Source organism: Ponticaulis profundi (assembly GCF_042659465.1).
GTDB lineage: Bacteria > Pseudomonadota > Alphaproteobacteria > Caulobacterales > Hyphomonadaceae > Ponticaulis > Ponticaulis profundi.
This window is the reverse complement of the sequence record NZ_JBHSSW010000066.1, coordinates 572447-629617: the sequence shown is the minus strand read 5'-3', so window position 1 is coordinate 629617 and position 57171 is coordinate 572447. Positions and strand designations below refer to the sequence as shown.

Here is a 57171-nt window from a genome sequence, read left to right as displayed (position 1 = left end):
GATCTGGTGCTCGTAAACACCTGCGGCTTTCTTGATAGCGCTCGTGATGAGAGTCTTGATGCCATTGGCGAAGCCATTACCGAAAATGGTCGTGTGATCGTGACAGGCTGTCTCGGCGCTGAGCCGGATGTCATACGTGAGCGTCACCCGAAGGTTCTGGCAATCACCGGGCCTCACCAGTACGAGCAGGTCATGAGCGCGGTGCATGAGCATGTTGCGCCGCCGCCTGACAAGTTTCTCGATCTTGTTCCGGAAAGTGGTCTGCGCCTGACGCCGCGCCACTATGCCTATCTGAAGATCGCAGAAGGCTGCCACAACAAATGCAGCTTCTGCATCATTCCAAAATTGCGTGGTGATCTTGTCTCACGTCCGATTGATCACGTGCTGCGCGAAGCAGAGCAACTCGTGAAAGCGGGCGTCAAAGAGATCATGGTGATCAGCCAAGATACCTCTGCATATGGGCTCGATGTTAAATACGAGCCCCGGATGTGGAAAGATACCGAATATCAGACCCGTTTCTATGACCTGTGCAAAGGTTTGGGTGAGCTCGAGGCATGGGTTCGCATGCACTATGTTTATCCATACCCGCATGTGGACAAGGTCATGCCCTTGATGGCGGATGGTACCATCCTGCCATATCTCGACATTCCATTTCAGCATGCTCACCCGGATGTTCTCAAGCGTATGCGCCGACCGGGGCAGGGCGGGGACAAAGTCCTTGAGCGTATTTTACAGTGGCGCAAGGATGTGCCGGACCTGACTCTTCGTTCAACCTTTATCGTTGGTTTCCCGGGAGAAACGGAAGAGCAATTCCAATTCCTTCTGGACTGGATGCGCGCTGCGAAGATCGATCGCGCGGGCTGCTTCAAGTATGAGAATGTTGAACATGCAGACAGTCGTGTGCTCGACAATCATGTGCGTGAAGATGTGAAAGAGGATCGCTGGCACCGTTTCATGCAAGTTCAGGCGGAAATTTCAGCTGAACGCTCTGCTTCGCAAATCGGCAAAGTTCTGGATGTGATCGTCGATCAGGTTGATGCGGATCAGGACATTGCGATCGGCCGAACGAAAGCGGACGCGCCGGAGATTGACGGTACAGTTCAACTTGCCGAAGGCGGTGAACTAGAACCTGGTATGATCGTTGAGGCGAAAGTCGTTGCCGCGGACCATTACGACCTGTGGGCTGAGCCAGCCTGAAACACAGCTTGATCTCAGACAAATTTGTGTCCCTTAGTGACTGAGTAGGGGACAGGCATGATTTCGTATTTCAAACCAGCATACTGGCGTGCGGCCTTCAGGGATCCGCTCACGCTTCTGGCGATCGCCGTTGATGTCATTCCGGTGGTCTTTGTTGTCTTCTTTGGCTGGGGGGCTGAAGCGCTGGTCCTGCTTTACTGGGCTGAAAACCTTCTGATCGGTGTTGCAACCCTCGTGCGCATGTTCTTGTCAGGTCTCCAAACGCTGGGCGTATTTGGCCTGTTTGTCGGTACGTTCATGACGGTCTTTTTTACGTTCCACTATGGCCTGTTCTGTTTCGGCCATGGCGTCTTCCTCTTTGAGTTTGCGCGAAGTGTTGATCTTCCAGCGGGCTCCATGGCGCCATCTCCAGATACGATGTGGCAAATGTTTCATGCGGTCAGGTTATCCTGGCCCGGAATGGGCGCCGCCTTGATGCTCATTCTTGTTTATCAGCTCGCCGCAGCCATTGCAGACTACTGGCCAGGGAAGACGCAGACCATTCCGAGCCTACAGGAGGAAATGTTTGCTCCATACGGAAGAATTGTAGTCCTCCATATCGGTATATTTGCAGGAGCCGCCGCGTTGATCGCACTGGGTGACCCGATGATTGGCGTGTTGCTACTCATTGTTCTGAGAATTGGCTTCAGCATTGTCGGGCGGACCTGGCGAGATTCGCGACGCGAAAATATTTAAGAAAAAACAGAAGGTTGAGAGCGGTAATTTAATCGCACGGCGATCAAGGAAATACCAAAATCTATCATTACCTTATTGCAAATGATTATTAAAAGCGTTCGCATTACGTGTTTAGTACCATTTCAGTGAGGATATATGGTTATTATTGGGAGTTCTTCGGTGGTGCGGTCCAGCCTCGCAGCGATAGCACTATCGACGACAGCATTTAGCGGCTTGTTTTATCCGGCATTTGCGCAGTCGAAGTCAGTTTCCGATGATGAGAAGGCAGCGGATCGACAAGCGGCTGAAGAGGCTGATGCTCGCATGGAACAGATCGTCGTGACGGCGGCAGGTCGGATTCAGAGTGTGGAAGATGCGCCTGCATCAATTAGCATTATTGGGCGAGAGGAACTTGAGCGGACACCGTATCGAGAAGTTACAGACGCGCTGCTCGACATTCCCGGTGTGACAGTTTCGGCAGGTGAAGGGAATTCACGGGACATTTCCATTCGGGGTATGTCTCCGCAATACACGCTTATTCTCGTGGATGGAAAAAGGCTCAGTGCGCGTGAGGCGCGCACGAACGGGGGAAATATCAGCGAAGGTGGTCTCCTGCCTCCACTGGAGTCGATTGAGCGCATCGAGGTTGTTAGAGGTCCCATGTCGTCACTCTATGGCTCAGACGCGATGGGTGGCGTCGTCAACATTATCACGAAACGTGTTTCTGATGATTGGAACGGAAAGATTCGTCTGAATGCTACGCATCAATTAGAGGATGGTTTCGGCAACTACCAGGATGCCAATTTCTATCTTTCTGGTCCGATCATCGCTGACAAGCTGGGACTTCAGCTTTCCGGCTCTATGAACCACCGAGAAGGTGATACCATAATCGGTGGCACACCAGAGCGAAACGATGACAGTATCAATGCCAAATTCACTTGGCAGGTATCCGATACGCAGTCGCTTATGTTCGAAGCGGGGCGCTACAATCAGGAAGTCATCGAAGTCGCAGGTGAGACCTACGAACCAACGGAAAGAAATCCTGTTGAATTGGGAACACGAACAGAGCAGACACAGGTCCGCAATGTCTTTTCTATTCAGCATGATGGAAGTTGGGGCGATATTACGTCGTCATCATACATTCAGTATGAGGATGCAGTCGGTACTGACGATAACAAATCAATCGAAAATATGGTCGGTCAGACCTCTTTCATCATTCCTTTCAAACAGCATACGTTCAACGTTGGTGGGTTCTATCGAAACGAAAAGATGTTCGACGAGACCAGCAATCGTCTTTCTGATCGCACCAACGCGGAACGAACACAGTTTGCGGTTTTCGTTGAAGACGAATGGCGGCTTGTCGAGAATTTTGCGCTTACAGGCGGCATTCGGATGGATAATGACGAAGAGTATGGTGATCACTGGACGCCTCGCCTGTACGCTGTCTGGAATGTATCGGACGCCTTCACGCTGAAAGGTGGCTATTCTGCAGGTTTCCGGGCGCCGAATTTGCGTCAGACGCTGCCAGATTGGGGGCAAGTGAGCCGTGGGGGCACCATCTATGGAAACCCTGCGCTTGAGGCGGAAACCTCCGAGAATGTCGAGATCGGTCTCTTCTACACCTTCAGCGACCGGCTTCAGGTCAGCGCAACGGCTTATCAAACAAGATTCAATGACAGGATTACACGTGTCACATGTGAGTCGGCAGGTGCCTGGTGTCTGGACGAGCCGCTGAGTTCAATTGGTCGACCACCAACAACTTATGTAAACATTGATGAAGCTGAGATCACGGGCCTCGAATTTACCGCCAGCGCGGAACTGACAGACTCAATTTCACTTGATGGTTCTTTTTCCTTCACAGATTCAGAGCAATTGACGGGTGAAAATGCTGGAGCGGCTTTCAATGATACGCCGGAGCAGCAAGGTAGCCTTGCATTGAATTGGGAGCCGACAGACAAGCTGAACACTTATATTCGTGCTGTCTATCGCGGTGAGGAAGCTGTAACCGAAGCGCAGATCAGTGGTAGCAATACCGTGACCGGGGCCTACACCACCGTCGATTTTGGCGGCAGCTATCGATATGCTGAAAAATCCGAAATCTTCTTCGGAGTTCAGAACCTCTTCAACGAACGCCTGAACTATGAAGAGAGCGGATACACAGTCGACGGCGCTCGCGTATGGATGGGTATTTCTGCTGGATTTTAGTCGGCTTCGTTCTGAAGCTCACGCACCAGAAAGTCAGAAATGGCTTTCTGGAGTGCGCGAGGGTAGAGGAAATGCTCTCTTTCAAGGACCCTTTCGGCAAGCGCATCGGGTGTGTCGTTAGGCATGATCTCAACGCGTTCCTGATCAATAACGGCGCCTTCATCAACACCTGCAGTGACCCAGTGTACGGAGCAACCAGCTTCTTTATCACCGGCTTCGATCGCGCGCTTATGCGTGTGTAGTCCTGGATATTTTGGCAGAAGTGAAGGGTGAATGTTGATCATTCGCCCTTCCCATTGATCAGTAAACCATGGCGTTAGAACGCGCATGAAACCCGCTAATGCGATGAACTCCACATTGTGGAGTTCAAGCGTGTCCTGAACATCTTTCTCGAAGGATTCCCGATCATCATATGCGCGGTGGTCGATTGCCGCGATCGGCAAATCGTTTTCGGTCGCCCACTCAAGACCGGCAGCGGAATAGCTGTTTGAGAGGATCAGAACAGGTTTGGCGAAGCCCTCATCCAGGCAAGCCTGCACGAGCGTCTTCATGTTAGAACCGCGTCCGGAGATGAATATAGCCAGTCGCACCGGCTCTTCACGTTCAGCCATTCGTGAGGTGCCCGTAAATGAACGCATTTGTGCCGCCCGCTTTGAGCACTTCAACAACCTTTTCTGCCTTGTCAGGTGCCACACAAAGGATCATGCCGACTCCCATATTGAAGGTCCGGTACATTTCAGCTTCTTCGACCTGACCTACATCCTGCATCCAGGAAAAGACCGGAGGTGGCGTGAAGTCATCGCCGTCACGCACCGGCTTGAGATTATCTGGCAACATACGCGGCAGGTTTTCGGTGATCCCTCCACCTGTAATGTGCGCAAGCCCTTTGACCAGATTGTCTTTGATGAGGGGCAGGACGCTGGTTACGTAGAGCTGCGTTGGTTCCAGCAAGGCTGCGCCAAGTGTTTTGCTATCGTCGAACGGAGCCTGATCTGACAGGGACAATCGCGAACGTTCGACAATCTTGCGGATCAGGGAATAGCCATTTGAGTGAGGGCCGCTCGAAGGCAATCCAATCAGGACGTCGCCTGTCTGCATTTCAGAAAGCTTTGGAAGAACATCGGAACGCTCAACTGCGCCAACGACGAAGCCCGCCAGGTCATAATGGCCGGGCGCATACATGCTCGGCATTTCTGCCGTTTCGCCACCAATCAGAGCGCAACCAGATTGCTTGCAGCCTTCCGCAATGCCTTTGACCACATCGCTTGCAATATCCGTTTCCAGTTTTCCTGTCGCAAAGTAGTCAAGGAAAAAGAGTGGTTCGGCACCCTGAGCCAGAACGTCATTGACGCACATTGCGACCAGATCGATGCCGATCGTACTGTGAAGGCCAGCTTCCTGCGCGAGCAAAAGTTTCGTGCCGACGCCGTCGGTTCCGGAAACCAGGATGGGATCATCATATCCACACGCTTTCAGATCAAAGAGGCCTCCAAAGCCCCCAAGATCGGAAGCGACGCCGGTCCGACGGGTCGCCGCAGCAAGCGGTTTGATGCGATCGACAAGCGCATTACCAGCATCGATATCGACGCCAGCCTGGCGATAAGTAAGCGGTGATGATTCTGTCATGCGCACGCGTTATCATGACTTCACCGTAATCGCCATATTCTGTGTCTTTATATCATCAAAAAGGGCTGGTAGGACGTTAGCATGAAACCGATTTCGATTCTGGCCGGTGCGTTTGCGGCACTTTCTCTCAGCTTCAGCGCTGCCAGTGCTGATACGAGAGCGATTTACACGATCTCCAACATCTCCGTGGACGAAGAAGCGCAGAATACGCGCCAGGCGGAAGCTGAGGCATTTGCGACAGCCAAAGTCGAAGGCTTGCAGCGATTGGTCCGGAAGATCACGCTCCCTGAAGATCGAGACGGGATAGGAAACAGCTTTTACAGCTACGCAACGGCGAATGAGTTGGCCTCGGCTGTCGATGTGGACAATGAGAAGCGAAGCTCGACCGTGTATCGTGCCGACCTTTCGGTGGTCTTCAATCCTGTACGGGTTCGTTCCCGGCTTCAGCAGCTCGGCGTGCCATATGTCGATCGGCAATCGCCGCCAAGCCTAATCGTACCGGTGTCTGAAGATAGCAGCGTGCTGGAAGACTGGCGCGAAGCCTGGCCGCGAGCAGACCGAGGGGCGCTAAATCCGTACGTCACCGGGCTTTCGTTTTACAAGGCGACCGATAATTGGTCCGCTGTTTCGAGCGAGGTTCGTGCATCTGGTGCAAGCGATGCCGTGTTTGCTGAACTATCCGGTGCCGAAGGCAGCTATCGTGTCCGTCTGACACGTGTGTCTGGAGGCGACAGTATGGTTGTCGGTATGACAGGCGCTGTTGCGACCATCGAAGATGCAATGCTAGCTGCCACGGAATATCTCGACACGGTCTGGAAACGACAGGCCATTGTGCGCAGCAGTGAGCGCACCACGTCCAGCGCGACAGTCCGCTATAGCAATCTGCAGACCTGGGCGAAGCTTCGTGCCGCGCTTTCGAGTTCAGCGCTGGTATCTGATTTTCAGGTCGACGCCATCTCCCGCGACGGTGCCTTGGTAACATTCCGCTATGCAGGCGATGATACGCGTCTTGCAGGTGAACTCCGTCAGCGCGGCGTCATTCTAACAAGAGAGCCTTCGGGCTGGGTTATGGAATCTGCCCTCGGTGGGTAGCCTTTAAGGTGACGTGATTATGTCAATGGGAGAGCAGTTCAAACTCACTTTCCCGCAGGCCGTCCCGCCACTTGATGCCTTGCTTTACGGGGCGCAGGGGCGCGCCTCTCTGCGTGTGTTAAGGCAATGGCGGGAATGGCCGAAATCGTTCGTGGCGCTAACAGGTCCCGTTCGATCTGGTGTCACAACCGTTCTGAAGTCCTGGGCGAAAGAGTTTGAAGGACGATATCTCGTACCATCGGACTGGATGACATTGAGCCCTAATGAGCAGGCGGCGCTGCTGGATCAGCCGCTCGCCCTCGACGATGTTGATCAGGTTGTGCCGTCCAATGCTTTGCTTACGGTTCTCAACCTCTCGGCTGAGCATAATATGCCAATCGTTATTGGCGGCCACGGCAACGCTGCGAATTGGCATTTTGAGCCCAAGGATCTTGTTTCCCGACTGTCCGCGGCAACGACTCTTGTTTTGCCCACGCTAGATGAAACGAATTTTCCGAGACGACTTCGCGCAGCGTGCTTGCGACGCTTTATCGATTTGCCGGACGAAACGCTCGCCTATGTGAAGCACCGACTTGAGCCAAGCTATGAAGCGATTGAGACGTTTGCTGCAGCGCTTGATGACGCGATGACGGAACAGCAGCGCCCGGCCACTGTGCCCCTGGCGCGCAGCGTTATGCATGCGCTCACAGATTATCAGGATAAGGATGATGGTGCTGATCTTGACTGAGCACCTGATTGAGGGATTGAAAGGGTAGGCGAATGACTTCCGCACCACGGACCGCTTCAAGAGGGTCTGGCAGACATGGTGGCAAGATAACCATGTCGTCTCCAGAGCGTTTCATTGACCGGGAGCTCTCCTGGTTGAGCTTCAATCAGCGCGTATTGGAGGAAGCAGAAAATCAGAGCCATCCGTTACTGGAGCGCCTTCGCTTTCTCTCGATATCGGCGAATAATCTCGATGAATTCTATATGGTTCGCGTTGCTGGTCTGCGCGAACAAGTCCGTGCCGGTGTCGTGCGCCCGGGCCTGGATGGCCGCACGCCTGCAGAGCAGCTTGTCGCCGTCAATGACCGCGCCACGCGGCTAATCGGTGATCAGCAAATCCGCTGGAATGCCCTGCGCAAGGAACTGGCCGAGAACGAAATCGAAGTCCTGAGCTTCAATCAGGTTCCGAAGGCAGACATGGTCTGGCTTCGGAATTATTTCATGGCGAACATCTTTCCAATTCTGACACCTTTAGCTGTCGATCCGGCCCATCCATTCCCGTTCCTTCCGAACCTCGGTTTTGCGATCGCGCTTGAACTGACCGCAAATGCAAGCGGTGAGATGATGAAGGCGCTGGTGCCGCTGCCAAGTCAGGTAAATCGTTTCATTCGGCTCCCAAAGCAGGCGCGGAACAAGGATCTGATCCGGTTCCTGCCGCTTGAAGATCTGATCAGTCTCTTCCTCGATACCATTTTTCCGGGCTTTTCCTGCGAGAAGAAGTGCTCGTTCCGCGTTGTCAGAGACAGTGATATCGAAATCGAAGAAGAAGCCGAAGATCTCATTCGCGAATTTGAAATCCTTCTGAAGCAGCGGCGCCGTGGCCGGATTGTTCGCTTGAAGTTGGACGGTAATGCCGACGAAAGCCTGAAGAACTTCATCATTCACGGTGTTGGTGCTGAAGCTCAGGACATCATAGAGGTCGACGGCATTTTGGGACTTGCTCAGTTGTCCGAGTTGATTGTCGATGAACGACAGGATCTGGCGTTCACGCCGTATGAGCCGCGTTTTCCCGAGCGTATTCGCGAACACAATGGGGATTGTTTCGCAGCCATTCGCACGAAGGACATGATTGTCCACCACCCATATGAGTCTTTTGATGTGGTCGTGCAGTTCATCAAGCAGGCGGCACGTGATCCGGATGTAATCGCGATCAAGCAGACACTCTATCGGACCAGTAAGAACTCACCAGTTATTGCCGCGCTTGTAGAAGCTGCAGAGAGCGGAAAGAACGTTACGGCGCTTGTCGAAATCAAGGCACGTTTTGACGAGGAAGCAAACCTTCGATGGGCGCGTGATCTCGAGCGTGCGGGCGTGCAGGTTGTCTACGGATTTATTGAATATAAAACGCATGCTAAAGTCAGTCTGGTTGTGCGTCGTGAGGCTGGCGAGCTGCGAACTTACACCCACTTTGGGACAGGCAATTATCACCCGATTACGGCGAAGATTTATACTGACCTGTCGCTCTTCACAGACGATCAGGCGCTTGGTCGCGATGCCGGGCGCGTCTTCAACTATGTGACCAGCTATGCAGAACCGCCAGACCTTGAGAAGGTCTCGCTGTCGCCGCTTCATATGAAGAACGACCTGATCCGCATGATCAAAACCGAGATCGCAAATGCCAAGGCCGGGAAACCAGCGGGCATTTGGGCCAAAATGAATTCATTGGTTCATGATGAAATCATTGATGCGCTTTATCGGGCCAGCCAGGCGGGCGTACGTGTTGAACTCGTCATTCGCGGCATTTGCTCACTGCGTCCCGGCGTGCCTGGGCTGTCGGAAAACATCTATGTGAAGAGCATTGTCGGCCGTTTTCTGGAACACTCCAGAATCGTCTGCTTTGCCAACGGCCATGAATTGCCATCAGACGAGGCAAAGGTCTTTATTTCGTCAGCTGACTGGATGCACCGAAATCTTGATCGTCGCGTGGAAACGCTTGTTCCGCTGGAAAACAGCACGGTGAAGCGACAGGTTCTGGACCAAATTATGGTCGCCAACCTGAATGACGATATGCAAAGCTGGATGCTGAAAGCCGACGGTTCGTATGAGCGCGTTGTTCCAGAAGGTGACGGATTCTCGGTGCATAGCTATCTCATGAAGAATCCGAGCCTGTCAGGTCGCGGAGAATCTCTTGCCGCAAGTTTGCCGCCCAAGCTCGACCCAAAGCCTGTGAAAGGCGCGCATGAACACTCTTGATCCTGTAAAAGCACGACGCCCCTTGTCCTGGCGGCTGGGGCGTCCTCCAAAGCCGCGTCAGCAGGCTGTGATCGATATCGGTTCAAACTCCGTGCGCCTTATTGTCTATCACATTACAGGGCGAAGCATCGTCCCCCGTATCAATGAAAAGGTTATGGCGGGACTTGGAAACGGTGTTTCGGAGACCGGCAAACTCTATCCAGAGGGTGTCAAATCTGCGCTCACGGCGTTGTCCCGATATGAGGCGATCTGCGCGTCAATTGGCGTCACGGATATTCGCGCCATTGCGACCGCAGCCGTGCGCGAGGCAGATGACGGCAAGGACTTCTGTGACGAAGTACTGGACACGACAGGTATCCGCGTGCGCGTTCTCACGGGCGCTGAAGAAGCCCATTTTGCGGCGCTTGGGGTGGTCGCAGCTTTGCGCAAACCGACCGGCCTTATCGGCGATCTCGGGGGCTCAAGCCTTGAGCTTGTGAAGTGCAATGAGGGCAAGCTTGCGACGGGGAAAACCTATCGGGTCGGACCGTTGGCGCTTCAGGCTGCCTCCAAATCATCTCCTGCCGATATTCAGGCACGGATCGATAAGGAGCTTCAGTCACAAGGCAAAATTCCGAAGGCCGATGTCTTTTATGCCGTGGGTGGCGCGTGGCGCGCATTTGCCAAGGTTTATATGCACTATAAGCATTACAGCCTGCATGTGCTTCAGTCCTACAGCATTCCTGCAGACGAAGCGGTCGCGCTTTGTGATCTCCTGATTGATCCCAAGAGCAAGGTCCAGAGTCTCGCGAAATCAGTGGCGGGCAAGCGGTACGCCAATCTGAACCTGACGGCACAAGCGCTGAAGAGCGTGCTGCTGGCTTGTGGCGCGAACCGGATGACCATCTCAGCCTACGGAGTACGTGAAGGCCTCGTCTTCGATTCGATGGAAGAAGAGTACAAAGGGCTTGATCCAATGCTGGCTGGTATCACCAGCCTGGCAAGGCCGGATACAAGTCAGGTGCATTTTTCAAGCGGTCTTCGAGAGTTCATGCAAGGCGTACTCTCGACGCTTGAGCCTGTCTTTGGTGAAGACGGTAAAACAGACATGCGTCTGATCACGGCGTGCTTTATTCTGGCTGACATTGGGGCAATTATGCATCCTGATCACCGGGCAGACATTGCACGTCAGATTGTATTGCGTGGTCCCTACACAGGCATTGATCACGCGGGTCGCGTATTTATGGGACTAGTGACGGGCTTTCGGTACAATCGTAAATTCCATCTGACTCAGTTGGAACACAACACATTGTCTGTTGAGCAGGTACAGCGTGCAAAAGAAATTGCGTCGCTGATCCGTGTTGCTGCTGAATTTTCCTGTCGAACCGAACGTATTCTCAAACGCGGGTATCTCTCCGTTGAGGACGGTAAGCTCATTCTCAACATTAGGCCGCGATATAAGCAGCTTGTGTCAGAGAGCGTTTTGCGACGTCTGGGGCAGGCCGCGAATATTTTGGGGCTGGAGCCGGAAGTCCCTGTCTTATGACGGTGACTTCGCGGCTGCTGTGACATCAAATAATTGGATGTCGCCTTCATTGAACGTGATGGCGAGCCGGCCATTTAGCAGGTCTTCAGCGCGCTTGCCAAAAACATCATACCGCCAGCCGGTCATGACATTGGTTTCGTGCCCTTCGCCTGCGGCGACGCGCTCAAGATCTGCAGAGTTTGCGACCAGACGAGGCGTGATTTTTTCTTCGTCACAGATCTGCTTGAGAAGAACACGTAAGAGATCGGCTGCACCAGCTGGTGATGGCGCACGTTGCTTTGGCTTTTCGACAAAAGGCGCGACCTCATCCACATTGTCGAGTGCGTAGTTGATCGCCTGGATCAGGCCTGGGCCATGCCGGGACTTTCCGAAGCCGCGAGGAACAGACCGGAGCCTTTCAAGCGCTTCGGGCGTCTTGGGGCGTTGGTCTGCAATTTCCTGCACAGCGTCATCTTTCAGGATACGTGTGCGGGGCCGATTGAGCTCTTGTGCCAACGCTTCACGCCAGACCGCGACTGATTTCAAAACTGCGAGATAGTCCTTCCGATTGCGTCGGATCTTCATACGTTTCCACGCATTTTCAGGATCGCTCTCATACAGTTCGGCAGATGCCAGCAAGTCATGGTCTGCCGCCACCCAGCTCCAGCGATCCAGCGAATCCAGTCGACCCGACATTTTCGCATAGACCTTGCGGAGATGCGTGACGTCGCCCAGCGCGTAATGAAGTTGCTTCTGGCTGAGCGGGCGCCGGGTCCAGTCCGTAAACTGAGACGACTTGTCGATTTGCTTTCCGGTTAGCTGGGAAACGAGATTGTCGTAAGAGATCGAGTCACCGAGTCCGAGCGCCATAGCAGCAACCTGGGTATCGAAAACAGGCGCAGGCGGCTTTCCGAGTAAGCGATAAAAGATTTCCATGTCCTGGCGTGCGGCATGAAACACCTTAGTGATGCGCGTGTTTGCAAGAAGTTCCAGAAAGGGTGTCAGATCCAACCCCTCGGCCATTGGATCGATAATCCCTTCGACATTTTCGCCAGCAGCCTGAATCAGACACAGCGTCGGCCAGAAAGTTGATTCGCGGTGAAATTCGGTGTCGACGAAGATAACATCGTTCGATTTGAGCGCGTCGCAGAACTGATTGAGTTCGTCTTGTTGCTCAATTACATTGATGTCGGCTTCACTCATTCGCTTGTTTGCCTTTCACTCGCTTGACAAGAGCCCTTACCCTGTGCCGTTTGCGCAGAAAATACTAATCCTATGTACGGAGTCTTCCTGAAATGCATCTCTATCGGACGCACACCTGTGGCGAGCTGCGGCAAACCCATGTGGGTGAAACAGTCCGCTTGTCGGGCTGGGTTCATCGCAAACGCGACCACGGAGGACTCCTGTTCGTCGATTTACGCGATCATTACGGGCTAGCGCAATGCGTTGTGACGCCTTCGAAGGAGTTTTTCGAACGTCTTGAACGCCTTCGCGTCGAAAGTGTGATCACGGTCGTCGGTACAGTCGTTGCCCGCGATGACGAAACGGTCAACCCGAATCTGCCAACTGGCGAAATCGAAGTGCAACTCTCTGAGCTGGAAGTTCAGTCAGAGGCTGCTGAGTTGCCGCTGCCAGTTTTCGGAGAGCCGGACTATCCGGAAGAAATTCGTCTGAAGCACCGTTATCTCGATTTGCGTCGGGAAAGCCTGCACAAGAACATGGTGCTGCGCAGCCAGATCATTACGTCCCTGCGACGTCGCATGGTTGATCAGGGCTTCACGGAATACCAGACACCGATCCTGACGGCCTCTTCTCCGGAAGGTGCGCGTGACTTCCTGGTGCCATCACGTCTGCACCCAGGCGAATTCTACGCGCTCCCGCAAGCCCCTCAACAGTTCAAGCAGCTGCTGATGGTTTCCGGTTTCGATCGCTATTTCCAGATTGCACCATGTTTCCGGGACGAGGATGCGCGTGCAGACCGTAGTCCGGGTGAATTTTATCAGCTCGATATTGAGATGAGCTTTGTCACGCAGGAAGATGTCTTTCAGGCGATTGAGCCTGTCATGTCTGGCGTGTTCAAGGAATTCCAGAACTGGGACGGCAAGACACGTGATATGCCGGATGGTCCGTTCCCACGCATTCCATATCGGGAAGCGATGGCGAAATACGGCTCCGACAAGCCTGACCTGCGGAACCCGATTGAGCTGAAAGATGTCTCGGATTTCTTCAAGGATGAGAGCAAGACAGGCTTCTCGATCTTTGCCAAAATCACAAATGGTGGCGGCAAGGTCATCGCAATCCCGGCGCCGAAGGCAACTGCAAATCAATCTCGTAAATTCTTCGATGATTTCGACAAATGGGCGAAGAAAGAGATGCAGGCTCCAGGTCTTGGCTATGCACGCTTGCGCAAGGACGACAGCGGCGCAGTGGTCAGTCAGGATCCAGTTCTCAAGAACTTCGATCCAGAGCATCTAAAAGCCTTTTTGGAAGCAACTGGTCTGGACGATGGTGACGGCGTATTCTTCTCAGCCGGGAAGAAAGAAGCGGCTTACAAGCTCGCAGGTGCTGCACGCCTCAAAATCGGTGAAGAGCTCGATATCGTCGAGAAAGATGTCTTCCGCTTCTGCTGGATCGTCGACTTCCCGATGTATGAGTATGACGAAGACAACAAGAAGATCGACTTTTCTCATAACCCGTTCTCCATGCCGCAAGGTGGTATGGAAGTGTTGGAAGCAGCCGACACGGATGAGAAGAAGCTCGATATTCTGGCCTATCAGTATGACATCGTCTGTAACGGTATTGAGCTATCTTCCGGTGCAATCCGGAACCACCGCCCGGATATCATGCTGAAGGCATTTGAGCTGGCTGGATATGGTCCGGACGTTGTTGAGGAAGAGTTTGGCGGCATGCTGAATGCTTTCCGTTATGGCGCGCCGCCGCACGGCGGCATCGCACCGGGCGTTGATCGGATTGTAATGATCCTGGCGGAAGTCGAGAACCTGCGTGATGTCACGCTGTTCCCGATGAACCAGCAGGCGCAGGATCTGATGATGGGTGCACCTTCGACTGTTTCTGAGAAGCAGCTGAAAGAACTCCACATCAAGCTTTCACTTCCTAAGAAATAGGAAGCTATCGCCATTACGTTGCGTGAAGGCTGGCGCGGCCAGCTTTCGCCCTCCATACTGCTCCGATAACGATATCCCGGAATCGGGGCAGGGGAGAAACATGGTTGAAGAAACTGCTCTGAAGCCGCTATCGGCTTTACAGAAATGGGTCATTGCATTTGCGCTTGTGTCGATGGGCGTCGGCATGACGATCAGTTTCGTCGTTGCTCCGCCCCTGGCACGTGATGCCGGGCTTAGCGAAATCCAGGTCGCGGGCGTTCTCACGCTGTCCTCGTTATTTTTTACGTTTCTTACGCCTGTCTGGGGCAATCTCGCAAACCGCTATGGCCGCAAACGCGTCATGGCGTTCGCCCTGTTTTCTGCTGCGATAACGAATGCAGCCTTCATTTTGTCGCTGAGTGCTGCGCTGAAGGGAATGGTTGTCGGGCTGAACGCTTTCCTTCTGCTGGCTGTTGTTCGGCTTTCTTTTGGCGTCCTGGCCTCAGGTCTTCAGCCCGCATCTTTTGCGAGCATGACAGATTCGACGACGGCTAAAGACCGGGCTGCCGGACTTGGATTTCTTGGTGCGGCCATGAGTGTCGGATCGATCCTTGGCCCATCGACAGCTGCGCTGCTGGCACCAATCGATCCGTTGGCGCCGTTATGGGGATCGGTTGCGTTCTCAGCGATTGGCGGCCTGATTGTGATGTTCACCCTACCGAATGACGCGACGGTGGATCACGACAATGTCCGTCCGAAACGCATGTCGCTTCTCGATCCGAGGGTGCGTGGCTATCTGATCTTTCTGATGTCGTATTTCATCGCCGTGGCATGTGTTCAGCAAACACTTGCCTGGTTTGTTACCGACCGGTTTGATCTTGATCGATCCAGTGCCGTCGAGGCGGCTGGTTGGGTGTTTGGCGTCATGTCCCTGACGATGATCCTCACTCAGACATTTTATGTCAGCCGGTATAAGCCAAAGCCTGAATTCATGCTGCCGCTCGGACTTTTGCTCGTACCAATCGGTTATGGCCTTTCTATTCTGCCGCTTCCATTTCTCGCGATGTGTGCGTCCTTCGGTCTCGTCGGCATCGGATCAGCGCTGATTGTTCCGGCAATCAATGCTTTGGGAACACTCGCGGTTGATCCGCATGAACAGGGCGGAGCGGCTGGCTTGTTATCCGCTGCGCCGCCTGCGGGGTTTGTTCTCGGGCCATTGCTAGGTGCCTGGCTTTATATGTTCAATCGGTCTTTGCCGCTGATTGTCAGCGCCGTGGCAATGAGCACACTGCTCGGCTTCGTGCTTCTTCGTATGCGGGGGCGTCGCGGGCACGCCTGAGATAAATACGTTCGAGACAAAACGCGCGCTTGAAATCATCGTCAAACCGCTTTCATTGAGGGCATGAATATTTTCATTGCCGGTGGCGGTATTGGCGGTCTTTCCGCTGCGCTCAGTTTCGCGAAATTTGGTCATAACGTAACCGTCCTGGAGCAGGCATCGGCCTTCGAAGAGGTTGGCGCTGGATTGCAGATTAGTCCGAATGGCATGAAGGTTCTCAGGGAACTGGGTCTGTCAGAGGCTGTTCGTTCGGCAGGTTTTGAACCGGAGCAGATTGAGTTGCGGTTCGGTGAGAGCGGCCAGACGATTTTTAACATTCCATTGAAAGTGCGTGCCATCAAACGCTGGGGAGCGCCCTTCGTTCAGATCCACCGCGCTGATCTTCTTCACGTGCTCGCAGAAGCGGCCGAAGCTCACCCCAACATACGCGTCGTTTTCCAGTCGCGGGTCGAACGCTTTGAAGAAACACCAGAGTCCGTACGCGTCATGACCTCGAGCAATCGTATTCTCGAGGGTGACCTTCTGATTGGCGCTGACGGGATTCATTCAACGATACGAGAGCAGATGTTCGGACAGGACTCGCCAGAATTTACAGGCTGTGTTGCCTGGCGCGGTGTGGTCAACCTTGATCAGTTCTCCAACCCGCCTCCACCAAATGCCGTGGCCTGGGTTGGACGCGGCAAACACGCCGTGACCTACCGGCTCCGGCAGGGCCGCCTTGTCAATTTCGTCGGTGTGGTCGAGCGCGAGGACTGGCGCGATGAATCCTGGTCCAAACTCGGAATGAAAGACCAGATCCGCAAGGACTTCGAAGGCTGGCACCCGGTGATCCGAAACATTATCGAGCAGGGCGAAAGCTTCTTTCAATGGGGACTTTTCGGCCGCGCGCCTCTCAACCGGTGGAGCAGTCAGCGCGTGACACTCCTTGGTGATTCTGTTCACCCCATGCTGCCCTTTCTCGCTCAGGGCGCGGTCATGGCCATTGAAGACGGCTGGGTTCTGGCCAAGTGTCTCGACAGTCAGATGGGGCTTTCAAGTCAGCTGACCATGTATGAGCAGATACGCAGACCACGCACATCAAAAGTTCAGAAACGGTCGCTGGATAACAAGACAACTTTCCATCACAGCAGTGAGTTAATGCGTGCCGGGACGTATGGGCCGATGTGGCTCGCAGGCAAATTCATGCCGGAATTCGTTCATAGGCGTATGGACTGGATTTATGGGCACGACGTGATCTGAGCGGGGCGATCTGCCTGTATACGACTATAAAATAAACCGGCATACTTGCAGGCTATGACTGCGTGAAAGCGTATTTACCCACGCAATTGCGGGTCATATCTTTTGGGATCGAGCTTTCCATTCTGAAGCGGCTGGTCATAACTGCCCACAGAAGACACACAAAATCGATCCTTCGGGAGGAAAAGATGCTGACAGAAGAACAGACGCTCATTGTCGACATGGCGACAGGGTTCGCAGCCGAGCACCTGCGCCCCAATGCAGCGAAATGGGACGAAGAGGGCTATCTCGACCGCGACGTTCTCAAACAGATGTCGGAATTGGGATTTGGTGGAATATACACCTCCGAGGAACACGGCGGGTCTGGTCTAGGTCGTCTGGATGCCGTTCTCATCTTCGAGGCTTTGTCTCGTGGCTGTGTGGCGCATGCGAGCTTTCTATCCATCCACAACATGGCAACATGGATGATCGATAGCTTCGCGGATGACGCGCTGCGTGCAAAGTATGTCCCTCGCTTGACGGCAGGCGATCTGATTGCCTCATATTGTCTGACGGAGCCATCCGCGGGGTCAGATGCAGCGAGTCTCAGAACGACTGCCACGCGTGATGGAGATAGCTACGTGCTGAATGGCGCGAAAACCTTCATCTCAGGCGCAGGCTTCTCTGATATTTATGTCGTGATGGCGCGTACCTCGGATGATGGCGCACGTGGTGTATCGACATTTGTGGTCGAAAAAGAAACGCCCGACCTTTCATTCGGAAAGAACGAAAAGAAGATGGGGTGGCGCGCCCAACCCACCGCGATGGTGAATTTCGACGATTGCCGGATTCCGGTTTCCAATCGTGTTGGCGAAGAAGGGCATGGCTTCAAGTTTGCCATGAAAGGCCTTGATGGTGGTCGCCTGAACATCGCAGCTTGCTCACTTGGTGGCGGTCAGGAAGCTATTGATCGCGCCATGGCATATGGGCGCGAAAGAAAGCAATTCGGAAAGAGCATTCTCGATTTCCAAGCAACGCAATTCAAGCTTGCCGATATGGAGATCGAGTTGCAGGCAGCCCGTAGCCTCCTCTATGACGCTGCACAAAAACTTGATGCTAAGGCGCCTGAGGCTACGAAATTCTGTGCGATGGCAAAACGCTTCACCACCGATGCTGGCTTTAAAGTCGCGAATGACGCGCTTCAGATTCATGGTGGTTATGGCTATCTGGCGGACTATGAAGTCGAACGCATCGTTCGCGACCTTCGCGTTCATCAGATTCTGGAAGGTACCAATGAGATCATGCGCGTGATTGTGTCCCGTGAGATGTTGAAAGCCTGATAGGAGCTCCCGTCAGCGCTACTGCAATCGAGTGCCGGAAATAAAAAAATGGTCCGCCAGACAGAGTAGGCGGACCTAACAAGGACGAGGAGTATGAGGCGGGGTTAAAAGGTTTTTCGAACCATGACGCCATATGTCCGGGGATCCCCGAGATAAGCATTTCGGTCGATATCCTGAAGCGGCGTGTTGAAGTGCTGCGTGACATAGACCTCATCGGTGGCGTTTCGGATGAAGGCTGATACTGTCAGATCGTGATCTTCGAAGGAAAGTCCTGCATTCGCATTCAGCAGTGTCACCGCTTCCTGTTTCAGGTTACTCGCTGTGTTGGTGAAGACCTCGCTGGTATACTGAACCTGCGCAAGACCTGTTAGGGCGATGCCGGGTGCAATCGGATAGTCGAGTTCAAGCGACGCATTGGCTGCCAACTCAGGCGAGGTCGAAAACCGTCGTCCGGACATGCCGCCGAGATATGGTCTGTCAGGGTCAGCAATTCCCAGAACAGGGTCATCCCCGAAGTCGGCCGTTTCCAGCCAGGTCGCTGAACCTTTGGCAATCAGATAGTCATTGATTGCATAGGTTTGCTCGATCTCAGCGCCAAAGACTTCCGCCGTGGGTGAGTTGATAATAGCGAATTGCAAGCCGAGGAATTGAGCCACCTGAAGGTCGGTGATGTCGTTATAGAAAAACGCAAAGTTGGTGCGTGCTGCTCCGCCCGCCCAATCTATTTTCCCACCGAATTCATAGGCATCGATAAGCTCGGGGTCATAGAGGGGGCTCGAATAATTGCCGGGTACACCAGCAGCGTTTACGTCCAGATTAACGCCGCCCGACTTATATCCGCGATTATAGCTGACATAGTACATCTGGTCGGCGTTCGGTCGGTATTGCAGGCTGATCGTGCCAGTAAAGGCCTCGTCGGAAAATTCGTCGTCATATTCCAGGCCCGGCACGACTCCGGCGAGCGCCAATGGGTCAAGCATGCTACGGAAATAAGGGTTCTCAAAACGGCCTGTCTTGCTGTCGCTGGAATAACGTGCGCCCAGAATGAGGTTCCAGCGTTCCGCGATCGCAAAATCCCAGTGTGTGAAAAGGGCAAACGATTCCGACCTGCTTTCAAAACGTTCCGCCGAAAACAGTCCGGGAGCGGCGTAGGCGAGGCCTGGCACACCGAAAACCACATCCCAGAAATCCTGGGCCTGCGATCCGTGGAACAAGTTACGGGCCATGCGCAGATCTTCATCCGAATAGTAGGCGCCGATCACATAGTTTGCTTCAACTGGTGCGTTCATGGTGCCATTGAATGAGAATTCCTGAGAGAAGAAACGCGAGCGGAATGTTTCGTATAGGTCAAGCAGGTCAGCTGCGCTGAAATCTACATCCTGATCTTGCGTGACATCGAAGCGTCGAAAACCCGTCACTGAGGAAAGTGTACCGGCGCCAGTATCGAAATCTATCTGAAGAGAAATGCCCTGATCTTCGATGAGATTGGGTGTTTCCGGGAAGCTCGTCGCTTCAAAGGCGGAGATGTCATCGGAAGGTGGCTGATAGCCATTCGCAATCGACAGGGAGTCCACAAATCCCTGCAGCGGTCCGTCGAAAAAGTCCGCGGTGCCGTAGCAGCAATTGTCGTCCTCCTTCGCATAGTCGGCAATCAGCTTGATCGAGAGATCGCTTGAAGGCTCCAGCAGAAGACTCGCCTTGTATCCGTTGCGTTCGATATTGTTCAGCGTTCCGCCGTTCGGGTCGTCAAAGTAACCATCCTGTTTGGTATGGGTTGCTGCAACGCGTAAGGCAGCCCAGTCGGTCAATGGCAGATTGACGGCGCCTTTCAGATTAAATGCATCATAGTTTCCATAGCTGCCTTCAACATATCCTTCGACGTCATCAAGCGATGGGGATGCAGACGTCATCAAAAGAGCGCCGGCGGCGGTGTTCTTACCAAAGAGCGTGCCTTGTGGGCCCCTCAGAACCTGAAGATTGTCGATGTCCAGAAAGTTGGCGAGCGCCTGTCCGGACCGCGTCCTGTAGACGCCATCGATAAACACGCCGACAGCGCCTTCAAATGTTCTAGCGTTGCCGGCGGTGCCTATCCCGCGAATTTGAATGTTACTTGAAGATGCGGCGAAATTTGTTTTTCGAAATGAAATGCTCGGTGTGAGCAGCGAGATGTTCTCGACATTGTCGACCCGCAGTTTCGCCAGGGTCTCGCTGTCGGCTGCTGTGACAGATAAGGGGACATCCTGAATGCTTTCTTCCCGACGCTGAGCTGTCACGGTTACGGTGTTCAGCGTTCTTGCGCTTTCATTTACTGGCACCGGTTCGGCAGTCTCCTGCGCAGTGGATTGAAATGAAAGAGCATAGCAGGCAGCTGTTGCACCCATGAGTAGGGCACGCTTCGTAGAGCGGTACATTTGATTCCTCCCGATATCATTTAATCAACCAATTAAATCTGACGCTTAATTTAGTCGACTCTGACTAAAGTTAATGTCGCAGCGTTAGGAATGTCAATCCACTTCTCGTCCGGGTCGCGTTGTAAGGCTTTTGGGCGAGTTTGATTTCTCTCTCAGTAAAAATAAAAAATTCAAAGAAAGTAGTGTATTAAATCTATACGTATTGGATTGAAATTTTGCCGAGCGCGTAGTTTGAGCATGCCTCACTCAATGAATCTGTTCCAGCGAAGCAGAGGTGAAGTAGGCTATAATCGAAAATCTGGAGACTATTTTTAGCAATCGTGTTGGCTGTTCAAAATTAATTGACTGAGTAAATCTGCTGGGGTTTTAAAAGAAATGACGCGCGCTATTACGGTGCGAACGCAAGAAGGATAGATGCGATGAAATCGCAGGCAGAGACAGAGGTAGAATCGTCTCAAATGGACGCTCGGGCTCAGCTTTTGGAGGCGGCCAGTCGCATTATGCGAGAGCGTGATACGCTTGATTTTTCTCTCAGTGATATTTCAGAGAAGGCAAACCTCAATTCTGCGCTTGTGAAATACTATTTCGGAAACAAGCGCGGCTTGCTGGATGCTTTGCTAGAGCGAGATGTCGGTCCGGAGGTTGATCAATTGAAAGACCTGGTCCGATTGCCGATTTCGCCGACGCGGCGTCTTCAAATACACATTGAGGCGTTGATAAATCTCTATTTTCGTCTTCCCTATCTCAATCGTCTCCTCATGAAGCTCATACGGGAAGCAGACGATGAACGAGCGCAGGAAATTTCAAATCGTTTCGTCAAACCGATTACGGAAGCCTATGCCATTATTATCGCTGAAGGCCGTGCAAGAGGTGAGTTCAAACACATCGATCCAGAACTTTTCTACTTCAATATCATCGGTGCCTGTGACCCGTTTTTTTCGGCTGGGGCTGTCCTGAAGTATTGCTACGGTATTGAGAAAACGGATGACGAATTGCGTCGAAGATACATCGCTCAGACGTCAGAAACACTGCTCAACGGCATTTTGCTGAAAGGCTGAACAGTCCTGCTGTTGATGAGTGTTATCGCAGCAGCCCGGATTAAGTAGACAATTAAAGTATTGGAGGAAGCTGAGAATGCTCACGGAAACACAATTGGCCATTCGCGATATGGTTCGCAATTTTGCGCAGGAGCAGGTGAAGCCCAGAACGTTTGAATTTGAGCTTGAGAATGGTTTTCCGCAGGAGCTGTTTGAACAGATGGCTGGTCTTGGCCTTTGGGGAATGACCGCGCCGGAAGAGTTTGGCGGCGCCGGAGTCGATACGTTTTCCTATGCGCTTTCGCTAATGGAGATCGCTGCAGCAGATGGCGCACTTTCTACGATAGTTTCGATCCAGAATTCCATCATTGTGAATGGTCTTCTAAAAGATGGGACGGACGCGCAGAAAGCAAGATTCCTTCCCGATCTCATTGGCGGGCGGATGATCGGTGCCTTTGCGCTCACGGAGGCGGATGCAGGCTCGGATGCTTCGGCGATTCGGACGCGGGCGACAAAAGTCGACGGCGGCTGGAAGCTCAGTGGCAGCAAGCAGTTTATCACGTCGGGCCGGATTGCTGGGCTGGCGATGGTGATTGCTGTGACGGACCCGAACGCCGGTAAGAAAGGCCTGTCAGCCTTTCTCGTTCCAACCGATCGTGATGGCTACCATGTCGACAAGGTCGAACATAAGCTTGGTCAGGCTGCTTCTGACACCTGCGCTCTGCGCTTCGAGGATCTGTTCGTGGAAGATGATCTCATGATTGGTCAGCCAGGGCAGGGCTATCGGATCGCCCTCTCGAATCTCGAGGCAGGCCGGATCGGTATTGCTGCTCAATGTGTCGGAATGGCTAGAGCAGCGCTTGATGTCGCTATTGATTATGCAAAAGACCGCCGCTCTATGGGAAAGGCCATTATCGAGCATCAGGCTGTCGGCTTCCGGTTGGCGGATCTGGCCACAAAGCTGGAAGCTGCGAATCAGATGGTGTTATCGGCTGCGGCCTTGCGTGATGCGGGCGAGCCGGCACTTACCCGGGCTTCTATGGCGAAACTCTTTGCATCAGAGGTCGCAGAGGAAGTGGTCTCCGGTGCCATTCAGGCGCTCGGAGGCTATGGCTATCTTGAGGAGTTTGGTGTGGCCAAAATCTATCGTGATGTGCGCGTCTGCCAGATTTATGAAGGCACATCGGAAGTCCAGCGACTGGTGATCGCGCGGAGCTTATAAAAAAGGGGGAATGGTGCCGGCTGCAGGAGTCGAACCCGCGACCTGATGATTACAAATCAACTGCTCTACCAACTGAGCTAAGCCGGCTCTCCGAAAAGGAAGGGGCCTATTAGCTCAAACCGGTATCAATAGGCAAGGGCAATAATGCGTTCTGAGCAGAAGTTTTTTTCGGTCGTTGGTTTGATCGCTCATATTCGCTTGATCGTCATGGTCGCCCTGCGATCCAGGACATTCGTTTCGGCGAGAGAGAAGGTAATAATAATGGTGATTTGACGTTTCCTCTTATCGCGCCACGCGTTAAAGAGGGCGCTTCTGATCACACCACAGCATACTCATACGGATAGACGAGCGAAATGGCGCGCATTCTCATCACATCGGCTCTGCCTTACATCAATGGGATCAAACACCTTGGCAATCTTGCAGGGTCGATGTTGCCCGCTGATGTGTATGCTCGTTTCAAGCGCCTGCAGGGGCATGAAGTGCTCTATATCTGCGCGACCGATGAGCATGGTACTCCGGCAGAACTCGCCGCGCAAAAGGCCGGTATTGATGTACGCACATACTGCGACGAACAGCATGAAGTTCAGCGAAACGCCGGTGAGGGGTTTCTGCTATCCTACGATTATTTCGGTCGCTCATCGGGCCCGCAGAACGCCGAGCTGACACAACACTTTGCACATGTGCTCGAGGAGCGTGGCCTGATCGAAGAACGCGTCAGCAAGCAAGTGTATGCCGTAGAGGATGGTCGCTTCCTGCCTGACCGTTATGTCGAGGGAACATGTCCCCATTGTGGTTTCGAGAAGGCACGTGGAGATCAGTGCGATAGCTGTGGCAGGTTGCTTGATCCGGTCGATCTGATCAACCCGTATTCCGCTGAAACCGGTTCGACGGCCATCGAACACCGCGACACCCGCCATCTGTATCTCTTGCAGTCGAAAATGCAGGACGAAATCCGCGCTTGGGTCGAGCAGGCTGACGAGTGGCCAGCGCTCGCAAAGTCGATTGCTTTGAAGTGGCTGGACGAGGGACTTCAGGACCGCGCGATTACGCGAGACCTGTCCTGGGGCATCCCGGTTGCCTATCGGGGCAAAGCTCGAGAAGGCTTTGAAGATAAAGTCTTCTATGTCTGGTTCGATGCGCCGATTGAATACATCGCCGCGACCCGCGAATGGGCCGAGGCCAAGGGTGACCCAGATGCTTGGGAAAGCTGGTGGCGGACAGACAAAGGCGCTGATGACGTCACATATGTGGAGTTCATGGGCAAAGATAACGTGGCCTTCCACACGGTAGGCTTTCCAGTGACATTGATTGGCTCTGGAGAGCCCTGGAAGCTCGTGGATCGCCTGAAGGCCTTTAACTGGGTCACCTGGTATGGTGGTAAGTTTTCGACTTCCAACAATCGCGGCGTGTTTATGGACCAGGCGCTTGATCTGCTGCCTGCTGATTACTGGCGCTGGTATCTCATGGCCAATGCGCCGGAAGGCTCGGATGCAGCCTTCACCTGGGAAGGATTTCAGGCTGCGGTCAATTCAGATCTGGCAAATGTTCTGGGCAATTTCGTCAATCGCATCACCAAATATACGAAGTCCAAATTTGACGGGACGATTCCATCAGTCGGAGAGCCGGGAGAGGCAGAAGCCTGGATTGATACGGAGCTTCGCACGCGCCTGGAAGCGCTGACGGAGCATTACGAAGCGATGGAGTTCCGCAAAGCAGCCGCGGAAACGCGCGCGATCTGGGCGGCAGGCAATGAGTATCTGACAAAAGCGGAGCCCTGGGTAAAGTACAAGTCAGACGTCGACGCGGCAGCAGTTGGTGTCCGCATTGGCCTTAACCTCGCTGCAGTTTTTGGGATTCTCGCACAACCATTCGTACCGGATGCCGCCGCGAAAATCCTGGATGCGTTGGGTGTTCCGGAAAACAAACGCGTCTTCCCGAAGGCGGATGACGCAGATTTGTTCAGCATTCTGCAGAATGGTCAGGAAATTGCGCCGCCGGACGTACTCTTCAATAAAATCGAAGACACAACCGTTGCGGAATGGACCGAACAATTCGGCGGCGCGGATCAATAGCTACCAGTTTGGTTCTTTAAAGCTCAGGAACATGTCGGTGCCCTCGAATGCGAGTTCGGGGCATGCGATGTCCTCTGAATCAGCGGCACTATTTCGACAACTGAATTCGAAGACGGAAACATCCGTTTCTGCGCACGGCTTGGGGAAAGCATCGAAATGCGTGAGCAGATCTTCGCTTCCAATGACGTCTTCTTCGCCAAGGATTGGAAGCAGGGCGAAGCCATTGCCCATGACCTTTGCCCCATCAAGCATATAGCTCACATTCAGTCTCAATGCTTCCCGATCTGATTTGATGAAATAGGAAACATTCGGATTGCAGGTGCCGAGGTCGGCATCATCGTTGTTTTCGAATGTTACCTGGAGAATTTCCGGCTCCAGTTCTTCAAAATTCTTCGCGTCTGTTGTCTCCGTTGAGTCGGCTGCTGAGCAGGCCGTGAGCACGGTCGCGATGGCCAGCATCATCAAAGCTTTGTGGATATTCATATGCCCTCCGGTGTGATTTGATTTGTATCCATCTGTCTTTTCAACGCATTCATCGTCAAAAAGCGGACGAAGTTTCTCACTTTGGGCTGCTCAGGCGAGGAACGGTGGCAGCGACAGGCGTTTGCGAATTTTATTCAGTGATGCGATCGGGTTTTCATCCGGCGGAAAGCTGTAGCACCATGGTTGGTAAGTCAGGATCGGCCCAATGACTTCAAAGTGTCTGCGGGCGTCCTCTTCCATGCCGAATTGGTAAAGGATCCAGGCGAAGTGATTGTGTGCAAATAGTTTTTCAGAAGCTGGAGGTGTGCTTGTTTCCAGACCTTCCCAGAACTTGGCTTCAATTGCTTTCAGTTCTTCCTGGAACGTTCCGTCTCGTCGTAGCTGACGATAGCTTTTGATGGCGTCTCGATCATCTTCGAACGCACTAAACCAAAGCGAATCTTCAATCAGCGCTTTTGCGCGCAGGGCGTACCAGGCGCTATTTGGAGGAGCTTCGGTATATTTCGTCGCCACTGCCCACATTTCATCTCGCGAGCCAAGCCATTTTTCTGTTCGCAACATGAGTAGGTTAGAGGGCGCAAAAACCGACTGCTCACTGCATGCGTGGTATTTTTTCTGTATGTCGTCGACGGCGTTCTCATCAGCGCTCAAACCCAAAGCAATGTTGAAATGAATGATGGTTGGAACAGAGTCTTCTGGTGAGGTTGCCTCGGCTTGCAGGACGAGCTTTTCGGCGATGTGGAGACAATCACGCATATCGAAAAATGCGTTTGTTTCGACGCGATCCGCTGTTTCACCACCGCGAATGCGAAACCCTCGGTTCGTATGGAGTTCCGCCAGTATACACGCCAGGTCTTTTGTTTCCGCTTCGGTTGGAAGGTCTAAAGCGAGCGGCAGCATTCGGGACAAGGTATGAAGCCAGGCGTATTTGTCGCTTGCTGTCGGGATCTGACGATAAAGTGAGGTCACTTCTTCCCAGTTTTGCACACCAGCCGCATCCGAGGCTTCGAGGATGAAAGCGCGCCCCTCTGTTGGATCATGTTCTGCAGCTTTCTTTCCCGAGAAAACGTCCAATAAGCCCATAATGCCTCTCACATGTCGCTACGGTCTGATCCTATCAGAGCTAAAATGCCTTTTAAATCAATCCGTTTTTGGCGCCTGATGATGGGACAGGGCGAGAGATAGATCCTGCTATCTTGCGATTGTGCGAAGAAGCATGTTCCATCAGCACATATTCAATCTCAGGGGAGCAACTGATGTCATTTCATTTGATCAAGGCGGGTGCTGTAGCGGCAAGTCTGGCTATATCCAGCGTGAGTTTTGCCCAAACCGATTCGATCGAAACGGGTGCAGATCTCATATCGCTTTACAAATACCTTCATACGCATCCGGAACTCTCCCTCAAAGAGTCTCAGACAGCGTCACTTTTGGCAGAGGAACTGAAAGCACTCGGTTTCGATGTCACGACCGGCCTGGGGCAGGAGTGGATTGAGGCCAAATCAGAGCGTGATCAAGGGCAGGTTCGCGAGGGCGTTGGCGGCTATGGTGTTGTCGGTGTGTTCAGGAATGGAGATGGTCCAACACTTCTTATTCGCTCCGATATGGATGCGCTGCCTGTGAATGAGCGCACAGGTGTTGAGTATGCGTCAACCGTGCGCGATGTCTCCTGGACGGGGGTCGAGAGCGGCGTCATGCATGCGTGTGGCCATGATGTTCACATGACGGCGTGGGTCGGGACAGCGCGAAATCTGATGGAACGTAAGGATGAGTGGTCAGGCACGCTCGTTATGATCCTGCAGCCGGCTGAAGAGATTGGTCTGGGTGCCCAAGCCATGATTTCTGACGGTCTGTTCGACGACTTCCCTCTGCCCGATTATAATCTCGCACTCCACGTCAGTGCGGGCATGCCGTCTGGAAAGATTGGCTATTCGTCCGGTTATGCTCTGGCGAATGTCGACAGCGTCGACATCATTGTAAAGGGCGTGGGCGGTCATGGCGCCTATCCGCATACGACGAAAGATCCGGTGATCGTCGCCTCCTATATTGTGACGGCTCTGCAAACGCTTGTCTCTCGCAATATTGACCCGCAAACGCCAGCGGTGGTGACGGTTGGTTCCTTCCAGGCAGGTGCCAAACACAACATCATTTCCGACCAGGCGCATCTCAAACTGACCGTGCGTTCTTATTCCGATGAAGTTCGCTCAACGCTGCTGGAAGGCATTAAGCGGATTGCCAAAGCACAGGCTCAAGCATTTGGTGCGCCGGAGCCCGAAATCCGTATCGATTCGGATTACACGCCTGCGACCTATAATGATCCTGATCTTTCGCAACGCGCTGGCGCGGCTATGGCGGGGGCGATCGGTGAAGAAAATGTCCTGCAATTACCGGCCGTGATGGGTGGTGAGGATTTCAGCCAGTATGGTCGAACAGATGAGGATATTCCGGGGCTGATCTTCTGGGTTGGCGCTGTTGAGCCAGAAACATATGAAAAGTCCCAGACGGGGGCATTGCCGTTGCCATCTCTTCATTCGCCATTCTTTGCGCCGGATGCAGAAGCGACTATTGAAACGGGCGTGACAGCCATGACGGCCGCGGCGTTGGACTTGCTCCAGCCAGAAAGCGCCGAGTAGGCAAAAAGAAAAAGCCCGCCAATTGGCGGGCTTTTCGTTTATTGAACGACACCATTATTATAAAAGTCGTCGATATCGGAAGGTGACACACCCATCCGAGAAAGCAATTCCCTGGTGTGTTGACCGAGTTTGGGAGCGGGGCCTTTGGGGCCATCATCCGCGCCTGGGAAGCGAACAGGGGAGGCGGGTGCCCGGAACGTGCCGCCAGAAATGGAGGGCGTCTCGACAATGCCGCCAGCTGCGATGACCTGTGGATCTTCGGCGACCTGCGCGAGCGTTTGGACTGGAGCCCAAGCGATTTGTTCGGCATCAAGACGCTCGGCGAGTTCCGCTTTGGTGTACTGTCCAAATGCTTTGTCGAGCCTTTCGACAATTTCCGCTGCATGGGCTCTGCGTCCTTTGCCCGATTTCAATCGCTCATCTTTTGCCATGTCCTCAAGGCCGGCAGCCCGGCAGATTTTCGGCCAATCAACATTTCCCTGACGTGCAACAATGCAGATCCAGTCATCATCGCTGGATTTGAAATAGTTCATTATGGGGACGGTTGGCTCGGCGCGTGGTTTCGTGGATGCGACGCGGTCAAAGAACAGTTGGATTGCAAAGTCGCTTCCAATGGAGAAAAGCGCTGCGCGAAGTAGTGAAGCTTCGATGAGTTGACCTTTTCCAGTGCGAAACTTCTGCACCAGGGCCGCATTGATGGCCGAAGACGCCGCAATTGAGGTGACGTGATCACCGAAGGCCGTTCGCAGAAGCATGGGATCGACGTCTTTCGGTGGAAAGAGACGGGCCAGCCCCGCGCGTGACCAGAAGGATGCGATGTCAAAGCCTGGTCGGTCCTTGTCTGGTCCTTCCAGACCATACCCTGTCAGTGTGCAATACACGAGTGAAGGATTCAGTTTTGCCAGTGATGGAAAGTCGAGGCCAGATCGTTCCAGGCCGCCCGGTCTTACATTCGTCAGAAAGACGTCCGCTTCGCTTGCGAGCTTCCGGACGATTTCAACGCCTTCAGGTTTGGTTGTGTCGACGACGACCGATTTTTTCCCGCGATTGTCGAAGTCAAAAACTGGATTGTCCTTGAGGTCTGTTCCGATCGTATCAAAGAACTGGCGGATCGGATCACCACCCGGCGGTTCGATCTTGATGACTTCAGCGCCCCAATCTGATAGAATAAGGCCAGCCCCCGGTGCGGCCATATATGTTGCGTATTCGACGACTTTTACGCCTTCGAGCATTCTTCCCTCCCTTTAGGCCTCTCCGGGCCTTTGAAATTTTTTAAAAAACCGCTCGTCAGACCCATTGGTAAGCGAGTGTTAATGTTAACAGAGTCAAAACAGACTTGGTTTGATTCATTCGATAAGGCTTGTCCTCATGTCCGTCAAAGCTATGCGCCCTCGTCTCAGCCAGGAAGATATCATCCGACTGATGAAAGGTAGTTCAGTTGAGGATCGCGCACATGCAACCCACAAGCTTTGTCGTCGTATCAGCGTTGAGGACCTAACTCACGAAGAAAAAGTCTTTGCTGACCAGATTCTCGCGCTTCTGGCCAAGGATGCTGAAGTACTGGTCCGCCGCGCCATGGCTGTGACCTTGAAAAATTCACCCAATCTGCCACGCAATGTCGCGCTGAAGCTCGCGCATGATGTCGAAGCCGTGGCGCTTCCGGTTCTGCAGTCTTCGCCGGTCTTTACCGGGTCAGATCTTGTTGAGCTGGTCTTGAATGCAACCGATGCCAAACAGATCGCCATTGCCGGACGTGATGCGCTCTCCAGTGATGTTACCACGGCTATGTCTGAACATGCGTGCCGTGATGCCGTAAAGGTCATGGCTGCTAATGATGGTGCCGAAATGACGGAGCGCGGCTATGACGCCGTACTAAAACGCTTCAAGGCGGACCAGGATGTTCATGGCGCTCTGATTTCACGTCAGTGGATACCGCCACAAATCGCTGAAAAGATGGTTTCACTCGTGTCAGGTGAGTTGTTTGACAAGCTCGTGAATGAGCATGAGTTACCGCCACAGCTTGCTATTGAGCTTGCTTCTGGCGCGCGCGAACGCGCGACGCTGGATCTTGTCGAGCAGGCGGGACGCTCCACGAACATGGAGCGTTTTGTGCAGCAGCTTAATCTGAATGGGCGGCTGACTTCATCCATGATCATGCGCGGACTTTGTCTTGGACACATGCGCTTTGTGGAATGGGCGATCGCTGAACTCGCCGGAATTCCGCATTCGAAAGCCTGGCTCATGCTTCATGATGCCGGTTCGCTTGGTCTTCGTACGATCTTCGAACGGGCAGGGCTTCCCAATGGCATGTTCATGCCGTTCAAAACCGCGATTTCGGTTTACCACGAGCTCGAATTCAATGGGCTTGAAGGTGATCGACAGCGTTTCCGGACCTGCATGATTGAGCGCATTCTCACGCAGTTCCAGGCCATTCCGCAGAGTGACCTGGATTATCTGCTTGAGAAGCTCGACGCTTACAGAGATGTGCGCGATCGTGACGAAAGTGGTAAGTCAGAAGAGGAAGCCGCTTAGGCGTCCGCCATCATCTTCAGCGCATGCGTTGCGCCCAGCTTTTCCAGCGTTACTGAATCCCGCCAGTTGGCGCGGTCGACGATGACCTCTCCGCCAAGGCAGGCGACAATGTCCGCTCGCATTTGCAGAGTGTCATTGTACATCAATTCGTCCGCGTTGACCCGAATGCGTTCGATTGCTGGGCGCAGACGCGAGCAGAACGGCGTCGCAAAGGATTTGCGTGCATCCATGGCAATCCGAAAGCCGGAACGGCGAAAAGCTTCAAATTGTTTCATTGCTGATGCGTCGCCGCAGGCGAGGCTGGCATCCTGGAACTCGAGCATGAACTCCTGCGGGCAGTACCCTTCTTCCTGCACGGTATTTTTTGCATCGCGTGCCGCCGATTCGTCCATCAGAGTCGCAATTGGCATTGGGACATGGATCGGGCGCGTTAAGGAATGAGTGCTGTTCGTCGCCGTGATAAGTTTTCTCAGCGCCACGCAGAGCCATTCGCCAGGTGATCTGAAGCCATTCGGGCCGATGGGCGCGAAAGGAGATGCCTGTTCTTCAAACAATGGGTCAACACGGGTGAGCGCGAGGTCCGGTTCACCGTCAGAGAGACGGCGACATACCTCGAAACGACTACGTAGAGCTGGCCCTTTTTGTCCGGAATAATTGTTTTCGTTATGGAGAGAGACGGACATAAAACCTCACTAAGTCTGGACACAGGCAGACCTTAGCAAGACACTCCTTCAATCCCGTGGCGTAAGACGACGGAATTTAAAACAAGCTAATCAGAATGGGGAGAGAATTTATGAAGGAATTGGGGGAGGGCTCGCAGCCAAAATTGTCATCGACCATTCTGCTGATCCGCGGAGAGGCGGAAACCGAAGTGCTGATGGTCGCCAGAAGTTACCAGATCGACTTCGCCTCTGGCGCGCACGTCTTCCCGGGTGGAAAGGTCAGTGAGGATGATCTGAGGCCTGAATGGCGTGACTTCGTTGAGGGTGACTTTGAGGGAGGTGAGCTGGCCGTTCGCATCGGTGGGATCCGGGAAGTCTTCGAAGAGTCCGGAATTTTGCTGGCCAGGTCTCGGTCCGCCAAGCCTGGCACGCATGTGTCCAGAGATGTCTGTGAGACGCTGGCGCCGCACCGTGGGCCGATAGATCGCAGAGAAGAGAGCTTTCTTGAACTGATCAAAGCGCAGGATCTTGTGCTTTGTGTGAACGAACTTGTGCCCTATGCCCACTGGATTACACCCGACATGATGCCAAAGCGTTTCGACACACGCTTTTTTATTGCGAGAGCTCCAATCGAGCAGCGCGCCGTTCATGATGGCCGTGAGACAACCGAAGCTGTGTGGGTTCAGCCATCGGAAATATTGCGCCGCGAAAAAAGTGGAGAAGCTACGCTTCTGTTTCCAACCCGCGTCAACCTGGAGCTTTTGGAGGACAGTGGTCCGCCCGAAGCGGCTCTGGATGCTGCACGACAACGAGAAATCGTTACAGTGTTGCCAGTCGTAGATAAGGGCGAGCAGGGGGCGGTTTTGAAAATACCCGCCGAAGCGGGTTATCGCGTGACAATTGAGCCGCTTGAGACGGTCAATAAAGCCATGAAGAACACGGTAAAAGGTTCAGCCTAGACCGCGTCTGCATACTCTTCTGTCTGCGTTTCCAATTCATGTGCCAGAGCAATGCCGACCGGATGATCCGGGCTTTTGATGTTCTGGCGCATAGCTGTTCGACAGGCATGAACATGCGCTTCGATCAGGTTCGCTGGAGCAACAGCCCGCGACGTATCGGTTGCAAGCAGGCGGCAGAGTGAATTGGCATAACGGGTGATTAGCGGGTAGCCATATGTTGTCGCCAGACCTTTCAGGTCGTGTGAGGCGCCGTAGACTTCCGTCAACTGGTTCTCACGATCAGACAGATCACGCGCAGCGTTCCACGTATTTTCCACGCGTGTGATCTCGTCGTCGAGCCAGTTGTCAAATTCGTGGGAAAGGTTTTCGAGCGCACGTTCGGCGCGCTTGATGGCTTCGGAACTCGTCAAAGACAATGGACCACCCAGTTTCGCTTTGAGCACGTTCGGCGGCGTGATGATCTCGATTGGCTTAGATTTTCCCATGACCCGGTTCCAAGTTTGAGAGCTTATTTGGATTTGAACAAGAACACTCTTTTATTAATATTCCCTTCCAGAGGATATACCAATACTCAATGAGCGAACTGTTCCTGAAGAATTCTTTCTTCCAGTGCATGACCTGGATCGAAGAGCATAACCAGCGGCTTGGAGCGGTCTTCCGTAACCGTGACGCGCTCGACCGAGCGAACCTCCTGATTGTCTGCAGATGCTGAAACAGGACGAAGTTCAGCGATGCTGATATCGATGACAACTTCAGCATCATGGCGTAGTAGCGCGCCGCGCCAGCGTCGAGGACGAAACGGACTGATCGGCGTGAGCGCCAGCAGATTCGCTCCAATCGGAAGAATTGGACCGTGGGCGGACAGGTTGTAGGCCGTTGAGCCTGCAGGTGTTGCGACCAGAACCCCGTCGCATGCCAGTGAGGCCATACGCACCCGGCCATCTATTGTGATTCTCAGGCGAGCTGTTTGAGAGGTTTGCCGTATGAGCGACACTTCGTTGATTGCCAGTCGCACATGGGTCTCACCGGAGGTCGTTTCTGCCTTCATGCGAAGCGGGTAGATAATAGCACGTTCAGCAGCGTCGAGGCGTTCAAACAAGCCATCTTCCCGATAGTCATTCATCAGGAAGCCAACCGTGCCCTGATTCATACCGTACACCGGACGCGGGTCATCAAACCTTCGACGAAGGGTTTCAAGCATACAGCCATCGCCGCCGAGTGCGACAACAACATCTGCTTCGTTCTCGTCAACCTGACCATATTTTTGCGTCATGAAGCGCAGGGCTGTCTGTGCCTCCGGCCGCTTGCTGGCGATGAACGCAATTTTGATGCTCATGCTTTCTCCCCCAACATAATATGCTTATCGCTTGGCATTGCACATTGTCTGACAGACCGACAGCTTACGCTCAACCAGAATTCTCTACAGGCTATGTGTAGAACAGCTTCAGCCCCAATTCTGAAGTATGCTGGCAGCTTACGTTTTGCGTTATCAGGTGAATAGAGTAAAATACATCAAACATAATTGGGAGGAACAAAATGGCCGATGATCTGAGCATAAAAAGCGTCCAGGCAAGCGTAACACCTGAAGAATGGCAGGCGCGTGTCGATCTCGCTGCCCTCTACCGTCTAACGGCCTATCATGGTTGGGATGACCTCATCTTTACGCATATTTCCTTGCGTGTACCGGGGCCTGAACACCACTTTCTGATCAATCCATACGGTTTATTGTTTGAGGAAATCACCGCGTCATCACTGGTGAAGGTGGATCTTGATGGAGAGATCGTCTCCGATACGCCATATGCGATCAATCCTGCTGGTTTCACGATTCACTCAGCTGTGCATGCGGCTCGTGAAGATGCAAAATGTGTGATGCATTTGCACACAGATCAGGGGGTTGCTGTTTCTGCTCAGAAGGGTGGTCTGCTGCCCATTTCTCAGACGGGCATGATCGCCATGTCTGACCTCGCCTATCATGATTATGAGGGCATTGCGCTGGACCATGATGAGCGTGAGCGCATTGTTGCGGACCTCGGAAACAAGCATTCCATGATGCTTCGTAACCACGGAACGCTCACTTGCGGTGAATCAGCGGCCCAAACCTATATGCGTATGTTCTTTTTAGAGCGGGCTTGTAAGATGCAGATCATGGCGCAAGCAGGTGGGGAGCTGCTCTTTTGTCAAGACGACTTACAGGACAAAGTAGCGGGACAAAGCAATCCCAAAGGCATGGGCATGCTCGCAGATGCGCTTGCATGGCCAGCACTGCTCCGACGTCTCGATCGCAACCTTCCAGGTTACGACGTCTAGTCACAGCCTTAGTCTGTCTCGGCTCACTTTTCGGAGCTGCGGCACACGCCGGACCGTGGGTGCAGTCTGACGGCGGTATTTATTCGCGTATTTCGCTCGCTGCGGAGGATCACAACGGGTTCTCCGCGGAGCGGTTGGATGCTTACGGCGAATGGGGTATCACTGCGGATTGGACGTTGTCTGCGAAGTACGAGACGGTCGATTTTTCAACATCAAATGCTTTTGACAGTGAAGGCTGGCGTGTCGCTGCACGCCGCCGCATTTGGGCGAATGAAAAGTGGTCGAGCACCGGTGAAATCGCGATACTGGAAGGTGCGGCAATCGGTGGTTTTCGCGGATGCGATGCTATGGGTGGCGAAATCTCTCTGGGCGTAGGGCGGACGTTTAAGCTGGGACGTTATGAAGGTTATTCCGGATTAAATGTCGGACGCCGGGAGCATGATGGCGGGTGTTATCATGATCGGCTGGAAGCGATCATCTCCGTGCAGCCACAGCCAAATGTATACTGGACGGCACAGCTTTGGTCCGAACGAGGTGAGGATGACCGCTCTGACAAAATTGATCTGACTCGTTCGTTTGTTTTTGGACAATTTGAATTCGGGCTTGGTGTTCGACAGGAAGTCAGCGGTGAGTTCGATGAAACTGCAGCCGTTCTCTCATTAGCATTCAGAAACGGTCGGTAAGTTCTGAAATCACCCATTGTCTTGTTTCCTGAATGTCGAAATTCGTTCTATACCAAATCTGTGGATGAAGACTGGGAGAGGGAAACGCCATGCGCTTATCCGACGAAACCATTTCAAACGAAGAGCTGGAAAAGGCGCCACGGATCGCGCTTTCACGACGCGAAATCATTACGGGACTTGCGGTTGGCTCTGTTGTCCCAATTGTATCAGGATGCACGACCAACCCGGCAACGGGGCGGAGCCAGTTTCTGCTCGTGGACGAGGGGACTGTCGCACAGATGGCCGAATCCGCATGGACAGAGATGAAGCAGCAAACGCCGATCAGTCGCAATTCTTCACTCAATTCGCGCGTCAATCGGGTCTGGGAAAAGATATCGGTCGGGGCAGGCCGATCCAATGAGCATTGGGATGTAGAGGTCTTTGACACAGATGATGTGAATGCTTTCGTGATGCCCGGTAACAAGGTTGGTGTGTATCGCGGTATCACCGAACTCGTTGAAAATGACGATCAGCTTTCCTCCGTTCTCGGCCACGAAGTTGGCCATGTCGTCGGCAAGCATGCCGCGGAGCGTTATTCTGTCCAGATGGCTGGACAGCTGGCAGTCGTTGCTGGCGCGATTGCTGTGAATCAGTCCGATACTTTGAAAAAGTATGGCAATGAAATTGGCGCGCTGGGCGGCGCTGCGCTGCAGTTTGGTGTGCTTTTACCCTATAGCCGAAACCATGAGCTGGAAGCAGACCGGTTGGGTGTCGACTACATGCACAAAGTTGGCTTCAAAGTCGCTGAAGCGCCGAAGCTCTGGGATTTGATGGCTGCGCGCAGTAGTGGTTCCTCGACACCGGAGTTCATGTCGACTCACCCGGCGCCGCAACGACGCGCCAGCGAACTTCGACAGTATATCAATGCCAGAGGATATGACTTGGTTTGATTTCAAAAAAGCCCGGCATGGCCGGGCTTTTCTTACATATCTTTAGCTTCGAAGCGTTTTCCGTGAGAATCGCACTCTGGCAGGACGAGTTTTGCCAGTTTCGCCGCAACCTCTTCGGGGGGCGGGAGGGTCATTGGATCCTCGCCGGGCATCGCGTCAGCCCGCATTGCCGTACGCGTCGCACCCGGGTCAAACAGGTTGATTTTCATTTTGGTGATCGCGGTCTCTTCGATCCACGCGTGAACCATGGCTTCTAGGCCGGCTTTGGATGCCTGATATGGCCCCCAGAATGCGCGCGGGCGTGGCACAACGCCTGATGTCACAAAGACAGCTCGGCCGGAGTCACTTGTTCGCAGCAATGGATCGAAGGATCGGATAAGACGCCAGTTCGCTGTCAGGTTTGTATCGATGGTTTTGTCGAATTCGCGAGGAGTAATCGTCTGTAGCGGGCTCAATGGACCCAACATACCAGCATTACCGGCCAAGCCGTCCAGGCGGCCCCAGCGCTCCAGAACAACAGCTCCCAGCCGCTCAACAGAAGGCGCGTCTGTGAGATCGAGCGGTATCAGCGTCGCCTTGCCGCCTCTGCTCTTGATTTCATCGTCAAGTTTTTCGAGCGCAGACTTGCTGCGTGCCAGCGCCAGAACGTGGTGATCGTGAGTGGTTGCCAATTCCAATGCAAGCGCGCGGCCAATACCTGCGGACGCGCCCGTGACGAGTGTCAGTCGCTTGTCAGTCATATGCTCAAATGTCTTTGCTAGTCATCCAGGAAGGAGAGTTGCGCATCACGCCCAACTTCATCGTAACGGCGATCAATCAGGCGTGTTGGATAGTCTCCGGTGAAGCAGTGATCGGCGTATTGAGGTGTGTTCGGGTCTCGCTTCACGTCACCGACAGCCCAATACAGGCCATCAACAGACAGGAAGCCCAGACTGTCTACCTCGAGCTCATTGCGCATTTCTTCAAGAGACATGCGAGAAGCCATCAATTCCTGCTCTGATGGCATGTCGATGCCATAATAGTCAGGGAAACGGATAGGTGGGCTCGCCGATCGGAAGTGGATTTCCTTGGCGCCAGCTTCGCGGACCATGCGGACGATCCGTTTGGAGGTGTTGCCGCGGACAATCGAGTCATCAACGAGGACGACGCGCTTGTCTTTCAGAACTGCGCGGTTTGGAGCGTGCTTTTTGCTGATGCTGTTCTGTCGATCAGTCTGCGTGGGTTCAATGAAGGTCCGGCCGACATAATGGTTTCGAATAATCCCCAGCTGGAAAGGGATGCCTGACGCTTCTGCGAAACCGAGTGCAGCGGGAACCCCGCTGTCAGGTACGGGCACGATCACATCGGCATCAGCGGGTGTGTCCTGTGCCAAGCGTTCGCCCATGCGGCGGCGAACCTCATAAACGCTCTTGCCCTGGATCATGCTGTCCGGGCGTGCGAAGTAGACAAACTCGAACAGGCAAGGCGCGGTCGAGCGGCGCTGGAATGGCGTGAGGCTCTCGACGCCGTCTTTTGTCACGACGATAATTTCGCCCGGTTCGACTTCGCGAACGAATTTCGCGCCAATCAGATCAAGCGCGCAGGTCTCTGATGCCAGAATGCTTGCGCCGTCGAGATCACCCAGAACAAGTGGACGAAGGCCTACCGGGTCACGCGCACCGATCAACATATTCTCTGAAAGTGCAACGAGGGCGTATCCGCCCTCGATCTGTCCCAGTGCGTCAACGAAACGCTCAGTAATACGTGCTTTGTCGGAGCGGGAAATCAGGTGAAGGATCACCTCTGTATCCATCGTACTCTGGAAGATCGCTCCCTTGTCGACAAGTTGGCGGCGCAGTGAGCGCGAATTCGTCAGATTGCCATTGTGTGCAACCGCAAACCCACCGCAGTCCAGATCCGCAAAGATCGGCTGAATGTTACGGATGGCGGGCGTACCCTGTGTCGGATAGCGGTTGTGGCCGATGGCCCAGGACCCTGGCAGACGCTTGAGCAGGTCTTTGCCTGTGAATGCATCACCGACGAGGCCGGTATGGCGTTCATTGTGGAAAAGCTTTCCGTCAAACGCTGCGATACCGCAGGCTTCCTGGCCTCTATGCTGAAGCGCGTGGAGCCCAAGGGCCGTAATGACAGCAGCTTCCGGATGACCAAACACACCGAAGACGCCGCACTCCTCACGAAGTTTGTCGTCGTCATGATCCCAGATTAACACGATCGAGCGAGCTCCAATTTGACTGAATGCCAGTTAGGGCGATTCAGTGATTTCGACAGGTATTGCTTCCTGAACGCCTTCAGCAAATACCATGAAATTACTCTGTACCCAGATAACAGCGTCGACGAAATATGGATAGGTGTAAGCATCAACTATCCAGCGGATTTGTGCTTCTTCTATGAAAGGGCGTGTTGCCAAAAGCACAAGTACCACAACTGCCGCTCCGCGAGCGACGCCGAATACAAGTCCTGCAAGACGATCAAAAAGTCCGATATCCGTATGGATATGCACGAACTTGGAGATCTTTCGGCCAAACCAGGCGGTGATGATATAAATGGCAAGAAACGCGATACCTACGACGAGGGCATCTGCGATCCAGTCACTCCAGTTCTCTGGCAGATAGGATCGTGCCGTTGGGGCGAACATGCGCCAAGCCATAAACGCAGCAAACAGGGCGAGAACGAATGCAAAAATCGAAGCAATTTCCCGAATGAATCCTCGAGCGAGCGCCATGAGACCTGAAATGACCATGATCGTTACAACGATCAGATCAAACCAGGTAAACGCCCCGGGTCCCAGAAAATCACTCATCATCAACTCCGATTTGCAGGAGGTCTACTAGGTCACCAAGGCGATTAAAAGGTTTATAGGTCAAGTCTTTGAACTGCGTCTTTGGCCCTTCCGGGCCATAAGCGTGTTTAAAGCCCAAACGCTCGGCCTCCTTCAGGCGCGCTTCCATCCTTGCAACAGGACGAATACTACCCGAGAGGGCAATTTCACCGAAGAACACTGATTTCTCAGGCAATGGCGAATCGGCGAGCGAAGAGAGTAGGGCTGCCGCTGCTGCCAGGTCGCCTGCCGGTTCGGAAACCCGGTATCCACCGGCCACGGTCAGATAAATGTCGCGAGGTCCGATCTGTATGCCACACCGAGCCTCAAGAACAGCAATGATCATGGCTAGCCGGTTGTTGTCCCATCCAACAACAGACCGGCGCGGTGTACCAATGGCAGAGGAGCCAATCAGAGCCTGTACTTCTGCGAGCACGGGCCGAGAGCCCTCCATGGCTGCAAAGACCGCCGCACCGCCCGCCGACTCATTTTCAGTCGATAGGAAGAGCGCCGATGGTTCGCTCGCCGGAGAGAGGCCGTATTGGTGCATTTCGAAAATGCCAATTTCGTCGGTCGGGCCGAAGCGGTTTTTTACGGCGCGCAGAATACGGAACTGGTGACCGCGTTCGCCTTCGAAATAGAAAACGGTATCCACCATGTGTTCGACGACGCGTGGTCCGGCAATCTGACCTTCCTTCGTGACGTGCCCCACAATTACCAGAGCGCAACCAGATTTCTTCGCGAAGCGGACGAGTTCCTGAGCGCAGGCTCGAACCTGCGAAACAGATCCCGGTGCGGCCTCAATGCTGTCGGACCAGAGCGTCTGAATTGAGTCGATGACCACAAAATCCGGTTTGGTCTTCTTCAGGGCTGAAAGAATGGTGCGAAGATCTGTTTCTGTCGCCAGTTTCACCGGGCTTGTGGAAATCTTGAGGCGCTCAGCACGCTCTTGTATTTGCGCGGCAGCTTCCTCTCCCGACACATACACGACGTCTTGCCCATTTCGGGCCAGCCGTGCTGCGACCTGTAAGAGCAGGGTCGACTTTCCAATCCCCGGGTCTCCACCAATTAGAGTCGCTGATGCCGGAACCAGGCCGCCGCCAAAAACCCGGTCGAGCTCTTCGACACCCATGACGATGCGCTCTGGCGGATCCGTCGGGTCATTGAGGCTAACGAAATCGAGTTGACTTGTTGTCTGCTTCTTGGTTTTTCCGAGTCCGCCAGGAGTGCTCTCGATCGTTTCCTCAACGAGCGTGTTCCAGGAGCCGCAAGCTTCGCATTTGCCATTCCATTTCGAGAATGCTGCCCCACATGACTGGCAGACGAATTGTGTTTGTTGCTGGCGTGCCATGACAGAAACTCAAGGAAGTTGGGGATCGCTGGAAGTGGGTGCGATCTTATACGATTCGGATTTGAACGCAGATTGTGGATGCATTGCATGGATGTCTATGCGGAAACAACTTAATGTGACACGACTATCGTCACGTGACAGGGTAAGCCTGTCTGAGAGAACGAAAACGTCATCGGAGGATAACAAAGCAAATGGCTGATTTACCGAAAACTGGGCTACAGGTTCGTACCCTCATCAAGTCCGAAGGCGAGCTGGAGCTTTCGCTCGCTGAAGTCGACATTAAAGAACCAGGCCCTGATCAGGTCATCGTCCGCGTTGAGGCTGCGCCGATCAATCCATCGGATTTGGGTCTACTGATCGGTGCGGGTGATTTGTCACAGGCAAAGCAAGGTGGGTCGGAAGATCGCCCGGTTATTACGGCACCTGTGCCACCGGCCGGCATGCGCGCAATGGGAGCTCGTGTGGACCAATCCATGGCGGCTGGTAACGAAGGCGCAGGCGTTGTCGTTGCAGCTGGGTCGAGTGACGCAGCTCAGGCTTTGATGGGCAAAACGGTCGCCTGTCTCGGTGGTGAGATGTATTCGGAATACCGAAAGCTTCACATTTCACAGTGCATGGAACTGCCGGATGACATTACACCGCGTGAAGGCGCATCGTGTTTCGTAAACCCGCTGACATCTCTGGGCATGACCGAAACCATGCGGATGGAAGGTCACACAGCGCTGGTTCACACTGCGGCTGCGTCGAATCTCGGGCAGATGCTCAATCGCATCTGCATTGCCGATGGTATTGATCTGGTGAACATCGTCCGTAAGCCTGAGCAGGAAAAGATCCTGAAAGACCTCGGCGCAAAATATATCGTAAATTCGTCTTCCGAGACGTTCATGTCCGACCTTGTCGATGCACTTGTTGAAACAGGTGCGACGATTGCTTTTGATGCTGTCGGTGGTGGTCCGCTGGCAGGCCAGATTCTGATTGCGATGGAGTCTGCCGCGAGCAAGAAAGCAGGTGGCTACAGTCGTTATGGTTCCGATACGCCTAAGCAAGTATATGTTTATGGACGTCTGGATCTGAGTCCCACAACCATTCCTCCGGGTGTCGGTATGTCATGGGGATGCGGTGGATGGTTGCTTCTGCCGTTCCTCGAGAAAATCGGCGCGGAAGGAAATGTGCGTCTACGTAAGCGCGTCGTGAGCGAGCTGAAAACAACGTTTGCGAGCCACTACACCAAAGAGATATCACTGCGTGACATGCTCAATCTTGATGTTGCGAAGGCTTATGATGCAAAGGCGACGGGCGAGAAGTATCTTCTGAATCCGTCTCTGTGAGAAAATGTGCGGAGCGTCATATCCTTATGATGCTCCGCATGATCACCTACATTGCAGGCTGGATTGGGCCATGCGCCCGACCATGCACAAATTGATCGACATATTCGTTGCCGGAATCGTCGACTGTATCTGCTGGCCCGCGCCAGATAATCTTTCCTTCGAAAATCATCGCAATTTCGTCACCTATCTTACGCGCCGAAGGCATGTCGTGCGTGATCGAGACTGATGAGGCACCGAGCGTTTTTGTCTGTTCGACGATGAGATCATTGATGGCATCTGCGGTAATCGGATCGAGGCCGGTTGTCGGTTCATCAAAGAAAATCAGCTCCGGCTTGGTCGCGATCGCACGCGCAAGTCCAACCCGCTTTTGCATGCCGCCGGACAGCTCTGACGGGTAGAGGTCAGCGATGTCAGAACCGAGACGCACTTTTTTCAGCGTGTCGATCGCCAGTTCTTTTGCATCGCTGCGCTTCATTTTTCCGCCATGTAGGAGTCGAAAAGATACGTTTTGCCAGACAGGTAGACTGTCGAACAGTGCACCACCCTGAAAGAGCATGCCGGTCCGTTCGAGCATATCTCTCTGCTTTTTCGCGGTTTTGCCCGTGGTCAGACTTTCACCGTTGAAAAACACGTCGCCTTTATCTGGTTTCATGAGACCCAGGGCGCATTTCAGCATCACGGATTTCCCGGTGCCTGAGCCACCAATGATGACAAGCGAGCGACCCGGCGCAACATCGATATCAACGCCGTTCAGCACGTGTTTTGGACCGAAGGACTTGTGAACGCCTTCGAGTTTGAGAAGAGGTTCCGTCACAGCCCGATCCTTGTGAAAAACGTTGTCAGAAGGAAGTTGGCGAAGAAAATCAGCACTGCGCTTGAAACAACGGCGAGCGTGGCCGCCCGGCCGACACCACTGGCGCCGCCTTTGCTGTTCTGACCATGATAGCAGCCCATGATCGAGACAAGCGCACCAAACACAGCTGCTTTGATCAGGCCTCCGACAATGTCTGAGGTCGTCATGTAGTCGAATGTGTTCCGGATATAGAGATTGCCGTTGAAGTCGAGCGTACCGACGGAAACCAGATAACCACCGAACACACCCAGAATGTCCGCGATGAATACGAGGATCGGCAGTGTCAGAACTGCCGCCCAGAAACGGGGGGCGTAGAGATAACGAAACGGGTTGGTCGACAGGGTGTGCAGCGCATCAATCTGTTCGGTTACTTTCATCGTTCCGACTTCGGCGGCAATACTTGCACTCACGCGGCCCGCAAGCATTAGTGAGGCAATCACCGGGCCGAGCTCTCTGGTTATGCCCAGTACCACAATGTTCGGTACGAATTGCTCCGCGTTGAAGCGTGAACCACCGACGTAAATATTTAGAGCCAGCGCCGCACCAGTGAATAGCGCCGTGAGTCCGACAACCGGCAGCGAATAGTATCCAATGCGGATACACTGCAGGAGTATCTCACCAGGATAAACAGGGAGAGAGACGGCTGACAGTTTCACACGTCCGGCGAAATGCGCGAGCCGTCCCGTTTCGGCAAGCAGGCCTAAAAACGCTGCGCCGACCCATTGGAACGGTCTGAGAAAAACGGGAATGTTTTTGGTCACCCTCAATAACTCCTATTCGCCCCACACATGCCTGATGCGCCCGCCAAGTCTCGACGTCAACTCATAACCAATTGATCCGGCGGCTTCTGCCTGGATTTCCAGCCCCGCTTGTTTGCCCAGAAACTCAACACGGTCACCCGGTCTGGGTGCTGCTGGGAGGTCGGAAACATCAATGGTTGTCAGATCCATCGAAATGCGGCCCAGAACCGGGCAGGGAATGCCGTCCAGGACCGCGAAGCCGTAATTCCCTGCTGAGCGTAAGTAACCATCGGCATATCCCAGAGAAACGGTGGCGACACGAATCGGCCTCCTCGTCTGGAATGTTGCGGCATATCCGACAGTCTCGCCTTCAGGAACATCAAAGACTTTCAAAATCGGGGCGGTCAGAGTCAGGGCAGGTGTCAGCTTTATACCTGCAGGGCGTGCAGGTCCGCCGCCATAGAGCCCGATACCCGGACGCACCAGATCGTGATGATAGTCTTCGCCGAGATAAATTCCGGCGGTTGCGGATAGGGATGCTTTCGATTCAGGAAAATCGGACTTGATTTGGGAGAAACGCGAGAGCTGCGCTGCATTCATCTCGTGGCCGGGAAGGTCTGCACAGGCAAGGTGGCTCATCACCAGGTTTGGCGGACGTGCTTTTATATGATCTGCAATCTCGGACATGTCACCTTGCGAAAGTCCGAGACGGTTCATGCCCGTGTCGAAATGCAAGGCGAAGCCGATGCGTTGGTCGAGTTGAAGAGCGCTGGCGATATCGGAGACTTGATTGCAGACCGGAGACAGGTTTGATTCGCTAAAGGCTGTTATTTCAGTGCTGCGAATACCATTGAAAACATAAATCGTCGGCTCGGACCCAAGCGCTTTTCGCAGAGCGCTTCCTTCACTCAGATAAGCGACGAAGAATGTTCGGCATCCTGCAGAAAGCAGCGCGGTGCCGACTTCAGCCATACCATGGCCATACGCATTCGCTTTTACAACGGCAGACGTTTCCGCCGATGTCACAAACGAGCTTAATGACGCGTAATTTGATTTGATTGTTTCCAGCGAAACATAGGCTTCAGGAAAAAACGAAGGCTCGTTTATCACGTCATCAATATTCGGGTGGTTGATGCCGTCGTTCAAGATTGCTGAATTTTGTGATGTTGGCATCAAAGTGCAATTCTACCCTGCCGATTGGACCGTGGCGCTGTTTAGAAATGATAACTTCGCCAATATTGCGGACGCGGTCCATTTTTTCCATCCAGGCCTGGAATTTTTCGTCGTTTTCTTCCGGCTCCATCCGCTCCAGATAATAGGACTCCCGATACACGAACAGAACGGCGTCGGCATCCTGCTCGATCGAGCCGGATTCACGAAGGTCAGAAAGCTGAGGCCTCTTGTCTTCGCGTTGTTCAACCTGACGAGAAAGCTGGGATAGTGCAATGATCGGAATGTTCAATTCTTTCGCGAGCGCCTTCAGGCCCATGGTGATTTCACTGACTTCCTGAACGCGGCTCGCGCCCTTTTGCGCGCCTGAGCCTGTGATCAGCTGAAGATAGTCGATGATTAGAATGTCCAGACCCTGGCCACGCTTTTGCCGTCGCGCGCGTGCTGCCAGCTGCGAAATCGAGATGCCACCGGTATCATCAATGTAGAGAGGCAGGCTTTCGAGCTCTGCAGCCGCGTCCCGAATTTTATCATACTCATGGCGCTCGAGGTCACCCTGACGAATGCGGTGTGACTGGACGCCGGAAACCTCAGCGAGAATACGTGTCGCGAGCTGTTCACACGACATCTCAAGCGAGAAGAAGCCCACGCGTCCACCGTCGCGCAATTCTCTCACGCCATTCTCGTTGAGCTCCTCCTTGAAGACCTTGGCAATATTGTACGCAATGTTCGTCGCCAGAGATGTCTTACCCATGGATGGGCGTCCGGCGAGGATCAGCAAGTCGGAATTATGTAGACCACCAAGCTTGTGGTCGAGATCGCTCATGCCGGTGGAGATACCGGCGATTTTGCCATCACGCTGGTAAGCGGCCGTTGCCATGCGGATCGATTCGGTGATCGCGTAGTCGAACCCTTTGAACCCGCCGCGTGCTGACCCGCGCATAGCCAGAGCGCCGAGTTGTTTCTCGACCGTCTCGATTTGCTTGTCGCCAGGAATGTCGTCGCCCGGCGTGTTGGCGACAGACACCATGGTCGAGCCGATATCAATCAGCTCGCGCCGAATGGCGAGGTCACGGACGATCGTTGCATAATCCACAATCTCCGGACCAAAAGCCGCCCGGTCCAGCAGGTCTGCGAGATAGGCGGCGCCGCCGACGGTTTCGAGTTCGCCTTTTTTGGAGAAATGGTCGTGCAGCGTCACGCCATCAGCCATTTTGCCGTTCGGCACGAAGGCGTGAATGACCTGATAGATGAGCTTGTGGCCGGGTGCGTAAAAATCTGAGTCGTTCAAAATTTCAGAAACGCGGTGATAGGCATTATTGTCGAATAGGATTGCGCCCAGAATCGCAGCCTCCGCAGCGATATTATGCGGAACATCCTGTTTCGAAGTGTTAGGTTGCGGATCGTCGTATGCCATCAGGAACCGTTAGCGCCAAAAATAGTTAACGTCAGAGCTTGACCGCATCTTAACAGATTCCATCCCCGTTATTCACAGGGCACTGCAGAAAATTCCTGATTTGTACTTATCCGCAGATGAGAGGCTGGTGCAGGGAGTCTACACCAGTCCTTTCGGTGTCCCTATTGGCTGGCTGCAGCGGTGGTGCTGGCTTCCGGTCGTTTGCCGCCAACCCATTCAGATGCCTTGTCTTTGATCTTGCGGAATTTCTTTGAAATGCTGGAGAGCCGATCATCCCATTCGGGATCTTTTGTCTGACCTTCGATCGTTTTGAAATAGACATCCATCATGCATGTAACAGCAAACGGCTCAATCACCGCTGCTTTCACCGCCCAGGCAAATATGATTGCAAAGATGAAGCCGCCCGCTGACCAGCTACCAGGGATCAGATAAACAACCAGTGCTGCCGGTGCGAGCATGATGAGAAAAATCAGAAAAGACAGAACATAGACGATGACCGCCAGGAAGGCGGCATTCTTCAGCATCTTCTTGTAGTTCTGTCCGTAGAGCACCAGCGCATCTTCTGCTGATTGCCAAGGGTTATCGCTCTTTGTGCGCATGGCGTAAGCGAGAATGATCTCATCGACAAAGCCAACAGCCACTTTCAGAAATGCTTTGATGATCCCGACAATATTTTGAAGCCCCGGAATGGGCAGAATGGCGGTAATACCCTGCATCAGGCCGGTAATGGCCGCGATGACGCCCTTGATTAGCTGATCAAGGCCAAACAGCACGTTGGACTGGATGAAGCGTTCTTTGACCATCTCAGCGCCGTACGAGATTTGATTTTTTCCGCCGGGGATGTCGCGCCCGTCAAGCAGTTCGACGAGTACGGCAATATGCGCAGCCTTCACCATGTAGAGAATGTATTCTCGTGCCAGATAAAGCGCGCCGGCTGTCAGTCCAAAGCCAGAGAATGCGCCCCACATGACGCCAGTGGCTTGTCCGTCTTCGCCGCCAAGACTGCCAATGCCCCAGCCAATACCAGCGCCGGTTCCAGTCACAATGACAAACGCAATCGCGATGCCAGCATAGGTCAACATCCTGAAAATCAGAAATGGAAGTGTCCGGACCATCAGGCCGAACGATCTGCTAATGCTAAAATCCCACATGGCGAAACCCCCGCTCAGGTCTGTGCGTGTGTTCAGTCTGAGTTGGTTCAGGACCGGCGCCGCACAAACAAACTATGTCTACCATGAAAGACACGCCTTTTTCAGGCAGAAGCGGACATGAATCACAACGGCCGCTTGGAAAAGCGGCCGCTCATTAGCATTACAGAATTGTGGTGCTTAGTTGTCTTCGAACTCGATGCCGCCACGCTTACCGCTGGACCAACGGACAACGCCCTTTTTGGTGCCATTATAATTGATCTCGAAACTGTTGCCGACTTCATGAGCCGGGACTCCATCGATACCGATGCCGCGCGGACCTTCATCAATGACGCTTGCTTTGATGACTTTCCCATCGCTACGCAATTCGATCTTTTCGCCATAGACGGGTACACGCTCTCTTTTGCGGCGTTCCTCTATGGATTCCTTGGAGTGCAGATAGTCGGAAATGTCGTTCAAAGACTGCAGAACGGCGCGGCTGGATTCGTCCAATTCCTTGAGCGCAGCCAATGCTGCATCATGATCACCGCGTTCGTGTGCTTCAAGTGTTTTGACCGCGCTGTCGTGAACATGTTTGTGCGGCTCTGACAGCTTTCTGAAAGCGTCCGTCCGTTTCAGTTCGGCATCGTCGATATTGTCATACCATTTGCCGAGACGACAGGCGTGATTGCTCGGAACCTCAGAGGCTTTCCAGTTTTCCCGGCCCATGACCGTATCAACAACCCGCTTCTTGAAGAGAACATGGTCGATTTTTGCCATTTGGCAGAGTGAACGACCTGAGCTGTTTTTGAACCATTGGTTCGCCGTTTTGGAGAGGTGATCATTGCTTCGTTGAAGCAGATCGCCAATATCGACAATGCATGTGGCATTCTCGCGAGACATTTCGGCAATGCCTGAAACATGGCCGCTGATCTCAAGCGTCGAGCCTTCCTGTTGCTCAAGGATGGAAGCGACTTCGCTCATACGATTGGCCACTGTACCCATCTGCGTACCGGCCGATTCAATACGAGTATTCGCTTCGTCGAGCGTTTGCTCGCCGCTATCGATTGCTGTTTTGGTGTTTTCGAAGTTGTGACTGATCCGGTCGATTTCCGACTGGAGGGTCTGAATGCGCTTGGCAACGTCATCACTCGCAGACGCGGCCTGACCGGCCAGAGCTTTCACTTCATTTGCGACAACAGCAAAACCACGTCCTGCATCGCCCGCACGTGCGGCCTCAATCGTTGCGTTCAGTGCCAAAAGGTTCGTCTGGTCGGAAATTGATTGGATGATCTCCATGAAGGCGCCGATCTCGTTCGCCGCGTTTTTCAGTGAGGACAGGCTGCGATTGCTCTGTTCAGCGGCTTCGGAAACGGTGCTGATTGCAGACCGCGCGCTTGAAACGCTTTCAATGCCTTCGCCCAGTGCAGCGTTCGTTTCATTTGCGTCGTTGGACGCGCTCTGACTGGTGTCAGACAATTGCTGAATGGATGCCACCATTTCTTCAACGGCAGCGGCAACAGATTCGCTTGCTGAATTCGATTTGCGAAAACTGTCCGACAGAACGGTAAGATTAAGTGTGAGCTCATTCAGGTCTGAAATGGAGTCCGCAATCGTTCTTAGGTTCTGATAGTCATTGTCCTCGCGCCACTCGATGGCTTCCTTGTCCGTGATCTGGCTGGAATAGGACTCATTTGCGAGTGCCATGTCGAGAAAGATGCGGGCGATCATTACCTGAATTGCCTCAGCCGCGCGTTGTGGTGTGAACCGATGGACCTTCAGGATGATGGGAATAGCGTCCATCAGGATTCGACCATAGCTCGCGATGAACCAATCTGATGTCAGGCCGATGCGCACGTGTGCGGAGCCAATTTTTTTCGCTTCCGTTTCGAGACCGGAATCGACTTCGCCGGTGAATACGCGCTCCCAGTGATTGGTTTGCAGTTCGCCCAAACGAGTAGGGGTCTTGGGATCGTTACCCAATTTTCCTTTCAGATTCGGTGTCTCCGCAAGGCGGCTGTAGAAGACGCTCAGGACGTCAGGAAGAGCTGGCTTGAGTTGCGCCCAGACGGCTTTTGCTCGCGCGCCGTTCGGATCGTCTGGCAGCAGATATGATGCCAGTGACTGTGTATTGTTCTCTTTCTTGCCCGTGAAAGTGTCTGAAGCCAGAGCCGCTTGCTGAACTGTAGCCATGCGCGTGTCCCAACCAATCCTTTGTTGTTTTGGTTAAGGGGTAAACGTATTCAGTGTAGGGACTCTTAAAAACAGTACAGAATTTAGTGAAATGGGTGCGGCGAGTTGTCCGCAGGTCTCAGGCACAAAAAAAAGCCGCATGCTGGCATGCGGCTTTTTTTCAGAATTTCGAAAAAAAGACTTACTCGTCTTCTGAAGGACCGCGCTCAGCAGCAACTTCCGCTGCAACTGCAGCCATTTCAGATGCCTGGGCTTCCTGATCAGCACGTTGTTCAGCGAGCGCTGTTTCAACAACGTTTTCACCAGCAGCCTGACGCTCCGCTTCGTCTTCAGAGCGTGCAATGTTTACAGTGACGGAGACCGTGACTTCTGGGTGAAGGCGGATTGTCACTTCATGCAAACCGATGGTCTTGATTGGACCATCCAGAAGCACCTGACGCTTTTCAACTTTCTGGCCTGCTTCAGCAGCAGATTCAGAGATGTCGCGCGCAGTCACGGAACCAAACAGTTGCCCGTTTTCACTCGCCTGACGGATCATAGTGAAGGTGAGGCCGTTCAGAGACTCACCTGAAGCTGCCGCTTCCTGTTTCGCTTGCTCGTTACGAGCTTCGATTTCAGCGCGCTCAGCTTCAAAGCGTGCACGGTTCGTCGCTGTTGCGAGAAGTGCTTTGCCCTGTGGGATCAGGAAGTTACGAGCAAAGCCGTTGCGGACTTCAACTTCGTCACCGATTGTTCCCAGTTTTTCGACGCGTTCAAGAAGAATAACTTGCATTGGTTTTTCTCCTTACTGCACGCTGAACGGAAGCAGAGCGAGGACACGAGCACGTTTGATGGCTTGTGCGAGCTTGCGCTGTTTCTTCTGGCTGACAGCCGTGATGCGAGCAGGAACAATCTTGCCTTTTTCGGAGATGTAACGCTGCAGCAGTTTCACGTCTTTATAATCGATCTGCGGTGCATTTTCACCGGAGAACGGGCAGACTTTGCGGCGACGACCAAAAGGACGACGAGCCGGCAGGTTGGAAATATTCAGTTTTCCAGCTTTAGACATGACGTCCTCCCCTTAGTCTTTACGACGACGATCGTCGCGGTCTTTGCGAGCAATGATCGGAGAAGGCTCTTCAGAGAGCTCTTCAACGCGGATCGTCATGTGACGCATGACGTCGTCATTGATGCGCAGGCGGCGGTCGAGTTCCTGAATTGCTGCAGCAGGTGCATTAATATTCAGAAGAGAATAGTGACCTTTGCGGACCTTGTTGATCGGATACGCCAGGTTGCGCAGACCCCAGTATTCGGATTTGCCAACTTTGCCGTTTTCAGTTTCGATGATTTTCGTGATATCTTCGACCAGTGCTTCCACCTGTTGAGGCGAAATATCTGGGCGCGCCACGAACACGTGTTCGTAAAAAGCCATGTTTTACCCTTTGCTTGAAATGCGGCGCTTATTGGCAAGGGAGACAATAAACGATGGCCCTGATTCAACCATTGAAACAGGCCGCATTTCGATCAAGCGGCGCTTAAACCTCAAAATTGCGGAAATTGCAAGTGCTTGTCTTGTGCGCCAACACTGATTAGGCAATTCATCAAATCGAGTTGGGATGAAACGTCGGATGGAACAGACAGCTTTTATTTTTCCAGGACAGGGCGCGCAGTTTGTCGGCATGGGCAAAGAGCTCGCTGATACCTTTGGTAGTGCAAAAGCCGTTTTCGAAGAAATTGATGAAGCCTTGGGTGAGTCATTTTCAGATCTGATCTGGAATGGGTCTGAAGAAGATCAGAAACTCACGGCAAATACACAGCCTGCACTTATGGCGGTCAGTCTCGCCGCAGTTCGTGCGCTAGAAGCCGAATTCGGTGTTAAAATAGCGAGCGGCAAATACGTCTCCGGCCACTCCCTTGGCGAGTATTCGGCGCTCGCTGCAGCTGGCGCGCTGAGTATTGGTGATGCTGCGAAATTGCTCCGTTTTCGTGGAGAGTCGATGCAAAAAGCGGTTGCGCCGGGGGATGGCGCAATGGCTGCGCTGCTCGGAGCGACTATTGAACAAGCAGAAGCAGCATGTGACGCCGCAGACGGCGTATGTGAAGTCGCAAATGACAATGCGCCTGGTCAGGTGGTCATATCTGGCGCGAAAGCGGCTGTCGAAGGCGCGATTGCGTGGGCAAAGGACAATGGCATTAAAAAAGGTGTCCTCTTGCCTGTGAGTGCACCCTTTCACTGCAGCCTGATGCAGCCAGCCGCCGATGCAATGGAGGCGGCGCTCGCAAACGTCGCTCTGACAGCACCGTCTATTCCAGTGTATGCGAATGTAACGGCTGCCCCGGTAAGCGACGTCGACAGCATTCGCAAACTGCTTGTTGAGCAGGTGACGGCCCGCGTCCGTTGGCGCGAGAGTGTCGAGGCGATGGCCGCGGAAGGTATCACGACCATGGTTGAGTGCGGCGCTGGCAAGGTGCTGAGCGTCATGAATCGCCGGACGGCGAAAGCGATCAATGGTGTGACGCTTGGCACGCCGGAAGAACTTGAGAAATTCGCCAACTCGATTTAGGCGCATTGGGAAATGGAAGGAGATCGCATGTTCGATCTTTCAGGTAAAACGGCACTGGTGACCGGTGCTTCGGGTGGTATCGGTAAATCAATTGCTCTCGCGCTGTCTCAGCAGGGCGCGCGTGTTGCGCTGAGTGGAACGCGAGAAGCGGTTCTGGAAGAGGTTGCTTCTACACTTCCGGGCGAGACATTTATCGCACCGTGCAATCTTTCGGATTTTGAATCGGTCGGAAACCTCGTGCCGACGGTTGAGAAAGAATTCGGTCCGCTCGACATCATGATTTCCAATGCGGGCCTGACCCGCGACGGTCTTCTCATGCGTATGAAGGAAGATGACTGGGATACCATCCTGAACGTCAATCTGAAGGCTTATTTTGCGCTTTCCAAAGCGTGCCTGCGTGGGATGATGAAACGTCGCTCCGGCCGTATCATCGGGATCACGTCGATTGTGGGTGTCATGGGTAATCCGGGCCAGACCAACTATGCGGCATCAAAGGCCGGCATGATCGGCTTTACCAAGTCTATGGCGCAGGAAGTTGCGAGCCGTGGAATCACAGCAAACTGTGTTGCGCCGGGCTTCATTGAGTCGCCGATGACCGATGAGCTTCCTGAGCAGCAGAAAGAAGCGCTGTTGAAATCTATTCCGTCTGCACGTCTCGGTTCAGGTGCTGACATCGCCTCTGCTTGCGTTTATCTTTCGAGTGATGAAGCGGCTTATGTCACGGGACAAACGCTTCACGTAAATGGTGGGATGGTCATGATCTGACCAAAATCTCTGGTCACATGAAGTGACTAAAGCTATTGGTCAAACCGAGCCGTCTGTGCTAGCGGCGCAACACGCAAGCTGATCTTGAGTGAAACAAACAAAACAAATCGCTTCAATATGAGAAGGAAAAGCCCATGTCTGACGTATTCGATCGAGTGAAGAAGATCGTAGTCGAGAATCTGGAAGTTGAAGCAGATGCGGTTACCGAATCTGCAAGCTTCATCGATGACCTCGGCGCAGACAGCCTCGACCTCGTCGAGCTTGTAATGGCATTTGAAGAAGAGTTCGGCATCGAAATCGAAGACGAAGTGCAGGAAAACATCCGTACGGTCGGCGATGCTGTAACAGAGATCAAAAAGACACAAGGGTAAGCGTTTTATGCGGCGGGTTGTCATAACAGGTATTGGTCTGGTCACTCCTCTTGCGGGTAATCGCGAAGCGAGTTGGTCACGTCTGATTGAGGGACGCTCAGGTGCTCAGAAAATCGACTTGTTCGATACTGACGACCTGCCGTGCAAAATTGCTGCGCAGGTGCCTTGGACCTCAGGTCGCGGTGGCGGTGAGGGTGACCCTGACGCTTTCGATCCAGACCGTGTGGGGTCGGCCAAAGAACGTCGTCGCGTAGGTGAGTTTATTGTCTACGGCATGGCTGCGGCTGAAGAAGCGATTGCGGATTCCGGCTGGGTTCCGGAAACGGAAGAAGACAAATATATGACCGGTGTGCTCATCGGTTCAGGTATTGGTGGACTTCCGGAAATTGCTGAAACAACGAAAATTCTGGAACAGGGCGGCCCGCGCAAAGTCAGCCCGTTCTTCATTCCAAGCGCCCTGATCAATCTGTGCTCGGGTCAGGTGTCCATCAAGCATGGCTTTAAAGGACCGAATCACTCGGTTGTCACAGCTTGTGCAACCGGCGCTCACGCGATCGGCGATTCTGCGCGTCTCATCCAGTATGGTGACGCAGACGTTATGGTCGCGGGCGGAACGGAAGGCTCTCTTTGTCGCCTTGCTGTTGCAGGCTTTGCTGCAGCAAAAACGCTTTCGACAAAATTCAACGACGAGCCAGAGCGCGCGTCTCGCCCATACGACAAGGACCGCGATGGCTTCCTGTTCGGTGAAGGCGCTGGTGTTCTCGTGCTGGAAGAATACGAACATGCCAAGGCCCGCGGAGCGAAGATTTACGCTGAAGTGCTCGGGTATGGCCTGTCTGGTGACGCGCACCACATAACGTCTCCACCAGAGGACGGTAATGGTGGTTTCCGCGCCATGCAGATGGCGCTCCGTCATGCAGGACTCACGCCAGCGGATATCGACTATGTCAACACGCACGGCACTTCCACGCCCGTTGGCGATGAGATCGAAGTTCGTGCGATTGAGCGCCTGTTCGGAGAGTCCGTGAAGGGGCTTTCTCTGTCATCAACGAAGTCATCGATCGGCCACTTGCTTGGCGCGGCAGGTGCCGTTGAGGGCGCGTTTACCGCGCTTGCAATCAAGCACGGTCAGATCCCGCCAACGCTCAATCTCGAAGAACCGAGCTTTAAGAGCGATATCGATCTGACACCGCTGGTATCGAAGAAGCGCGACATCAAATACGCTCTGTCAAACTCCTTTGGCTTTGGTGGTACAAATGCCGCGCTTGTTATGGGCCGGGTAGACGACTAACGCTTAGGGGTCGCTGACGTGATTCCCGGAGAGACGATATGAAATGGGTCACCAGGGCTTTGGTGGCCCTTTTCATTTTAATAGTGCTGGCTGGCGCTGTGATCGGCGGTGCATTCTTCTGGTTTCAGCAGCAAATCCACATGGAAGGGCCAGCCGCTGGCGGTGAAGATCAGATCGTTCTGATCGAGCGGGGCTCGGGCGTTATCCGCATTGGTCAGCAGCTCGAAGATGTCGGGCTCGTCTCGGATGCGCGACTGTTCCGCTTGGCAGCTCGCTTCACGGACAAGCAGGATGGTATTAAGGCTGGTGAATACGAAATCCCTGCGGATGCTAGTATGGTCGACATTCTGGACCTTCTCGAATCTGGAAAAGTCATTCTTCATGCCGTTCAGGTGATCGAGGGAGCCACGATCGCCCAGGCCATGCGCGTTATCGAAGAGGCTGAGTTTCTGACGGGTGACATGCCGGCAGCGCCTGCAGAGGGCGCTTTTCTCCCAGACACCTACCATTTCGTCCGTGGCACCACGCGTGAAGAGGTCGTCAACCGGCTGATCAACGCACAACGTAACCTGCTTGACGACATCTGGCCCACGCGTCAGGAGGGGCTGCCCATTTCGTCCAGAGACGAAGCGATCATTCTTGCTTCGATCGTTGAGAAAGAAACAGGCGGTATCAAGGATGATGACCTCGTTGCAGGCGTCTTCATCAACCGCCTGAATCGCGGCATGCGCCTCGAAAGCGATCCGACGATCATTTATGGGATTTCCAAAGGCGAACGCCTGACGCGTGTTGTAAATGGCGAAGAGGTTCAGCGCGGTATTTATCTGTCAGAGAAGAACCGCGAAACGCCTTATAACACGTATTTTATTGCGGGTTTGCCACCCACGCCTATTTGCAATCCAAGTGCAGCTGCCTTACGAGCCGTTCTGCAGCCAGCGGAATCTGAATATCTCTTTTTTGTTGCGGATGGGACAGGCGGGCATGCGTTCTCGCGGACATATGCAGAGCATTTGCGCAATGTTGCAAAATGGCGTCGAATAGAGCGCGACCGACGTGAGGCCAATGGGGGATAGTGATGGTTTCGAGTATGACGGGCTTCGCCAGCATGACAGGCGAAAGTGAATCGGCAAGCTGGGTTTTTGAGGTCAAATCCGTGAACGGGCGCGGTCTGGATGTTCGGTTGCATTTGTCTCAGGGCTGTGAGGCGCTGGAGCAACCTATCCGCAGTGCGTTCAAGAACGCGTTCGCGCGTGGCAACCTTCAGGCGTCGCTTCAGGTGCGGGAACGCTCTGATGCGAGTTCTCTGCGCGTCGATACGAAGTTGCTTAATGCGCTGTCGCGCAGAGCACGTATCATGGACCGGGCCAACGGAATGCCTGGCGCGACGTCAGCATCAGATCTGCTGAATTTTCGCGGTGTGCTGAGCAGTGAAAAGAGTACTTTGAGCGTCGCACCTGATGGCAAGATTGGCGAGGCAATCCTGCAGTCCATTGATCAGGCAATCGAACAGTTGAAAGACGCACGGGATCGAGAAGGTGAAGCGCTCAGTACGATCTTAGCGCGTGTCGTGCTCGATATGGCCGAAGAGGTGAGGGGCGCGAAGCATACGGCTGACGCTCAGCCTGCCATGATGCAAGCACGTCTGCATGATAAAGTTGCTGCTGTTCTGGACGATCACGCCCTTAATCAGGAGCGTCTGGAACAGGAAGTTGCGGTCCTCATCACCAAAGCAGATGTGACAGAAGAATTAGACCGTTTGAATGCCCACTTTGACGAGGCCGGTCGATTGCTGGCTTCAGACAAGCCGGTCGGACGCAAGCTCGATTTCCTGTCTCAGGAATTGCTACGTGAGGCGAATACGCTTGGCAGCAAATCAGCCAGCCTTGAGATGACACGTCACTCGCTGGCACTGAAAACTCTGATCGATCAATTCAAGGAACAGGCGGCCAATGTCGAGTAAAGCTTCTAACCGTCGTGGATTGATGCTCGTGATTTCCAGCCCGTCGGGTGCAGGCAAGACGACGCTTTCGCGCATGTTGATGGAGCGCTATCCGGAAATTGTACTTTCCGTATCAGCGACCACGCGGGACCCACGTCCTGGCGAGGAAGATGGCGTCCATTACCACTTTGTGGATCATGCAAAATTCGAGAGCATGATTGGCAAGCGCGCGTTTCTCGAGTGGGCAAAGGTCTTTGATCATTTCTATGGTACACCGCGTGATCAGGTCGAAGAGCAACTCGCAGCTGGTCAGGACGTAATCTTTGATGTCGACTGGCAGGGCGCAGATGCCATTCACGATCAGATGCCAAATGATGTCGTTTCTGTCTTTGTGCTCCCCCCGAGCATTGAGGCGCTCCGCAGCCGCCTTGAGCAGAGGCCGGGGTCAACACCAGAGAAAACGGCTCATCGGATGGCAGGTGCTCAGAACGAAATCCGACATTGGCGGCGTTATGATTACGTGATCGTCAATACGGACGTCGAGCAGGCATTTGATGAGCTGGAACGGATCCTGCTGACCGAGCGCCAGAAACGTCTCAGACAGCTTGATCTGGAGCCTCTGGTTCAGCAATTGCTGGATGATTGCTGAGCGCCGGCCCAGGCTTTGGTGAGTTTCCGGAATTCTGCCTGCGATAGCGTTTCTGCTCGCCGTTTCGGATCAATGTCTACGCTTGTCAGCAGCTCTTCGGCTTGAAGTCCTGACGGCAAGATGCCTTTGAGACTGGCTCGAAGCATTTTTCGCCTCTGGCCAAATGCCGCTGCAGCCACTTTTTGCAACGCTTCAATATCATCGAACCGATCTTCTGGCGGCAGAGGCGTCAGGATGGCGACGGCAGAGGCAACCTTGGGCGGCGGTTTGAAAGCGCCGGGTGGAAGCACAAATGCAATACGTGTTTTCGAAACAGCTTGTGCCAGAACCGCAAGACGTCCGTAGTGATTTGTATCGGGTCTCGCGCAGATGCGCTGGGCGACTTCCTTTTGGAA

At 53.6% G+C, this 57171-nt stretch carries 52 protein-coding genes and 1 tRNA gene (2 of these 53 only partly in view); 28 read left to right on the top strand and 25 right to left on the bottom strand.

The features are described 5' to 3' along the window. The 3 genes from rimO to ACFQDM_RS18880 form a co-directional block, all read left to right on the top strand. Nucleotides 1–1197, top strand: the 3' portion of a protein-coding gene (gene rimO, locus ACFQDM_RS18890; protein WP_377382159.1) for a 30S ribosomal protein S12 methylthiotransferase RimO. Its footprint begins 150 nt before the window's first position; only the last 1197 of its 1347 coding nucleotides appear in the window; its start codon lies off the left edge, out of view; it ends in the stop codon at nucleotides 1195–1197. 57 nt (nucleotides 1198–1254) lie between these two features. Next, a complete protein-coding gene (locus ACFQDM_RS18885) occupies nucleotides 1255–1932 on the top strand; it encodes a DUF6498-containing protein (RefSeq protein WP_377382156.1) in 678 nt (225 codons plus the stop codon). Between the two features lie 159 nt (nucleotides 1933–2091). After that, nucleotides 2092–4116, top strand: coding sequence for a TonB-dependent receptor domain-containing protein (locus tag ACFQDM_RS18880; RefSeq protein ID WP_377382153.1), 2025 nt, complete (start codon nucleotides 2092–2094; stop codon nucleotides 4114–4116). On the opposite strand, the gene purN is transcribed toward ACFQDM_RS18880, so the two are convergent. Further along, the gene (gene purN, locus ACFQDM_RS18875) at nucleotides 4113–4754 is read right to left on the bottom strand and encodes a phosphoribosylglycinamide formyltransferase (protein ID WP_377382151.1); all 642 of its coding nucleotides are present in this window, start codon (nucleotides 4752–4754) and stop codon (nucleotides 4113–4115) included. The two genes, ACFQDM_RS18880 and purN, sit on opposite strands and share 4 nt — an antisense overlap. Beyond that, a complete protein-coding gene (purM, locus tag ACFQDM_RS18870) occupies nucleotides 4720–5742 on the bottom strand; it encodes a phosphoribosylformylglycinamidine cyclo-ligase (protein WP_377382149.1) in 1023 nt (340 codons plus the stop codon). Before purM ends, purN begins: the two co-directional genes overlap by 35 nt. A gap of 81 nt (nucleotides 5743–5823) precedes the next feature. Here purM and ACFQDM_RS18865 point away from each other — a divergent pair, with 81 nt between their 5' ends. From ACFQDM_RS18865 to ACFQDM_RS18850, 4 genes are read left to right on the top strand one after another with little or no spacing between them, the layout of a single operon-like run. After that, nucleotides 5824–6834, top strand: a complete 1011-nt coding sequence (locus tag ACFQDM_RS18865; RefSeq protein WP_377382146.1) for a DUF2066 domain-containing protein — start codon at nucleotides 5824–5826, stop codon at nucleotides 6832–6834. Nucleotides 6835–6853: 19 nt separating this feature from the next. Continuing rightward, nucleotides 6854–7561, top strand: a complete 708-nt coding sequence (locus ACFQDM_RS18860; RefSeq protein ID WP_377382143.1) for a hypothetical protein — start codon at nucleotides 6854–6856, stop codon at nucleotides 7559–7561. A gap of 32 nt (nucleotides 7562–7593) precedes the next feature. Continuing rightward, a complete protein-coding gene (locus ACFQDM_RS18855; RefSeq protein WP_377382140.1) occupies nucleotides 7594–9792 on the top strand; it encodes an RNA degradosome polyphosphate kinase in 2199 nt (732 codons plus the stop codon). Next, nucleotides 9779–11317, top strand: a complete 1539-nt coding sequence (locus tag ACFQDM_RS18850) for a Ppx/GppA phosphatase family protein (protein WP_377382138.1) — start codon at nucleotides 9779–9781, stop codon at nucleotides 11315–11317. Before ACFQDM_RS18855 ends, ACFQDM_RS18850 begins: the two co-directional genes overlap by 14 nt. On the opposite strand, the gene rnd is transcribed toward ACFQDM_RS18850, so the two are convergent. Further along, nucleotides 11312–12499: a ribonuclease D gene (gene rnd, locus ACFQDM_RS18845; protein ID WP_377382135.1), complete on the bottom strand. Its 1188-nt coding sequence runs from the start codon at nucleotides 12497–12499 to the stop codon at nucleotides 11312–11314. The genes ACFQDM_RS18850 and rnd overlap by 6 nt on opposite strands. Nucleotides 12500–12591: 92 nt before the next feature. On the opposite strand from rnd, the gene aspS reads away from it, so the two are divergent. The 4 genes from aspS (at nucleotide 12592) to ACFQDM_RS18825 (ending at nucleotide 18294) form a co-directional block, all read left to right on the top strand. Continuing rightward, nucleotides 12592–14421, top strand: coding sequence for an aspartate--tRNA ligase (gene aspS, locus ACFQDM_RS18840; protein WP_377382132.1), 1830 nt, complete (start codon nucleotides 12592–12594; stop codon nucleotides 14419–14421). Between the two features lie 100 nt (nucleotides 14422–14521). Continuing rightward, a complete protein-coding gene (locus tag ACFQDM_RS18835) occupies nucleotides 14522–15739 on the top strand; it encodes an MFS transporter (RefSeq protein ID WP_377382129.1) in 1218 nt (405 codons plus the stop codon). Between the two features lie 63 nt (nucleotides 15740–15802). Beyond that, nucleotides 15803–16978, top strand: coding sequence for an FAD-dependent monooxygenase (locus tag ACFQDM_RS18830; protein WP_377382126.1), 1176 nt, complete (start codon nucleotides 15803–15805; stop codon nucleotides 16976–16978). A gap of 185 nt (nucleotides 16979–17163) precedes the next feature. Next, complete coding sequence (locus ACFQDM_RS18825; protein ID WP_377382123.1) at nucleotides 17164–18294, top strand: acyl-CoA dehydrogenase family protein; 1131 nt, start codon at nucleotides 17164–17166, stop codon at nucleotides 18292–18294. Nucleotides 18295–18398: 104 nt separating this feature from the next. Here ACFQDM_RS18825 and ACFQDM_RS18820 read toward each other — a convergent pair whose 3' ends face one another. Beyond that, nucleotides 18399–20705 (bottom strand): TonB-dependent receptor, encoded by a 2307-nt coding sequence (locus tag ACFQDM_RS18820; RefSeq protein WP_377382121.1) that lies wholly within the window; start codon nucleotides 20703–20705, stop codon nucleotides 18399–18401. Between the two features lie 419 nt (nucleotides 20706–21124). Between ACFQDM_RS18820 and ACFQDM_RS18815 the strand changes: the two genes are divergently transcribed. Both ACFQDM_RS18815 and ACFQDM_RS18810 read left to right on the top strand, forming a co-directional pair. After that, on the top strand, nucleotides 21125–21763 hold the full coding sequence (locus ACFQDM_RS18815) for a TetR family transcriptional regulator (RefSeq protein ID WP_377382118.1): 639 nt from the start codon (nucleotides 21125–21127) through the stop codon (nucleotides 21761–21763). 76 nt (nucleotides 21764–21839) lie between these two features. Next, entirely contained in the window at nucleotides 21840–22964 is a 1125-nt protein-coding gene (locus tag ACFQDM_RS18810; protein ID WP_377382116.1) for an acyl-CoA dehydrogenase family protein, read from the top strand. Nucleotides 22965–22975: 11 nt separating this feature from the next. Here the strand turns inward: ACFQDM_RS18810 and ACFQDM_RS18805 are convergent. Next, a tRNA-Thr gene (locus ACFQDM_RS18805) sits at nucleotides 22976–23051 on the bottom strand. A gap of 266 nt (nucleotides 23052–23317) precedes the next feature. Between ACFQDM_RS18805 and metG the strand changes: the two genes are divergently transcribed. Next, the gene (metG, locus tag ACFQDM_RS18800; RefSeq protein WP_377382113.1) at nucleotides 23318–25036 is read left to right on the top strand and encodes a methionine--tRNA ligase; all 1719 of its coding nucleotides are present in this window, start codon (nucleotides 23318–23320) and stop codon (nucleotides 25034–25036) included. Here metG and ACFQDM_RS18795 read toward each other — a convergent pair whose 3' ends face one another. Beyond that, nucleotides 25037–25519 carry a hypothetical protein gene (locus tag ACFQDM_RS18795; protein ID WP_377382110.1) on the bottom strand — a complete coding sequence of 161 codons (483 nt, stop codon included), beginning with the start codon at nucleotides 25517–25519 and terminating at the stop codon, nucleotides 25037–25039. It abuts the gene before it with no gap. A 90-nt stretch (nucleotides 25520–25609) separates the two neighbouring features. After that, the gene (locus ACFQDM_RS18790; RefSeq protein ID WP_377382107.1) at nucleotides 25610–26419 is read right to left on the bottom strand and encodes a hypothetical protein; all 810 of its coding nucleotides are present in this window, start codon (nucleotides 26417–26419) and stop codon (nucleotides 25610–25612) included. 356 nt (nucleotides 26420–26775) lie between these two features. Between ACFQDM_RS18790 and ACFQDM_RS18785 the strand changes: the two genes are divergently transcribed. Further along, nucleotides 26776–28149 (top strand): amidohydrolase, encoded by a 1374-nt coding sequence (locus tag ACFQDM_RS18785; protein WP_377382104.1) that lies wholly within the window; start codon nucleotides 26776–26778, stop codon nucleotides 28147–28149. A 38-nt stretch (nucleotides 28150–28187) separates the two neighbouring features. Here the strand turns inward: ACFQDM_RS18785 and ACFQDM_RS18780 are convergent, their stop codons facing one another. Then, nucleotides 28188–29381 (bottom strand): CaiB/BaiF CoA transferase family protein, encoded by a 1194-nt coding sequence (locus ACFQDM_RS18780; RefSeq protein ID WP_377382101.1) that lies wholly within the window; start codon nucleotides 29379–29381, stop codon nucleotides 28188–28190. Between the two features lie 136 nt (nucleotides 29382–29517). Here ACFQDM_RS18780 and ACFQDM_RS18775 point away from each other — a divergent pair, with 136 nt between their 5' ends. Next, nucleotides 29518–30681, top strand: coding sequence for a DUF2336 domain-containing protein (locus tag ACFQDM_RS18775; protein WP_377382098.1), 1164 nt, complete (start codon nucleotides 29518–29520; stop codon nucleotides 30679–30681). On the opposite strand, the gene ACFQDM_RS18770 is transcribed toward ACFQDM_RS18775, so the two are convergent. Further along, nucleotides 30678–31364, bottom strand: a complete 687-nt coding sequence (locus ACFQDM_RS18770) for a hypothetical protein (RefSeq protein ID WP_377382096.1) — start codon at nucleotides 31362–31364, stop codon at nucleotides 30678–30680. The genes ACFQDM_RS18775 and ACFQDM_RS18770 overlap by 4 nt on opposite strands. A 110-nt stretch (nucleotides 31365–31474) precedes the next feature. On the opposite strand from ACFQDM_RS18770, the gene ACFQDM_RS18765 reads away from it, so the two are divergent. Beyond that, on the top strand, nucleotides 31475–32302 hold the full coding sequence (locus ACFQDM_RS18765) for an NUDIX hydrolase (RefSeq protein ID WP_377382093.1): 828 nt from the start codon (nucleotides 31475–31477) through the stop codon (nucleotides 32300–32302). Here the strand turns inward: ACFQDM_RS18765 and ACFQDM_RS18760 are convergent. Continuing rightward, entirely contained in the window at nucleotides 32299–32787 is a 489-nt protein-coding gene (locus ACFQDM_RS18760) for a hypothetical protein (protein WP_377382090.1), read from the bottom strand. The genes ACFQDM_RS18765 and ACFQDM_RS18760 overlap by 4 nt on opposite strands. A gap of 86 nt (nucleotides 32788–32873) precedes the next feature. Next, a complete protein-coding gene (locus ACFQDM_RS18755) occupies nucleotides 32874–33638 on the bottom strand; it encodes an NAD kinase (RefSeq protein WP_377382087.1) in 765 nt (254 codons plus the stop codon). A 200-nt stretch (nucleotides 33639–33838) separates the two neighbouring features. Here ACFQDM_RS18755 and ACFQDM_RS18750 point away from each other — a divergent pair, with 200 nt between their 5' ends. The 3 genes from ACFQDM_RS18750 (at nucleotide 33839) to ACFQDM_RS18740 (ending at nucleotide 36221) form a co-directional block, all read left to right on the top strand. After that, the gene (locus ACFQDM_RS18750; protein ID WP_377382084.1) at nucleotides 33839–34609 is read left to right on the top strand and encodes a class II aldolase/adducin family protein; all 771 of its coding nucleotides are present in this window, start codon (nucleotides 33839–33841) and stop codon (nucleotides 34607–34609) included. A 59-nt stretch (nucleotides 34610–34668) separates the two neighbouring features. Continuing rightward, nucleotides 34669–35292 (top strand): hypothetical protein, encoded by a 624-nt coding sequence (locus ACFQDM_RS18745; RefSeq protein WP_377382081.1) that lies wholly within the window; start codon nucleotides 34669–34671, stop codon nucleotides 35290–35292. 89 nt (nucleotides 35293–35381) lie between these two features. Next, nucleotides 35382–36221 (top strand): M48 family metallopeptidase, encoded by an 840-nt coding sequence (locus tag ACFQDM_RS18740; protein WP_377382078.1) that lies wholly within the window; start codon nucleotides 35382–35384, stop codon nucleotides 36219–36221. Nucleotides 36222–36253: 32 nt separating this feature from the next. On the opposite strand, the gene ACFQDM_RS18735 is transcribed toward ACFQDM_RS18740, so the two are convergent. From ACFQDM_RS18735 to radA, 4 genes are read right to left on the bottom strand one after another with little or no spacing between them, the layout of a single operon-like run. Then, nucleotides 36254–36961, bottom strand: coding sequence for an SDR family NAD(P)-dependent oxidoreductase (locus ACFQDM_RS18735; protein ID WP_377382075.1), 708 nt, complete (start codon nucleotides 36959–36961; stop codon nucleotides 36254–36256). 17 nt (nucleotides 36962–36978) lie between these two features. Beyond that, complete coding sequence (gene purF, locus ACFQDM_RS18730; protein WP_377382074.1) at nucleotides 36979–38430, bottom strand: amidophosphoribosyltransferase; 1452 nt, start codon at nucleotides 38428–38430, stop codon at nucleotides 36979–36981. Nucleotides 38431–38463: 33 nt separating this feature from the next. Then, entirely contained in the window at nucleotides 38464–39021 is a 558-nt protein-coding gene (locus tag ACFQDM_RS18725; RefSeq protein WP_377382071.1) for a CvpA family protein, read from the bottom strand. Continuing rightward, complete coding sequence (gene radA / locus ACFQDM_RS18720) at nucleotides 39014–40390, bottom strand: DNA repair protein RadA (protein ID WP_377382068.1); 1377 nt, start codon at nucleotides 40388–40390, stop codon at nucleotides 39014–39016. Before radA ends, ACFQDM_RS18725 begins: the two co-directional genes overlap by 8 nt. A 191-nt stretch (nucleotides 40391–40581) precedes the next feature. Here radA and ACFQDM_RS18715 point away from each other — a divergent pair, with 191 nt between their 5' ends. Beyond that, nucleotides 40582–41718 (top strand): zinc-binding dehydrogenase, encoded by a 1137-nt coding sequence (locus tag ACFQDM_RS18715; RefSeq protein WP_377382065.1) that lies wholly within the window; start codon nucleotides 40582–40584, stop codon nucleotides 41716–41718. Nucleotides 41719–41764: 46 nt separating this feature from the next. On the opposite strand, the gene ACFQDM_RS18710 is transcribed toward ACFQDM_RS18715, so the two are convergent. From ACFQDM_RS18710 to rpsF, 9 genes are all read right to left on the bottom strand, one after another. Next, nucleotides 41765–42532 (bottom strand): ABC transporter ATP-binding protein, encoded by a 768-nt coding sequence (locus ACFQDM_RS18710; RefSeq protein WP_377382062.1) that lies wholly within the window; start codon nucleotides 42530–42532, stop codon nucleotides 41765–41767. Beyond that, nucleotides 42529–43332, bottom strand: a complete 804-nt coding sequence (locus tag ACFQDM_RS18705) for an MlaE family ABC transporter permease (RefSeq protein ID WP_377382060.1) — start codon at nucleotides 43330–43332, stop codon at nucleotides 42529–42531. Before ACFQDM_RS18705 ends, ACFQDM_RS18710 begins: the two co-directional genes overlap by 4 nt. A gap of 12 nt (nucleotides 43333–43344) precedes the next feature. Next, complete coding sequence (alr, locus tag ACFQDM_RS18700; protein ID WP_377382057.1) at nucleotides 43345–44484, bottom strand: alanine racemase; 1140 nt, start codon at nucleotides 44482–44484, stop codon at nucleotides 43345–43347. Next, nucleotides 44426–45898, bottom strand: a complete 1473-nt coding sequence (locus tag ACFQDM_RS18695; protein ID WP_377382055.1) for a replicative DNA helicase — start codon at nucleotides 45896–45898, stop codon at nucleotides 44426–44428. The genes alr and ACFQDM_RS18695 overlap by 59 nt, the downstream gene beginning before the upstream one ends. A gap of 161 nt (nucleotides 45899–46059) precedes the next feature. Beyond that, nucleotides 46060–47049, bottom strand: coding sequence for a hypothetical protein (locus ACFQDM_RS18690; protein ID WP_377382052.1), 990 nt, complete (start codon nucleotides 47047–47049; stop codon nucleotides 46060–46062). Between the two features lie 177 nt (nucleotides 47050–47226). Continuing rightward, complete coding sequence (locus ACFQDM_RS18685) at nucleotides 47227–49218, bottom strand: methyl-accepting chemotaxis protein (protein ID WP_377382050.1); 1992 nt, start codon at nucleotides 49216–49218, stop codon at nucleotides 47227–47229. A gap of 181 nt (nucleotides 49219–49399) precedes the next feature. Continuing rightward, nucleotides 49400–49990, bottom strand: a complete 591-nt coding sequence (gene rplI / locus ACFQDM_RS18680; RefSeq protein ID WP_377382047.1) for a 50S ribosomal protein L9 — start codon at nucleotides 49988–49990, stop codon at nucleotides 49400–49402. A 12-nt stretch (nucleotides 49991–50002) separates the two neighbouring features. Next, nucleotides 50003–50266 carry a 30S ribosomal protein S18 gene (gene rpsR / locus ACFQDM_RS18675; RefSeq protein ID WP_377382044.1) on the bottom strand — a complete coding sequence of 88 codons (264 nt, stop codon included), beginning with the start codon at nucleotides 50264–50266 and terminating at the stop codon, nucleotides 50003–50005. A gap of 12 nt (nucleotides 50267–50278) precedes the next feature. Further along, on the bottom strand, nucleotides 50279–50629 hold the full coding sequence (rpsF, locus tag ACFQDM_RS18670) for a 30S ribosomal protein S6 (protein WP_377382042.1): 351 nt from the start codon (nucleotides 50627–50629) through the stop codon (nucleotides 50279–50281). A gap of 196 nt (nucleotides 50630–50825) precedes the next feature. On the opposite strand from rpsF, the gene fabD reads away from it, so the two are divergent. The 7 genes from fabD to gmk all read left to right on the top strand — a co-directional run bounded on the left by fabD (nucleotide 50826) and on the right by gmk (nucleotide 56776). Next, complete coding sequence (gene fabD, locus ACFQDM_RS18665) at nucleotides 50826–51761, top strand: ACP S-malonyltransferase (protein ID WP_377382039.1); 936 nt, start codon at nucleotides 50826–50828, stop codon at nucleotides 51759–51761. Nucleotides 51762–51788: 27 nt separating this feature from the next. Continuing rightward, nucleotides 51789–52526, top strand: coding sequence for a 3-oxoacyl-[acyl-carrier-protein] reductase (gene fabG / locus ACFQDM_RS18660; RefSeq protein WP_377382036.1), 738 nt, complete (start codon nucleotides 51789–51791; stop codon nucleotides 52524–52526). Nucleotides 52527–52660: 134 nt separating this feature from the next. Further along, on the top strand, nucleotides 52661–52897 hold the full coding sequence (locus ACFQDM_RS18655; protein ID WP_377382033.1) for an acyl carrier protein: 237 nt from the start codon (nucleotides 52661–52663) through the stop codon (nucleotides 52895–52897). Between the two features lie 7 nt (nucleotides 52898–52904). Beyond that, entirely contained in the window at nucleotides 52905–54188 is a 1284-nt protein-coding gene (fabF, locus tag ACFQDM_RS18650; protein ID WP_377382030.1) for a beta-ketoacyl-ACP synthase II, read from the top strand. Nucleotides 54189–54226: 38 nt separating this feature from the next. Then, on the top strand, nucleotides 54227–55261 hold the full coding sequence (gene mltG, locus ACFQDM_RS18645) for an endolytic transglycosylase MltG (RefSeq protein WP_377382027.1): 1035 nt from the start codon (nucleotides 54227–54229) through the stop codon (nucleotides 55259–55261). A 2-nt stretch (nucleotides 55262–55263) separates the two neighbouring features. Then, a complete protein-coding gene (locus ACFQDM_RS18640; protein ID WP_377382024.1) occupies nucleotides 55264–56148 on the top strand; it encodes a YicC/YloC family endoribonuclease in 885 nt (294 codons plus the stop codon). Next, entirely contained in the window at nucleotides 56138–56776 is a 639-nt protein-coding gene (gmk, locus tag ACFQDM_RS18635) for a guanylate kinase (protein ID WP_377382021.1), read from the top strand. Before ACFQDM_RS18640 ends, gmk begins: the two co-directional genes overlap by 11 nt. Here the strand turns inward: gmk and rsmA are convergent. Then, nucleotides 56752–57171, bottom strand: the 3' portion of a protein-coding gene (gene rsmA, locus ACFQDM_RS18630) for a 16S rRNA (adenine(1518)-N(6)/adenine(1519)-N(6))-dimethyltransferase RsmA (RefSeq protein ID WP_377382018.1). It continues 438 nt past the right edge of the window; only the last 420 of its 858 coding nucleotides appear in the window; the start codon falls outside the window, past its right edge — the gene reads right to left on this strand; its stop codon occupies nucleotides 56752–56754. The two genes, gmk and rsmA, sit on opposite strands and share 25 nt — an antisense overlap.

Excerpts from the sequence above, each read along its gene's own strand:
- mltG (WP_377382027.1), top strand. The coding sequence starts at position 54,227 with ATGAAATGGGTCACCAGGGCTTTGGTGGCCCTTTTCATTTTAATAGTG.
- alr (WP_377382057.1), bottom strand. The coding sequence starts at position 44,484 with ATGCCAACATCACAAAATTCAGCAATCTTGAACGACGGCATCAACCAC.
- ACFQDM_RS18855 (WP_377382140.1), top strand. The coding sequence starts at position 7,594 with ATGACTTCCGCACCACGGACCGCTTCAAGAGGGTCTGGCAGACATGGT.
- ACFQDM_RS18820 (WP_377382121.1), bottom strand. The coding sequence starts at position 20,705 with ATGTACCGCTCTACGAAGCGTGCCCTACTCATGGGTGCAACAGCTGCC.
- rpsR (WP_377382044.1), bottom strand. The coding sequence starts at position 50,266 with ATGTCTAAAGCTGGAAAACTGAATATTTCCAACCTGCCGGCTCGTCGT.
- ACFQDM_RS18695 (WP_377382055.1), bottom strand. The coding sequence starts at position 45,898 with ATGGCATACGACGATCCGCAACCTAACACTTCGAAACAGGATGTTCCG.
- ACFQDM_RS18775 (WP_377382098.1), top strand. The coding sequence starts at position 29,518 with ATGTCCGTCAAAGCTATGCGCCCTCGTCTCAGCCAGGAAGATATCATC.
- fabF (WP_377382030.1), top strand. The coding sequence starts at position 52,905 with ATGCGGCGGGTTGTCATAACAGGTATTGGTCTGGTCACTCCTCTTGCG.
- purN (WP_377382151.1), bottom strand. The coding sequence starts at position 4,754 with ATGCGTTCATTTACGGGCACCTCACGAATGGCTGAACGTGAAGAGCCG.
- rplI (WP_377382047.1), bottom strand. The coding sequence starts at position 49,990 with ATGCAAGTTATTCTTCTTGAACGCGTCGAAAAACTGGGAACAATCGGT.
- rnd (WP_377382135.1), bottom strand. The coding sequence starts at position 12,499 with ATGAGTGAAGCCGACATCAATGTAATTGAGCAACAAGACGAACTCAAT.
- ACFQDM_RS18655 (WP_377382033.1), top strand. The coding sequence starts at position 52,661 with ATGTCTGACGTATTCGATCGAGTGAAGAAGATCGTAGTCGAGAATCTG.
- ACFQDM_RS18885 (WP_377382156.1), top strand. The coding sequence starts at position 1,255 with ATGATTTCGTATTTCAAACCAGCATACTGGCGTGCGGCCTTCAGGGAT.
- ACFQDM_RS18715 (WP_377382065.1), top strand. The coding sequence starts at position 40,582 with ATGGCTGATTTACCGAAAACTGGGCTACAGGTTCGTACCCTCATCAAG.
- purM (WP_377382149.1), bottom strand. The coding sequence starts at position 5,742 with ATGACAGAATCATCACCGCTTACTTATCGCCAGGCTGGCGTCGATATC.
- aspS (WP_377382132.1), top strand. The coding sequence starts at position 12,592 with ATGCATCTCTATCGGACGCACACCTGTGGCGAGCTGCGGCAAACCCAT.
- ACFQDM_RS18795 (WP_377382110.1), bottom strand. The coding sequence starts at position 25,519 with ATGAATATCCACAAAGCTTTGATGATGCTGGCCATCGCGACCGTGCTC.
- ACFQDM_RS18780 (WP_377382101.1), bottom strand. The coding sequence starts at position 29,381 with ATGCTCGAAGGCGTAAAAGTCGTCGAATACGCAACATATATGGCCGCA.
- ACFQDM_RS18740 (WP_377382078.1), top strand. The coding sequence starts at position 35,382 with ATGCGCTTATCCGACGAAACCATTTCAAACGAAGAGCTGGAAAAGGCG.
- ACFQDM_RS18770 (WP_377382096.1), bottom strand. The coding sequence starts at position 31,364 with ATGTCCGTCTCTCTCCATAACGAAAACAATTATTCCGGACAAAAAGGG.
- ACFQDM_RS18685 (WP_377382050.1), bottom strand. The coding sequence starts at position 49,218 with ATGGCTACAGTTCAGCAAGCGGCTCTGGCTTCAGACACTTTCACGGGC.
- ACFQDM_RS18755 (WP_377382087.1), bottom strand. The coding sequence starts at position 33,638 with ATGAGCATCAAAATTGCGTTCATCGCCAGCAAGCGGCCGGAGGCACAG.
- rpsF (WP_377382042.1), bottom strand. The coding sequence starts at position 50,629 with ATGGCTTTTTACGAACACGTGTTCGTGGCGCGCCCAGATATTTCGCCT.
- ACFQDM_RS18850 (WP_377382138.1), top strand. The coding sequence starts at position 9,779 with ATGAACACTCTTGATCCTGTAAAAGCACGACGCCCCTTGTCCTGGCGG.
- ACFQDM_RS18865 (WP_377382146.1), top strand. The coding sequence starts at position 5,824 with ATGAAACCGATTTCGATTCTGGCCGGTGCGTTTGCGGCACTTTCTCTC.
- ACFQDM_RS18765 (WP_377382093.1), top strand. The coding sequence starts at position 31,475 with ATGAAGGAATTGGGGGAGGGCTCGCAGCCAAAATTGTCATCGACCATT.
- metG (WP_377382113.1), top strand. The coding sequence starts at position 23,318 with ATGGCGCGCATTCTCATCACATCGGCTCTGCCTTACATCAATGGGATC.
- fabD (WP_377382039.1), top strand. The coding sequence starts at position 50,826 with ATGGAACAGACAGCTTTTATTTTTCCAGGACAGGGCGCGCAGTTTGTC.
- ACFQDM_RS18825 (WP_377382123.1), top strand. The coding sequence starts at position 17,164 with ATGCTGACAGAAGAACAGACGCTCATTGTCGACATGGCGACAGGGTTC.
- ACFQDM_RS18735 (WP_377382075.1), bottom strand. The coding sequence starts at position 36,961 with ATGACTGACAAGCGACTGACACTCGTCACGGGCGCGTCCGCAGGTATT.
- ACFQDM_RS18815 (WP_377382118.1), top strand. The coding sequence starts at position 21,125 with ATGAAATCGCAGGCAGAGACAGAGGTAGAATCGTCTCAAATGGACGCT.
- ACFQDM_RS18785 (WP_377382104.1), top strand. The coding sequence starts at position 26,776 with ATGTCATTTCATTTGATCAAGGCGGGTGCTGTAGCGGCAAGTCTGGCT.
- ACFQDM_RS18690 (WP_377382052.1), bottom strand. The coding sequence starts at position 47,049 with ATGTGGGATTTTAGCATTAGCAGATCGTTCGGCCTGATGGTCCGGACA.
- radA (WP_377382068.1), bottom strand. The coding sequence starts at position 40,390 with ATGGCACGCCAGCAACAAACACAATTCGTCTGCCAGTCATGTGGGGCA.
- fabG (WP_377382036.1), top strand. The coding sequence starts at position 51,789 with ATGTTCGATCTTTCAGGTAAAACGGCACTGGTGACCGGTGCTTCGGGT.
- ACFQDM_RS18750 (WP_377382084.1), top strand. The coding sequence starts at position 33,839 with ATGGCCGATGATCTGAGCATAAAAAGCGTCCAGGCAAGCGTAACACCT.
- ACFQDM_RS18830 (WP_377382126.1), top strand. The coding sequence starts at position 15,803 with ATGAATATTTTCATTGCCGGTGGCGGTATTGGCGGTCTTTCCGCTGCG.
- ACFQDM_RS18760 (WP_377382090.1), bottom strand. The coding sequence starts at position 32,787 with ATGGGAAAATCTAAGCCAATCGAGATCATCACGCCGCCGAACGTGCTC.
- ACFQDM_RS18835 (WP_377382129.1), top strand. The coding sequence starts at position 14,522 with ATGGTTGAAGAAACTGCTCTGAAGCCGCTATCGGCTTTACAGAAATGG.
- ACFQDM_RS18725 (WP_377382071.1), bottom strand. The coding sequence starts at position 39,021 with ATGAGTGATTTTCTGGGACCCGGGGCGTTTACCTGGTTTGATCTGATC.
- ACFQDM_RS18790 (WP_377382107.1), bottom strand. The coding sequence starts at position 26,419 with ATGCTGCCGCTCGCTTTAGACCTTCCAACCGAAGCGGAAACAAAAGAC.
- ACFQDM_RS18640 (WP_377382024.1), top strand. The coding sequence starts at position 55,264 with ATGGTTTCGAGTATGACGGGCTTCGCCAGCATGACAGGCGAAAGTGAA.
- ACFQDM_RS18860 (WP_377382143.1), top strand. The coding sequence starts at position 6,854 with ATGTCAATGGGAGAGCAGTTCAAACTCACTTTCCCGCAGGCCGTCCCG.
- gmk (WP_377382021.1), top strand. The coding sequence starts at position 56,138 with ATGTCGAGTAAAGCTTCTAACCGTCGTGGATTGATGCTCGTGATTTCC.
- ACFQDM_RS18810 (WP_377382116.1), top strand. The coding sequence starts at position 21,840 with ATGCTCACGGAAACACAATTGGCCATTCGCGATATGGTTCGCAATTTT.